This window comes from Xanthomonas sp. NCPPB 3583 (genome assembly GCF_041475715.2).
GTDB classification, from domain to species: Bacteria; Pseudomonadota; Gammaproteobacteria; order Xanthomonadales; family Xanthomonadaceae; genus Xanthomonas; species Xanthomonas euvesicatoria.
In genome coordinates, this window is record NZ_CM191263.1 from 2739720 (window position 1) to 2796117 (window position 56398).

Consider the following 56398-nt stretch of genomic DNA (forward strand, 5'->3'; position numbering starts at 1 on the left):
GCAGCAGCGCCAAGTTCGGATCGGTCTTGCCGCCTTCGTACCACGCAGCGACATATGGATTCCACAACCGGTCGACCATGGCCGGATCGGTGTCTTCGCGCAGCGAGCCGCTGATGCTGGCGAACAAATCGTGGCCCTTGCTGCTGAAGGCGCCGATGACGCGGCGGCCCTGCCCCAGCATGGCGATCAGCGCGTTGTCCTTGGATGTGAAGAACCAGATCGGTCCACCGCTATCGCCTTCGATCTGTGCGGTCATCGGACGCGCATGACCGTCTTCGACACCGTCCAGGCCCAGCATCACGGTGCGATCGGATTTGAGCGCCTTCCAGAATTTTTCCTGCAACTCTTTGGTGTCTGCCATTTCGATTCCTGACATGCGCGTGTACGCGGGTGAGTCAGTCTGAAAGGCCCTGCGCCCACGGCATGTGAGGACGCATCTCGAATCGCCGTCATTGTGCAACCGCAATATGGTCGGCGTGCGACATGGCCTGTAGCGCCAGTACCGGCCCGCAAAGCGTGACCGATTCGCAGTTCCGGCACATTGGCCGATACGTCATCAGCCGAAAAACGAACACGGCAGTAGGATCGGCCGGCCGCTGGTGCGGCACGAACGAGAACCGCGCATGGCAACGACCGTCGTTGCACCTGCGCTGCATTGCTTCCGAATCCTGAAGCGGCCGGACACCTGTTGCGATCGTTTATCAGGCGAGCGCGCACCGGCGTCGTCGTCGCTCCTGGCTTGCCGGCATCTGCAGCGTATTGCGCATACGTCCCCTTCTGAGAGAGCGCCACCACATGTCTGCAACGCACATCCGTTCGACCTGTCTCGCTGCCGCAGTGCTGAGCCTTGTTAGCGCCACTGCGCTGGCATTGACCGGCACTGCCACACGGCCGCAACTCACCAGCAGCGAAGCGAGCAGTTATACGATCGCCAAAGCCTTGGCCAAAGCCGGGCCGATCAGCGCATTGGTGACCGATAACTGGAACCCCACCGCAGGTGTCGCCCTACTCAGTGCCGATTACGCAGTGGCGGCCGACGGCTCAACACGCTACCGCACCGTGCAATCTGCCATCGACGCTGCCGTGGCTGCCGGCGGCACCACACGTCGCTATATCAGCATCAAGGCGGGCACTTACACCGAGCTGGTCTGCGTGCCGAACAATGCGCCACCGCTGACGCTGTTCGGGCTGGGCACAAATACCGGCGACACCGTCATCCGCTTCAACAATGCCAACCCCACTCCCAAGCCAGCCGGCACCGCAAGCCACCCGTGTGCGAGCAATGCGTCGGCGACCACGGTTGGCACGTCCAACAGCGCGACGTTCACGGTGCGCGCGGCGAATTTCGAGGCGCGCCACCTGCGCGTGGACAACAACTATGTGGAAGGCACCTACACCGACAACAATCAATCGGCGGTGGCGCTGGCTGTGCGTGGCGACAAGGCCAACTTCCAGGATGTCCTGGTGACCGGCAACCAGGACACCTTGTTGATCAGCGCGACCAGCGCGTCCAATGTGATCCGGGCGTATTTCAAGAACAGCACCATCGAAGGCGATGTCGATTTCATCTTCGGCTCCGGCGTCGGTGTTTTCGATGGCGCCACCATCCGTTCCACCGGCGCACGCCTGGGCAGCAGCCGCGGCGGCTATATTTTTGCGCCCAGCACGCGTCCTGGCAGCAGCTACGGATTTCTGGCGATCAACAGCAGCTTTACCGGTGTCTCCGGCTCCCCGGGCAACAACACCTATCTTGGACGTGCGTGGGACGAGAGCGTCGGCAGCCTGAGCTCTTACGTCAACGGCACTTCGCCCAACGGCCAGGTGACGGTACGTGACTCGACCCTGGGCAGCCATATCCGCAAGACCGCGCCATGGAATGCATCAACGGTCGGCCGCCCGTATTGCAGCAGCAACTGCACCAATTCGGCCAACCGTTTCTACGAATACAACAATAGCGGTCCCGGCGCGGCCAATTGAGTCGATGCTTCACCGCAACTGCGCAGCAAGCCCGGCATTGCCCGTGCTTGCTGCCTCGCGCGACGAGAGCGCACCGGCTGCCGATAAGAGGGCGTGCGAACGGCCTGACTGCGTCGCAAGGCCTACGCACGATTGGCGCTGTCATTACCTTAGCGCTGTGCTGCCAATCGGCCCGCTCCGAACACGACAGACTGGGCCGCCGCGCCCGTCACGCCACACACGCGCATGCTGCGCACGCAGCTGACGTACCGGCGCCGCTTAATCGGTGCCGCTGGCGGCACGCCAGCTATGCCAGAGCTGTTGCATCGGCGGCGGGTACGCAGGCTTGCCCGCCAGCTCGCGCTGCAAGCGCAGCCGTGCCAGACGCGACCACACCCGGTGCGGCCGCGCCAACGCGACCTTGCGCGGCCAGGCCTGCAACAGCTGCGTGCGCCAGGCGGACGTGGCAACGCCACCGGGCGCTGCGCCGTCGCCGGCCACGCGTTGGCGTGCATCCAGCCATTGCACCGCCACCGCAGTGGCATCGCCAGGCCGTGCCCGTGCGAACAGCACCGCTTCCACCGCAATCACCGCCTCGGCGAACGTGCGCAGTGCCCCTAGCGCGTGCTGCAGCGATTGTGGCTGGACGCGCGCGGCCTGCATGGCCGGCAAGGTGTCGGCCAGCTGTGACCACGGCGCACGCACCGGTTCAAGCACGCGCCCCAACGGATGGCGCGAGCGCTGGCTGGACCAGTCACGCAGCTCCTGCTGCCACCACGCCAGCTTGGCATCGGCCGGCAACGGGTCGCCGGCGATATTCATGATGTCTTCCCATTCCTGCAGCAACGCGAACCAGGCAACTGCCAGACGGCGTTGCGGCTCGGGCACGAACGGTTCGGCAACCGACCATTCCGGCCAGCGGGTGGCCCACTTGTCGAGAAAACTGTCGAGCGCGCTGGATTGGCTCATGGCGGGTCCGGAAAAATACGAAGAAAGATCAGATCTGCGGCCACGTTGCCGCATTCCAAAGTGCCTGCGGCTGCTCGACCAGCACATCGGCCTGCCAGTGCGTCGGGTCGTCGTCGTCCAGACGATAGCCCCACAACGCCGCGACCGACGCCATCGCCGCCGCGCGCGCAGCCACGATGTCGCGCTCATCGTCGCCCACATACACGCATTGCGCAGGTGCAACGCCGATGCGTTCTGCGGCTATCACCAGCGGCAACGGATGCGGTTTGCGCTCGGCCAGCGTGTCGCCACCGATCAGCACCGCGCAGCGCTGCTCCCAGCCCAACTGCGGCAGGATCAGGCGTGCCAGATATTCGGGCTTGTTGGTGACGATGCCCCACACGCAGCCGGCATCCTCCAGCCGCACCAGCATCTGTTCGATGCCATCGAACAGCTGCGATTGCGTGCCGATCAGGCCTTCGTAGCGCTGCAGGAATTCCGGCACCAGCGCCGCGCACGCCGCGGCATCGAGCTCGGCAAAGGCCACGCCGAGCATCGCACGCGCACCTTTGGAAACCACCGGGCGCAGCGACGCCAACGCAAGTGGTGCACGCCCACGCGCATCCAGCATGGCGTTGACTGTCGCGAGCATGTCCGGCGCGCTGTCCAGCAAGGTGCCATCCAGATCGAACAACGCCGCACGCGGGAAACTCACCACAGCGCCACGGGCATGCAACTGCATGCACTCCACCCGAAACGAGAAAATCTCGAACCCTCAGCCAACCGCCTTTGCGATTCCCGATTCCCGATTCCCGAATCCCCGCCCATCACGGCTTCACCGCATACGCCAGGTAATTCACCTCGGTACGCGAGGACAGGCGGGCGCGATTGCGCCACGGCTCGTACAGCATGCCGCTGACGTCTTCGAGCTGCAGCCCGGCGTTGCGCAGCCACGCCGCAAGCTCGGCCGGCTTGATGAAATCCTTGTAGTGGTGCGTGCCCTTGGGCAGCAGACGCGCGATGTATTCGGCGCCCACCACCGCCAGCGCGAACGCGGCAGGGGTGCGATTGAGCGTGGACAGGAACAGCTTGCCGCCCGGCTTGAGCAGGCTGGCGCAGGCACGGATGATCGCGGTCGGATCCGGCACGTGTTCGAGCATTTCCATGCAGGTCACCGTATCGAAGCTGCCCGGCTGTTCGGCGGCCAGGTCTTCCACCGATTGCACGCGATAGTCGACCTGCACGCCCGATTCCAGGCTGTGCAGACGCGCCACCTTCACCAGTTCCGGCGCCAGGTCGATCGCAGTCACCTGCGCGCCCAGACGTGCCATCGATTCGCTGAGCAAACCGCCACCGCAGCCGACATCGAGCACGCGCGCACCGGCAAGTTCCAGCCGCGTGGACACATACTCCAGACGCACTGGATTGAGCGCATGCAGCGGCTTCTGCGGGCCGTCGGCATCCCACCAGCGGTTGGCCAGTGCGGCGAATTTATCCAGCTCGCTCTGATGGAAATTGCTGGATTTGGCGTGCGTATTCGAATTCATGCGGGGCTCCGTGATGCGGTGACGCGCGCTCAGGCGCGGACGGTGCGGATGCGTTCGCGCCACTGCCGCGCATTGGCGAGAAGGGCGGCGGTATCCATGTCGATGAGCTCGCGCTGCACCAGTTTGGGCTTTCCGGCGATCCACACATCGGTGACCTGATGGCGGCCAGCCGCGTAGATCAGCTGCGACAGCACATGATGCAGCGGCTGGGTTTCCAGTGCAGACAGGTCCACGCAGACCAGGTCGGCCTGCTTGCCGACCTCGATCGAGCCGATCCTGTCGCCGAAGCCCAAGGCACGCGCGCCGCCTAACGTGGCCGCACGCAAGGTGGTCGCGGCGTCCAGCGCGGTCGCATCGTTGGCCACGGCCTTGGCCAGAATGGCGGCGGTACGGTTTTCGCTGAACATGTCCAGGTCGTTGTTGCTGGCGCAGCCGTCGGTGCCGATGGCCAGATTCACGCCCGCACGCTGCAGCGCGCATGCCGGGCAAAAGCCCGAAGCGAGCTTGAGATTGGATTCGGGGCAATGCACCACGCTGACGCCGCGCTCGGCGCACAGATGGATTTCCGCATCGGTGAGCTGGGTCATGTGCACCGCGATCAGGCGGTCGTTGACCAGGCCCAGGCGATCCAGCCGCGCCAGCGGGCGCTGGCCGTACTGCTTGATCGAATCGGCCACTTCCTGCGCGGTTTCGTGCGTATGCAGATGCACCGGGATGTCGAGCTGGTCGGCCAGCATGCGTACGCGTTCGAAGTTGGCATCGTTCACGGTATACGGCGCATGCGGCGCGAACGCGGTGCTGATCAACGGATCGTCGCGCCATTGGTCGTGCAGTTCGCCGGCACGCGCGAAGTATTCGTCGTCCGACGATGCCCATGCGGTCGGGAAATCGATGATCACCGCGCCCACCAGCGCACGGAAGCCGTGCTGCTTGTAGACGGCCGCCTGCACATCGGCGAAGAAGTAGTTTTCGTTAACGCAGGTCGTACCACCGCGCAGCATTTCGGCGATTGCCAGCGTGGTGCCATCAGCCACGAATTCCGGCCCGATCACCGCCGCTTCCACCGGCCAGATGTGCTGCTGCAACCACACCATCAGCGGCAGGTCGTCGGCGACGCCGCGCAGCAGCGTCATCGGATTATGCGTATGCGCATTGACCAGTCCCGGCATCAACGCCGCATCGGGCCGCGACACGGTCTGCTTGGGCGCAAAACGCGTGCGTGCTTCGGCAGCCGGCAGCACGGCAACGATGACGCCGTGACTGACCGCGACCGCGTGGTCTTCCAGCACCACCGCATGCGGTTCGATCGGCACGACGTAGCCGGCCTCGATCAGCAGGTCGCAGGGTTCGGGCGGAGCGTTGGTCATGAGTGGATCCATTGAAGTTAGTTGCCGAACGGCCAGGAGTCGTCGGAGCGTGACACAGGCGCATACCGCGTGCCGTCGTAGCGCAGCACCTGGCGCTGGCGGTGCGTGCGCTCGATGTCGTCTGCATCCTCGACGGTGGTGGAAGTCACCAGGTTGGCAGTGACTGCGATGTCGGCATAGCCCGCGTGGACCGGCGCGTCCATCGACAGGGTGAGCGTGCCGCGTTCGGTCACCACACCCGTCGCGCCCCAGTTGCACGGTTCGCCTTTTACCCGCCGCCAGACAGTGAGATCCCGCTGCAGCACCGGGCGCAACCGGCGCTGTTCGCGCACCAGCAAGGTCAATGCATCGTTGCTGTCGAAATCCGGACAACTGGGCCCGCGCGCAACGCTGTGCACCACCACGCCAACCGCACGCACGCCCTGCGCCAGGTCATAGCGTGCGGTATCCAGGCGCAGACTGTCGGCAGCAAGTTCGAAGCCGGCATCTTCGCCCATGTCCTGCGTGTACAAGGCAACGACCTGGGCAGTGCGGGCATCGAGCATGGCAACGCGCAACTCAAGGTTGCGTTCGCCTGCCTCGGTGGTGGCATCGCTGGCGAACGCAATGGCCGCCAGTCGTATCGATGGGTCGTACGGCCACGGCTTGCAGGTCTGTGCCACGGCATGGTCGACCGGCACCGCCCCTGCGGCGCCGGACACCGCACCAGCTGCCACCGCCGCCACGCTTTGCGCGTCGCAGGCAGTGGCGGCGGCGGTTTGCGCAAGCACCGGACACGCCGCCAGCAGGCCGCTCAGCCCGGCCAGCAACGCGACGCACGCGGCCGTCAGGTGCGAGCCAATGGCGCACGGGACCGGCAGTGCACGCGTGGCCCATGCAGATTCCAGACACCGGCCGCCCAAGCCTGGCAACGGCGCAGTCGTTTCTTCGGCTGCTCCTGGCGTCGTCAGGACACTGGCGCTGCGTACTGCTCGACCGGACCGGCGTCCCAGGCGCATCTGGATTACTTGACGCGCGCCGAGTATTCGCCCGAACGGGTATCGACCTTGATGATCTCGTCCTGGTTGACGAACAGCGGCACGCGCACCACCGCGCCGGTTTCCAGCGTGGCCGGCTTGCCGCCGCCGCCGGAGGTGTCGCCGCGCACGCCCGGGTCGGTCTCGGTGATCTTCAGCTCGACGAAGTTCGGCGGCTGCACCCAGATCGGGGTGCCGTTCCACAAGGTCACGATGCAGTCTTCCTCGCCCTTGAGCCACTTGTCGGCGCCGCCCATGCCGGCCTTGTCGGTCTGCACCTGCTCGAAGGTTTCCGGGTCCATGAAGTGCCAGTACTCGCCATCGCTGTAGAGGTAGCGCATGTCGGTATCGACCACGTCGGCCACTTCCACATCGTCGGTCGCCTTCATGGTCATTTCGACCACGCGACCGGACTTGATGAAGCGGTACTTCATGCGGGTGAAGGCCTGGCCCTTGCCCGGCTTGACGTATTCGGTCTCGGTGATGACCGCCGGCTCGTTGTTGACCAGGATCTTCATGCCGTTCTTGACGTCGTTCATGCCAACAGTGGCCATGGTGCAGCTCCTCGATAAGACCACGACCCGCCACGCGATGGCAGGTCGGATTAGAATGGGGCGCCCGCCGCAACCGGCGGGCATTTGGTTTTGTGACCGCACATGATAACCGCAGCCCCCCTCGCCTTACAGCCATCCCCGCCCCCCGCCCTGCAACCAGCGCGCTGGCAACAGCAGTGGCGCGACGCCGTGCGCGACCCGCGCGTGCTGCTGCAGCTGCTGGGCCTGGATGCGCAGGCGGCGGCAATCAGCGCTGCCGCCGCCGCCCAGTTTCCACTGCGGGTGCCGCGCGCCTTCGTGGCGCGCATGCGCCATGGCGACTTGCACGACCCGCTGCTGCGCCAGGTGCTGCCGCTGGATGCGGAAATGCAGCCGGTGCCGGGCTTCGGCCTGGATGCGGTGGGCGATGCCGCCGCCCGGATCGCTGCCGGGGTGATCCAGAAATACCGCGGCCGCGCCCTGCTGATCGCCACCGGCAGCTGCGCGGTGCACTGCCGCTACTGCTTCCGCCGCCACTTTCCGTATGCCGAAGAGACCGCTGCGCGCGATGGCTGGCGTGAGGCGGTGGCCGCGATCGCCGCCGACCCCGGCATCGAGGAAGTGCTGCTTTCCGGCGGCGACCCGCTCTCGCTGGCCACACCCAAGCTGGCCGAACTCACCGACGCCCTGGCCGCCGTTCCGCATCTCAAGCGCCTGCGCATCCACAGCCGCCTGCCGATCGTGCTGCCGGAGCGCGTGGATGCGCCACTGCAGGCCTGGCTGCGCAGCCTGCCGTGGCCGGTGGCGTTCGTACTGCATGCCAACCATGCCAACGAATTCGACCCCGCGGTAGACGCCGCCGTGCAGGGGCTGCGCGACACCGGCGCACACTTGCTCAACCAGGCCGTGCTGTTGCGTGGCGTCAACGACAGCGTGGATGCGCTGGCGGCGCTGAGCGAGCGCAGCTTTGCCGCCGGCGTGCTGCCCTACTACCTGCATCAGCTCGACCGGGTCGCCGGGGTGGCGCATTTCGAAGTGGACGATGCGCGCGCGCGCGCGCTGCATGCCGAGCTGGCTGCCCGCCTGTCCGGCTACCTGGTCCCGCGGCTGGTGCGTGAAATCCCCGGCGATACCGGCAAGCGGCCGCTGTAACCGCCCTGACCTCAGTGCAATCGGTCGTAGGAGCGCACCCGGGCGCGATGGCGCTTTACCGGTGACGCCCGTCGCGCTCAGGCGCGCTCCGAGGGCACTCACCCCGCCGCGATCAGCTTGACCATATCGGCCGGGCTCAACGGCCTGCTGAACCAATAGCCCTGCCCCAGGTCGCAACCGCGCTCGCGCAACAGATTGAATTGCGCTTCCTGCTCGATGCCTTCGGCAACCACGGTGATTCCCAGCGAGTGCGCCATGTTGATGATCGCGGTGGTCAGCGCCAGATCGTCCGGGTCGCGCTGCAGGTCGGCAACGAAACTCTTGTCGATCTTGACCCCGTCCACCGGCACCTGACGCAGATGGCTCAAGCCGGAGAAGCCGGTGCCGAAATCGTCCAGCCATACCTTCACGCCGGTGCGGTGCAGTTGGTCGAGCAGGCTGGCCGCCATCATCTCGTCGCCGATCACCGCGGTCTCGGTCAGCTCCAGATGCAGGCGCGCGGCCGGCAGCCCCGACTCGGCCAGGCACCCGGCCACGGTGTCGATCAGCGCACCGCTGCGCAGTTGCCGCGGCGAAACATTGACCGACACGAACAAACCCTCGCCCACCACTGGCCACTGCGCCGCCTCCAGGCAGGCCGCGCGCAGCACCTTGGGGCCGATTACTTCGATCAGGCCGCTCTGCTCGGCAATATCGATAAAGGTGGACGGCGCGATCGTTCCCAGCGCCGGATGCTGCCAGCGCAGCAGCACCTCCACGCCCACCAGCACACGGTCGCTGGTGCGGTAGATCGGCTGGTAGACCAGGCGCAGCTCGTCGCGTTCCCAGGCCCCGCGCAACTCGTGCTCCATGTGCACGCGGCGCTCCACCGCGTGATCGGCGGCGCGGCTGTAGAAGCGATGGCAGTTCTTGCCGGCGACCTTGGCCTGGTACATGGCGATGTCGCCGTTCTTCAGCAGCGCAGTGGCATCGCGCGCATCATCGGGGAACAGCGTGATGCCGATCGAGGTCCCCAGGAACACCTCGCGGCCCTGCACGTTCAACGGCCGGCTCAGTTCGTGCACCAGCCGGTCGGCCAGTTGCGCCGCCAGCAGGCTGACATCGCCGCTCTGCAGCAGGATCACGAACTCATCGCCGCCAAAGCGCGCCAGAATCGCATCGTCGCCGCCCAGCGCGGCAACTGCGCGGCTGATGCGGCTGGCGAACTGCAGCAAGGCCTCGTCGCCGGCCTCATGGCCAAGCGTGTCGTTGACGCGTTTGAAGTCGTCGATATCGGCAAACAGCAAGGCCAGCTTGCTGTCGGTGCTGCGCGCGGTGTGGAGCAGATGATCCAGACCCTCGCGAAAGCCCAGCCGGTTGGTCAGCCCGGTCAACGCGTCGGTGTAGGCCATGTGCCGCACTTCGCGGTCGTGCCGGGCGATGCTTTCGCTCATGCGCCCGAACGCGGAAATCAACTCGCCGATCTCGTCGTTGCGGGGGTGCGGCGGCAGCTGCACCGCATAGTCGCCCCGTTCGATCTGCCTTGCCGCTGCCGCCAGCAACCGAATCGGCGCCACCAGCGTGCGCTGCACGTAGATGGCCAGCAACACGCCCAGCCCGACCAGCGCAGCCAGCAGGACCAGCAACCAGCCCAGATCACGCTTGCCGATGGCGTTGAGGTTCTGCACCAGGGTGAGATTGGCGCCGGATTCGATCTTGCGCACCCGCTCGCGCGACATGCCCACGCGCACGCCACCGATGCGCTGGTCGCCGATCTTGATCGGCACCGTCACATCCAGCACCTCCGGCGAGGACTGCAACACCATCGCCTGCGCCGCCAGCGCTTTGGCGGCGAGCGGATCGGTCATGGCCTGCCCGTAACGCTGCAAGGTCGGCGTGCCGTCGTGCACCAGCCGGCCATGGCGGTCGAACACCAGCACATAGCTCACCACCTGCTGGCGCGAGGCATTGCGCACCAGCGCACCCACCGCGCCCAGGTCCGAGTAATACAAGGGGTTGGCCAAGCCGGAAGCCAGCTCGGTCGCCAGCGTTTCGCCGCGCGTGCGCAGGCTGCGATCGAACAGCTCGTGCAGGATCTGCGCACTCAAGCCGCGCACCTCGCGCTGCATCGCGCTTTGTCGCTGCAGCAGCGAAGCCAGGATCGCACCGACCAGCAGCAGCGTCAGCGCCATCACCAAGAGAAAGCGTGCCTGCAAGCCGAAGCGCACCTGAGTCATTCCACGTGATCCCTGACGCGTTGCACGCCCGCGCTCAACTCTTGCAGACGTCGGCGGCTAGCGGGATCCAGCGGATGGAACCCGGTAGTGTCGAAAAAGCGCTTCAGCGCCGGGCCCGCCTTGGGGTCGGAGGCGGCCTGCAGCAACACCACCCGCAGACGCTGCTCCACGGCCGGGTCCATTCCTGCGCGCACCATTTCCACCGCGCGCGGCACCGGCGCAGTGCGGTGCACGATGCGGAAGTCGCGCTTGAACACCGGTGGCATGTGGCGTTCGTCGTCCCAATCGACGTTGCTGAGCGCGCCCACGTCGATCAGATGTTTGTGCACGAACGCGGCAACGTTCAATTTCGACCCCACCATCAGATAGCCGGCCGATCCGCGTGCCGGGGTGTCGTCGGCCGACAGCAGCACATCGCATGCGATTCCGTTGCGCAGCAGTTCGAGCACCGGTAGCAGGTAGCCGCTGGTGGACGAGGCGTTCTGCAATGCCAGGGTATGGCCGCGCAACTGCGACAGCGACTGGATCGGGCTGTCGCGGCGCACGAAGAACACCGTGTGGAAGTCGCGCAGTCCGCCACGCTCGGTCATGAGCAAGGGATGCGCGCTGCCGCGCTGTTCCAGCAGCATCGCCGCACCGGTCGTTTCGCTGACCCAATCGACCCGGCCGCGCCGCAGATAGCTGGACATCTGGCGCGCATCGGGCGCCATCAGGATTTCGCCGCGGCGGATCCCGACCTCGCGCATGCGCGGCACCACGTAATCCAGCAAGGGCTTGAGCTGCTCGTAATGGCTGGCGGGATCATCGCTGATCCGTCCAAGCACCAGGACCGAGGAAGGCGCTGCCGCAGCCGTCACGGCCAAGCCTGCCCCGGCAATCAGCCAGCAGGCAATCAGACACCATCGTAGACCGCGCAAAACGGACACTCCCCTAGAGCCGCGGACAGCCTAGCCGAATCTTTGAAGATGTGACAGACGTCAGTTTCCGGCCTGCTTGGCAAGCATGGCCATGCGCTGCGCATCGGACAGGATGCCGCGAATCAGCCGCACCTCCTGCTCGGTCATCTCTGCGCGCAGCAACAACCGGCGCAACTTGCGCATCGCCGACTCCGGCGCACGGCCCTTGTGGAAGTCGATCTCGTCCAGCGTGTCGCCCAGCTGGCCGAACATCCCTTCCAGCTGTGCGTGGCTGGCCGGCCCGTCGCGCAAGCCCGGAGCCGCTGCCGGCGCGCGTTCGGCCTGGCCTGCCGCCAGCTGCGCCAGTCGCACTTCGTACGCCAGCACCTGCACGGCCGCGGCCAGATTGAGCGAACTGAACTGCGGATCGGAGGGAATGTGGACCGCGGCGTGGCACAGCTGCAGCTCGTCGTTGGTCAGACCGGTACGCTCGCGGCCGAATACGAAGGCCACCTCGGCCGGCTCGCCCGCCTTGGCCAGGGCACGCTGCGCGCCCTCGTCCGGCAGCAGTTCTTCCAGCGCCACCCGGCGCGCGCGCGCAGTGCAGCCAATCACCAGCGTGCAGTCGGCCACCGCCTCGCCCAGTGTCGCGAAGATCGGCGCCTGGCTCAGCACGTCTTCTGCGCCGGCCGAGCGCCGATAGGCGTCTTCGTCGAGTGCGCGCTCCGGCGCCACCAGCACCAAGCGCGAAACCCCCATGGTCTTCATCGCACGCGCTGCAGCGCCGATGTTGCCTGGATGCTGGGTACCCACAAGAACAAATCGGATGCGCTGGCTGACGGACATGAACGGAGATCGGGAAGCTGTTCGGCCGTAGATGGTAAACTGCGCGGCCGGCTTTCGCGCCGGACCGCTCTTTTACCTTCGCCATTGTCCGATTCTGCCTTCACGGGAGCTTTCACCATGCAGAAACCCGCCGTCACCGTCATGGTCAAAGCCGCCCGCCTCGCCGGCAATGTGCTGTTGCGCGGCATCAACAAGCTCGATGCGCTCAATGTGGTGCAGAAAGGCCGCATGGACTACGCCAGCGAAGTCGATGCCGATGCCGAGAAGGTCATCATCAAGGAACTCAAGCGCGGCTACCCCGAGTACGCCGTGTTCGGCGAAGAAGGCGGCGTGCAGGGCGGCAAGAGTGGCCGCTACACCTGGGTCATCGATCCACTGGACGGCACCAGCAATTATCTGCGCGGCTTCCCGCACTACTGCGTGTCCATCGCGCTGGTGGAAAATGGCGAACCGACCGATGCGGTGATCTTCGACCCGTTGCGCAATGAGCTGTTCACCGCCAGCCGCGGCGCAGGCGCGGTGCTCAATGACCGCCGCATCCGTATCGCAGAGCGCAAGGATTTGGAAGGAGCCATGGTCCACACCGGCTTTCCGCCGCGCGAACGCGCGCGCGCCAGTGCACAGCTCAAGTGCGTGGATGCGCTGCTGGTGCAGGCCGAAGACGTGCGCCGCACCGGCTCGGCAGCGCTGGACCTAGCCTATGTGGCCTGCGGCCGCGCCGACGCCTATTTCGAAGCGGGCGTCAAAGCCTGGGACATCGCCGCTGGTGTGCTGCTGGTACGCGAGGCCGGTGGCCGCGTTTGCGACTACAAGGGTGCCACCCCGCCGCGCATGGACAACATGGGCCCTGAGACGCAGCAGATCGTGGCCGGCAACATCAAGATCAGCGACGCGTTGCAGAAGGTCATCGTCAACACCGGCTACGCCCGCGAGTTCGACGCCAAGTTCTGATCGACCCGTTCGCACTACCGCTGCCCGGCAGACATCGGAACACGCCCGAGCACGGAGGCTTCCCTGCAAGGCCTCTCGCGACCGGGGTCGCTCCTACCCACAGCGCAGTAAACGTACAAGGCCGGGATCGCTCCCGGCCTTGTACGTTGGGTGCCGCTGTCACAGCGCTAGGCAGTGCCTGGCGCCGGTGCAGGACCTCAGGCGATCGCGGCGTGGTAGCGGCGCTCGACTTCTTCCCAATTGACGGCGTTGTAGAACGCGCCGATGTATTCCGGGCGACGGTTCTGGTACTTCAGGTAGTACGCGTGTTCCCACACGTCCAGACCCAGGATCGGGGTGTTGCCCTCGAACAGCGGGCTGTCCTGGTTGGCGGTGCTTTCCACCACCAGCTTTTTGTCGGGGGTCACGCTCAACCACGCCCAACCCGAGCCAAAGCGGCTGACGGCGGCCTTGGTGAAGGCTTCCTTGAATTTCTCGAAACCACCAAGATCCTTGTCGATCGCCTTGGCGACCTCGCCCTTGGGCTCGCCGCCACCGTTGGGCGACAGCACGGTCCAGAACAGGGAATGGTTGGCGTGGCCGCCGCCATTGTTGCGCACCGGGCCCTGCAGGTTTTCCGGCAGGCTCTTCAGCTTGGAGACCAGTTCTTCGATCGGCAGATCGGCGTACTCGGTCCCTTCCAGCGCCGCGTTGACGTTGTTGATGTAGGTCTGGTGATGCTTGGTGTGATGGATTTCCATCGTTTGCGCATCGATGTTCGGTTCCAGCGCGTCGTAGGCGTAGGGCAACTGCGGAAGGGTGTAAGCCATGCGTATCTCCTGGACTTGCCGCCCGGCGAAGACCGGGCGTTGCGGGGTGAATGGTAAGGACGGCGGCAGCGCTTACCAAGGGTGCTGGCAGGGAAACTTCATCCCATCGCATGCCGCACGATGTTCGCCGCACACCTTGCACCAGGTCCCGGTTACTTGGGCGTGAACCGTCCCGGCGCCGGCCACGTTCAAAGTCGACACAGTCGCGCATCGGCATACTTGCTCTGCCGTACCCATTTCGGACCGTCTTCATGCGCAAGCCCGCTTTGCTCGTTGTCGCCATCGCGCTGCTCGTCGCCGGCCTGTGGGGCATGCGTGCGATGCAGACGCCCAAGCCGCAGTTCGCGCCGCAACTCAACGCCCCGATCGCCGCGGACACGCCGACGCGCGAGGTGCCGCGTCTGCCCGCCTTTCTGCCGACCGAGGCGATGGCCACCATCGTGCTGATCCAGCGCGGCGGCCCGTTTCCGCATCCGCAGGATGGCGGCGTGTTCGGCAACCGCGAGCATCGCCTGCCCGAACGCCCGCGTGGCTATTACCGCGAATACACTGTCGATACCCCTGGCAGCCCGGATCGCGGCGCGCGCCGCATCGTTACCGGCGGCACCCCGCCCGAGGCGTGGTACTACAGCGACGATCATTACCAGAGCTTCAAGGCCTTCGATGGCCCGACCCCGGACCAGGCACCATGAACGCTGGCGACTTCGCGCTGGATTTGTCCGATCCGCAGCAGTCGGGGGTGTATCAGGCCGAGACCGACGATCTGGACACCATGGCGGCGCTTGCGCGCGATGCCGGCCTACGCATCGTGCGCGTGGATCTGGCCGCCTGCAGCGACAAGCGCATGCTGCTGATGCGCCTGGCCACGCAACTGGATTTCCCGGCCAGCTTCGGCCGCAATTGGGACGCGCTCAGCGATGCCCTGCGCGACCTGGCGTGGCTGCCTTCGCCACATGGCTATGCGCTGCTCATCGACGGCGCCCAGGCGCTGGCCAGCACGGCACCCAACGACCGCGACACCTTGCTGGACATCCTCGATGAAGTCGCCAACGCCTGGGCAGCACGCGGGCTGACCTTCGCGGCGTTCGTTGCGCCCGCAAGCGCCTGCGACTGAGAGCAGCCAACAGCACGCCTGCGCAGCCGGCCGAGCGGACACGCCTGGCGCCGGCACCACATGCCCCGTGCAGAAGCGATGGCTGCCTGCATGCCGCCCGCACCGACCTGATGAGCGCTCGCGATGTTTCCCAGGCACCGCGCGGCGCGGTCGATCAGCGCTGGTATTTCCGGCGAACACGGATCGCTACGCACCCGCATCGGCCCGCACCCAGGCGCGATGGCAAACCACCATCGCCCTTCGTCGCGCCAAACGCGCGAACGGCACGCATTGCGCGTGCCGACCGACGATCAACTATCCAGCTCGCTCCAGCGCGCGTACGCCGCATCCAGGTGCTTTTGCGCATCGGCCAATGCTGCGGTGTGGGCCGCCATCGCCGCACTGTCGCGCTGATAGAAGGCCGGCTCGTTCATCGCCTCGGTGAGCGTGGCCACTTGCTGCTCCAGCGTCTCGATCAGGGCCGGCAGTTGCTCCAGCTCGCGTGCATCCTTGTAGCTGAGCTTGCGCTTGGGGGCGGTGTCCGCCGGCACTGCAGCCACGGGCGCGGTCGCCACCGCAGTGGCCGATGCCTTGGCCACCGCCATCGCATTGCCGACCGGCGTACGGCGCTGGCGCAGCGAATCGCTGTAGCCGCCGACGTAATCGCCGATCAGGCCATCGCCCTCCATCACCAGCGTGGAGGTCACCACGTTGTCGAGGAAGTCGCGGTCATGGCTGACCAGCAGCAAGGTTCCGGTGTATTCGCCCAGCAATTCTTCCAGCAGCTCCAGCGTTTCCACGTCCAGGTCGTTGGTCGGTTCGTCCATCACCAGCAGGTTGGACGGCTGCGCGAACAGACGTGCCAGCAATAGGCGATTGCGCTCGCCACCGGACAGGCGCGTGATCGGCGCGCGCGCGCGCTCGGGCGTGAACAGGAAATCCTGCAGATAGGCATGCACGTGCTTGCGCTTGCCGTTGATTTCCAGGAAATCGCGGCCCTCGGCCACGTTTTCGATCGCGCTCCAGTCTTCGCGCAGGGTGGAACGGTATTGGTCGAAATACGCAATCTGCAGATTGGTACCGATACGGATTTCGCCCTGCTGCGGCTGCAGATCGCCCAGCAACAGCTTGAGCAAGGTGGTCTTGCCGCTGCCGTTGGGGCCGATCAGGCCGATGCGGTCGCCACGCTGGATGATGGTGGAAAAATCCTTGACCATCGTGCGCGCACCGAACGCGAAGCCAACCTCCTTGGCCTCGATCACCTTCTTGCCGGACGACTCGCCCTGCGAGACTTCCATGCGCACGTTGCCGGTGAGCTCGCGCCGCTGCACGCGCTCGTTGCGCATCGATTCCAGGCGCCGCACGCGGCCCTCGTCGCGGGTGCGCCGCGCCTTGATGCCCTGACGGATCCAGATCTCTTCCTGCGCCAGCAACTTGTCGAAGCGCGCATTCTCCTGCGCCTGCGCATTGAGCCGTTCCTCGCGGCGGCGCTCGTAGTTGGCCCAGTCGCCCGGCCAGCTGGTGACCTGGCCGCGATCGATCTCGACGATGCGGGTGGCCAACGCACGCAGGAAGCGCCGGTCGTGGGTGACGAACAGCACGCTGCCGCTCCAGCCCTTCAGGAAGGTTTCCAGCCAATCGATGGCTTCGATATCCAGATGGTTGGTCGGTTCGTCCAGCAGCAGCACATCCGGCGAGGACACCAGCGAACGCGCCAACAGCACGCGTCGCTTCATACCGCCGGACAGCCGCGCGAACTCCGCATCGCCGTCCAGTTCCAGCTTGGTCAGCGTCTCGGTGACGCGTTGATCCAGCGCCCACCCGTCGGCCGCATCGATCTTGGCCTGCACCTTGCCGAACGCATCGGCGTCGAACACCTCGGCATGGCTGAGCTGATGGAATTCGGCCAGCCAATGACCCAACTCGCCCAGACCATCGGCCACCACGTCGAACACGCTGCCGCCGGTCCCTTGCGGTACCTCCTGCTCCAGCCGCGCGATGCGCACGCCCTGTTGCACGCGCACTTCGCCGTCGTCGGGCTTGAGCTCGCCGGCGATCAGTTTCATCAAGGTCGATTTGCCGGCGCCGTTGCGGCCGATCAAGGCGATACGCTCGCCCGGCTCGATCGTGAGGTCGGTTTTTTCCAGCAACAAGGGGCCGCCGACGCTGTAGTCGACGCTTTGCAGAGTGATTAAAGGCATGGCGCAATTGTACGGGATTGGTGATTGGGGATTCGGGATTGGCAAAAGCGCACGCTGTCACGGTGACGAATCCCGAATCCCTACTCCCCAATCCCGGGCTAAAATGCGCCATGAACGAATTCTCCGCGCTGCCGCTGTCGCCGGCCCTGGCCCCCGGCATCGACGCCCTTGGCTACACCGTCCTCACTCCCATCCAGGCGCAAAGCCTGCCGCCGATCCTGCAGGGGCTCGATGTCATCGCCCAGGCGCCGACCGGCAGCGGCAAGACCGCCGCGTTCGGGCTTGGCCTGCTGCAAAAGCTCGACCCTGCAGTGACCCGCGCACAGGCGCTGGTGCTCTGCCCCACCCGCGAATTGGCCGACCAGGTCGGCAAGCAGCTGCGCAAGCTCGCCACCGGCATTCCCAACATGAAGCTGGTGGTGCTCACCGGCGGCATGCCGCTGGGCCCGCAATTGGCCTCGCTGGACGCGCACGACCCGCAAGTGGTGGTGGGCACGCCCGGTCGCATCCAGGAACTGGCCCGCAAACGCGCCCTGCATCTGGGCGGCGTGCGCACGCTGGTGTTGGACGAGGCCGACCGCATGCTCGACATGGGCTTCGAAGAACCCATCCGCGAGATTGCCAGCCGTTGCGACAAACACCGCCAAAGCCTGCTGTTTTCGGCCACGTTCCCGGACAGTATCCGCGCGCTTGCACGCGAGCTGTTGAAGGAGCCGGTTGAGATCACGGTGGAAGGCGCCGATAGCGCACCGGAGATCGATCAGCAGTTCTTCGAGGTCGACCCGACCTATCGGCAAAAGGCCGTTGCCGGCCTGCTGCTGCGTTTCAATCCCGAGTCCAGCGTGGTGTTCTGCAATACCCGCAAGGAAGTGGACGAGGTGGCTGGCTCGCTGCAGGAGTTCGGCTTCTCCGCACTCGCGCTGCACGGCGACATGGAACAGCGCGACCGTGACGAAGTGCTGGTGCGCTTCGTCAACCGCAGCTGCAACGTGCTGGTGGCCAGCGACGTGGCCGCTCGCGGGCTGGACGTGGAAGACCTCTCGGCGGTGGTCAACTACGAGCTGCCCACCGATACCGAGACCTACCGCCATCGCATTGGCCGTACCGCACGTGCCGGCAAGCATGGACTGGCGCTGAGCCTGGTCGCCCCGCGCGAAACTGCCCGCGCGCAGGCACTGGAAGCCGAACAGGGCCAACCCTTGAAGTGGTCGCGTGCGCCACTGGCCACCGCGCGCCCGGCGCAACTGCCGCAGGCGGCAATGACCACCTTGCGCATCGATGGCGGCAAGACCGACAAGCTGCGTGCCGGCGACATCCTGGGCGCCCTGACTGGCGAAGCCGGGCTCTCGGGCGCGGCAATCGGCAAGATCGCCATCTACCCTACCCGCTCCTACGTGGCCATTGCCCGCGCGCAGGTCGCCAAGGCGCTGGCACATCTGCACGCAGGCAAGATCAAGGGACGCCGGTTTCGGGTCAGCAAGCTCTGAACGCAGCGCGGCCGGCATTGTGCCGGCGGCCTATATTTCAGCAGGAGCAACCCTGGAAGCGCGCACGTCCACGCACCCTGGGTCGCTTCCAGCGCTTGGACTCAGTAAGAAAGTGTCGCCAACAGCGGCACATCGTTCGCCCATTTCTGGCGACCCTGCAGCACCTGCAACTCCACCAGCACGGCTGCGCCAACGACTTCCAGTTCGAGTTGGGCAGCAAGCCCCAAGGCCGCACGCAGCGTGCCGCCGGTGGCCAGCACGTCGTCGACAATCAGTACGCGCGCCCCGCGTGGCAGCGCATCCTCATGCATTTCGATGCGATCGGTGCCGTACTCCAGCGCATATTCCTGGATCAGCGTGCGCCCCGGCAGCTTGCCCGGCTTGCGCACCGGCACGAAGCCGGTCCGCAGTTCGCGCGCCAGGGCAGCGCCCAGAATGAAACCGCGCGCCTCGATACCCAGCACCGCATCCAGCGGCGTGGTGCGCCACGGCTGCGCCATTTCGTCCAGCGCAGAGGCGAAATCCGGGCCGTCCGACAGCAACGGGGTAATGTCCTTGAAGACGATGCCCGGCTTGGGGAAATCGGCGATGTCGCGAATCCGCTCCGACCAATGGTTGGGTCCGGAAGTCGTGGTGCCGGCGCAGCGGCTGCAGTCAGTCATGAGGGCGGTGGCGTGGTGGCCGGTGGGGTTCGTCTATTCTAGGCTGCGCACGCCATCCACGACGGATTTACGGCATACCTGCATCTGAGCGCGTCAGGAACTGCACGACAGCATCGAACACCCGGCGCGATCGCGTGCCCAGTCCGGCCGCCGCGCCGCAAAGGCGTCGCGCCCGGGCTGATCGTCGTAAGGGCGGCGCATGAGTTCCAGCAACTCCCGCACCCCGGACGGGTCACCCTGCTCGGCACGGTCGATCGCCTGCTGCGCCAGATAATTGCGCAACACATAGCGCGGGTTGGCCAGGCGCATGCGCGCGCGCCGCTCTTCCGGCGACAGCGGATCCTGCTGCAGGCGCGCGGCATAGCGCTGCAGCCATTGCTGCAGCTGCGGCGCATCCGCCAGGCGTTTGTCTTCGTCGTAAAAGGCGTCGCGCAGCTGCGCGGGGTCCGGATGTTCGGGCGACAGGTCGATGAGCCCACGGAAGGTCAGCGTCATGTCCATCTCGGATTCGCGCATCAGGGCGCGCAGCGCGTCGATCAGCTGCAGATCCTCGTCGCGACACTCTGCCAAGCCCAGCTTGGCGGCGGTGTCGCGCCGGTCGCACGCCAGGTAGGTATCGCGAAAACGATCCAGCCCATATTGCAGCAGGGCCTGGTCGGCAAACAGCGGCGCCAGCGCCTGGGCAAGCCGGCCCAGGTTCCAGTAGGCCACTTGTGGCTGGGTGCCGAAGCGATAGCGCCGCCCCTGCGCGTCGGTGGTGTTGGGCGTCCAGTCCGGGTCATAGTCGTCGACCCAGCCATACGGGCCGTAGTCGATGGTCAGACCGAGGATCGACATGTTGTCGGTATTCATCACCCCATGCACGAACCCGACCCGCATCCAGTGCGCCACCATCACCGCGGTACGCTCGCAGACCTGCGCAAACCAGTCGGCGTAGAGCGCGTCGCCGGCACCGGCCAACGCCGGGAAATCGCGGGCGATGGTGAAATCCACCCACTGCTTCAGCAATGCGATATCGCCGCGTGCGCTGGGCAATTCGAAGTTGCCGAAACGGATGAACGAAGGCGCCACCCGGCACACGATCGCGCCCGGCTCGCGCTGCGGGTGGCCGTCGTAGAACATGTCGCGCACCACCGCCTCACCAGTGCCGACCAGGCTCAACGCACGCGTGGTCGGCACGCCCAGATGATGCATGGCCTCGCTGCACAGGAATTCGCGGATCGACGAGCGCAACACGGCGCGCCCATCGGCACCGCGGGAATACGGCGTCGGGCCGGCACCCTTGAGCTGCAATTCGTAGCGCCCACCGTCGGTTCCGATCGCCTCGCCCAGCGAAATCGCCCGCCCGTCGCCAAGCTGTCCGGCCCAATGCCCGAATTGATGCCCACCGTAGTTGACCGCCCAAGGCTGCATTCCCGGGTACAGCGCGTTGCCGCCGAACACCTGGGCGAACTGCGCACTGGCGATCTCGGCCGCCTCCAGGCCCAGCACCTGCGCCATCTCCGCCGAATGCGCGATCAGGTACGGAGCGGCGACCGGCGTCGGCAAGACAGACGACCAGGCCGCGCCCACCTCGCGCCGGCGTGCCCCCTCTTCCGGGTCGGCGGGCAGCTGCTGACGCAGACGATTATCGAAGTGCAAATGTGTCATGCCGGCAAGCCTAGGCCACCGGCAGTGAACCTGACATGGCGAAGCCGCATCCGGCGCTGCGTGCGTACCGTATCTTCACTCGCTTGGCGCGTGCCGAGCGGGCTCGTCCTGCACATGCTTGCGACGTGCGATAGCCGCTAATAGCCGCCGGCTGCCGATCAGATGCGAACCAGACAGAGGCGAACGTTGCCGGGACGCCACTCTCTGGTCTGCACTTGCCGGCCTGTTGCGTTCGTCCCTGGTCCCCACCCCCCTTCCTGCCCCCGTACCGATATTGCCCATGCCCTCGCGCGCTTCCCGCTGGTTCCGTCCTGCCCTCCTGTTGCTCGGTTCGTTGACCATGACGGCCTGCAGCAGCGTCTTTTTTGGTGGCATCAATGCCGCATCCAGCCGATCGGGCATCGTCGAGCATCGCGACCAGGTGTTCGATTCCGCGCACGGCCTGGCGCTGGATGTCTACCAGCCGCGCGGCGCAGTCGACGCGCCAGTGGTGGTGTTCTTCTACGGCGGCACCTGGAAGCGCGGTTCACGCGCCAACTATCGCTGGGTGGGGCGCGCACTTGCGCGCCAGGGCGTGGTGGCGATGGTGGCCGACTACCGCAAGTATCCGCAGGTCGGATTACACGGTTTCATGTCCGACGCGGCAGGCGCCACCGCATGGAGCTACCGCCACGCGCACGAGTACGGCGGCAACCCGAATCGCCTCGCGGTGATGGGTCATTCGGCAGGCGCGCATATGGCCGCGTTGCTTGGCACCGATGCCCGCTGGCTGCAGGCGCAAGGCCTCAAACCTCACCAGTTGTGCGGCGTGGTGGGCCTGGCCGGGCCGTACGACTTCATGCCGATGACCGATCCCGAATTGGTCGAAATTTTCGGCGATGCGCCGGCAGCGCAACGGCAATCGCAACCGGTGCGTTACGTCGGCGGCGACGAACCGCCCATGTTGCTGCTGCATGGCGATGCCGACCGCGTGGTCGAACTACAGAACAGCATCTCGCTGCAGCAGGCGCTCAAGCGCGAAGGCGGCAGTGCCGAACTGAAGGTCTACCCCGGCATGGGCCATCTCGGCATCCTGCTGGCGCTGCGCAAATCGCCGGAGCGCTCGCAGGTGCTGAACGATACGCTGCGGTTTGTGCGCCAGTGCCGGGTGCCTTGAAGCGCAATCCGCCCTGACGTCGCTGGGGATTGAGTGACTGCTGCGAAGGGCTGATGGGCAGCGATACCGACGTCGGTGTCGCTGGGTGCCATTCGGATCCGGAATGAGCGGAATACATCGCGATGAGAGACGCCATGTCGTAGCAGCAGACAGCGGGCGTAAAACAGTCCCGACCACCTACACCCGCACCCCGCTCTCCCTACTCTCCGCTGCCGTCACTTGGCCGGCTTGCTTCCCATCAGCTCGAACGGGCCGCCTTTCTTCAGCGCAGCCTGATACGCCGGACGCGCTTGGATCCGTTCCAGAAACGCGTGCAAACGCGGGTAGTTCTCCAGACCGCCGCCGCGTGCGGCCGCCGCCTGTACGGGGAAGCTCATCTGGATGTCGGCGGCGGTGAAGCGTTCGCCAGCGAACCAGTTGCCGGCCTGCAACGACTGCTCCATCCAGTCCAGATGCAAGGTGAGCTGCGGCCCGACGAAGCCCGACATCGCCTTGTCCACGATCGCACGTGCGATGGGCTTGGCGAAGAACGGCATCGGCGCGCTGCGGATGCGACCGAAGATCAGCGTCATCAGCAACGGCGGCATCGCCGAGCCTTCGGCGTAATGCATCCAATAGCGAAACTGCAGGCGCTCGGGCGAATCCAGCGGCCGCGGCGATGGCGACAGCGCGCACTCGGTGTCGTAGCGCTCGGTTAGGTACTCCAGGATCGCCCCAGATTCGGCCACCACCAGATCGCCATCGACCAGCACCGGCGATTTGCCCAGCGGATGGATCGCGCGCAGCGCCGGCGGCGCCAGCATGGTCTTGGGGTCGCGTTCATGGCGCACGATCTGGTAAGGCAGCGCCAGTTCTTCCAGCAGCCACAGCACGCGCTGGGAACGGGAATTATTGAGATGGTGGACAGTGATCATGGGATGGCTGCGCGCGGAAAGCGCACATCCTACCGATCCAGGCGTCGTCGCTGTGCGCAAGCAGCGCCTGGTGACGCGCCAACGAGGCTGGCCGCCTATCTTGCAGGCAATAAAAAACGCCAGCCGCTTGCGCGACCGGCGTTTTTGGCAACCCTAAGGTTGCAGGCGGATTAGACCGCCTGCACCTGGTCAGCCTGCATGCCCTTCTGGCCCTGCACGGCGACGAAGGTGACCTTCTGGCCTTCCTGCAGCGACTTGAAGCCGGTGCCCTGGATGGCGCGGAAGTGCACGAACAGGTCCGGGCCGCTTTCCGGGGTGATGAAGCCGAAGCCCTTGGCATCGTTGAACCACTTCACGGTACCGCTCTGACGCTCTGACATTTACTAACTCCTGAACTATTGATGGATAAATCGCAGCGTCCGAAAAGCCGGAGCTGAGACTGAGTTGCAGGCGTTGGTAAAGCGGAACGATGAAGCGAGATCTGTAACGATCCGGCTGCACCAGGCCACGATTCACGGTGACCCTTGCAAACACAGTGCGTGCACAGTACTCGTGTTTTCTGCAAAAAGCGACACCCTGCGTCAAATCTTTTGCAGTCAGGTCCAATCCGACGGCCTGTCGGGACTGTCCCCATCCCAATTGACCGGATGCCACTGCCTGACGCCCCCACAGCTGCGCAGATCATGGGGGCCGTTAACGACACCTGCCCGGCCATGGTCCGCGACGTCCTGGACCGCGCCTCAGCGCCTGTCGCCCCGCCGTGGCCCTTGCAGCCAACCGGCCTCTGAGCCAAGCCCACCCTGCCCTTGCTCGCACCATCCAGCTGTCAGCCAGCCCAGGCCCGGCCGACGACGCACCTCTGCCAGATGCGGGCAACACCCGGCGCATGAACCGGCCGCGTATCATAGGCGCCCTTTGCAACCGGCATCCTGATGGCCCTCACCGCCACCGTCCGCAGGGCGGAACTTCAGATCAGCGACATGGACCGCGGCTATTACGCCAACCATTCGCTGACCCTGGCCCAGCACCCTTCCGAGACCGACGAGCGCCTGATGGTGCGGCTGCTGGCGTTCGCGCTATTTGCCGACGATCGTCTGGAATTCGGCCGTGGCCTCAGCAACGACGACGAGCCGGACCTATGGCGGCGCGACTACACCGGCGACCCGGATCTGTGGATCGACCTCGGCCAGCCGGACGAAAGCCGCGTGCGCAAGGCCTGCAACCGCTCGCGCCAGGCGGTGGTCATCGGCTACGGCGGCCAGGCCACCGAAACCTGGTGGAAAAAGCACGCCAACGCCATGGGCCGGTACCGCAATCTGCGCGTGATCGAGCTCGACTCGCAGGCCACCGAAGCGCTGGGCGCACTGATCCAGCGCGGCATGCGGTTCGACGTGATCATCCAGGACGGCGAAGTGCAGATGCTGGCCGACCACGGCAGCGTCACCCTGACCCCGATGGTGCGGCAAGCCCCGGCCGAATGAGCATGCGTTGCGACGTGCTGGTCATCGGCGCCGGCGCTGCCGGGCTGATGAGCGCCTTCACTGCCGGCCAGCGTGGCCGCAAGGTGGTGGTGATCGATCATGCCAACAAGGTCGGCAAGAAGATCCTGATGTCCGGTGGCGGGCGTTGCAATTTCACCAACACCGGCACCACGCCTGGCAACTTCATTTCGGCCAATCGGCATTTCTGCAAATCCGCCCTGGCGCGCTACAGCCCGGCGGATTTTGTGGAGATGGTCGAACGGCATGCCATCGCCTATCACGAGAAAGAGCTGGGCCAGTTGTTCTGCGACATCTCCTCCAAGCAGATCGTGCGCATGCTGCTGGACGAATGCGATGCGGCCGGCGTGCAGATCCGCACCCAGTGCGACGTGCTGTCGGTCCAGCGCGGCAGCGACGGCTTCCAGGTCCAGACCAGCCAGGGGGCCGTGCAGCCGCAGTCGTTGATCGTGGCGACCGGGGGGCTGTCGATTCCCAGCATGGGGGCCAGCGGCTTCGGCTATACCCTGGCCAAGCAGTTCGGCCATGCGCTGCTGCCCACCCGCGCCGGGCTGGTGCCACTCACATTGAGCGGCAAGCATCAGGAGCGTCTGCAAGCGTTGTCCGGGCTGGCGTTGCCGGTCCAGGCGCAGTGCAACGGAGTCAGCTTTCGCAATTCCATGCTGCTCACCCATCGTGGGGTCAGCGGCCCGGCGATCCTGCAGATTTCCTCGTATTGGCAGCCGGGTGACGATTTGCGGCTGGATCTGCTGCCCGGTCGCGATGCAGCGACGTGGCTGCGCGAACAAAAGCAGCAACGCGGCGCCACCGAGCTGCGCAACGTGCTGGCCGACGTGCTACCGAAACGGTTTGCGCAACGCTTGTGCGAGCTCTGGCTGCCAGACAAGCCGGTGCGTCAGCTGGATCCGCCGCAGCTGACAGCCGCCGCCGAGCTGCTCGGCAGCTTTCCGCTGATCGCCAGCGGCACCGAAGGCTATCGGACAGCTGAAGTCACCCTGGGCGGGGTCGATACCCAACAGGTCTCCAGTGCGACCATGGAGTCGCGCCTGGTGGCAGGCCTGTACTTTGTCGGCGAGGTGCTGGATGTCACCGGCTGGCTGGGCGGTTACAACTTTCAGTGGGCGTGGGCGTCCGGCCATGCAGCGGGGAGCGTGGCGTAACGGCGATGGCGGGGGGCTCGCCCACCGATCAGGTCAGGCGCCTTGAACGCGCTGTCGCGGCATGGACAGCACGCAGTGAAAACGGTCGATGCGCGCCAGAAGGCATCCTCCAAGCGCAAATATTGTTCTACGTCTCACACTTGATGCGGCATGCTCCACACACATGGACGTGCCAAACCCCTTCGTGTATTAAAGCCCGTCTCTAGGGAGCCGCGCATGCAAAAAGGCAAAGATCTCACCCTCCGCCTGATGATCGTCGACGACAGCGTGGAGAGTGCGGAGACCATCGTCACCGCGCTGCGCAATGGCGGCATTGCGGTGCGTCCATCGCGACCGCAAAGCCAGGAGGAACTGGCCAGCATGCTGTCGGGCCAGATCGATCTGGCCATCTTGGGTCAGGCGCAGCAGATCCCCATGAGCGCCTTGCAGACCCAGATTGCGGGCAGCGGCAAGGACATCCCGATCATCTTGCTGGCCGAGCGGATCGAAGAAAACGCCCTGGTCGAGGCCGCTTCGCACGGGGTGCGCGCCATCGCATTGCGCCACCGCCCCGCGCATTTGCTTGCACTGGTGCGCTCGGAGTGGGACGACCTGCAGGCCCGCCGCGGACTGCGCCGCATCGAGGCGCAGATGCGCGAGACCGAGCGCCGCTGCGACGCACTCATCGCATCTTCGCGCGACCCGATCGCCTACGTGCATGAAGGCATGCATATCCGTGCCAACGATGCCTATCTGGAAATGTTCGGCTTCGAGTCGTTCGACGATGTCGAAGGCATCTCGCTGCTGGACATGATCGCCGCGCAGTACGTCGACGATTTCAAGCAACTGCTCAAGGCGATGTCCAAGGGCGAACCGCCGCCGGCACAGTACAAGCTCGATGCACGCCGCGTGGAAGGCGACACCTTCCCGGCCACGATGGAGTTCGCCACCGCCACCTATGAAGGCGAGCCGTGCATCCAGGTGGTGTTCCGGCGCCGCGAGGAGTTCGACCCGGAACTGGCGCGCGAAGTCGAAGACTTGCGCCAGCGCGACCAGGTCACCGGCCTGCTCAATCGCCCCACCTTCATGGTGGCGCTGGAACAGGCCGTGGCACAGGCCGGCCGCAGCGAGGGCCAATCCGGCTTCCTGTTGATCGAGCCGGATCACTACGCACGCATCCTGCCCGAGTTCGGGCTGGATTCGGCAGATGCGCTGATTGCTGCGCTTGCCGCGCACGTGGCGAGCGTGCTGGACGACAGCGTATTGGCCGCGCGCTTCGGCGAACACAGTTTCGCCCTGCTGTTGAATGGAAATTACGCGCGCACGCATGCGCTGGCCGAAACCGTGCGCAATGCGTTCGCGCAGCACGTGGTCAGCGTGGGGACGCGCTCGGCCACGGTGACGGTCAGCATCGGCGGCGTGCAGATCGGCGAAAAGATCGCCAGCATCGGCCAGGTACTCAATCGCGGCACCGAGGCGGTGCGCACTACTGCCGAGCTCGGTGGCAACGCGGTCAGCATCTACGACCCGGCTGCGGCGGATCGGGCCGAAGAAGAACGCATCGAACGTTGGGTCGAGCAGCTGCGCGAAGCGCTGGTCGGCGACGGTTTCCTGTTGCATTACCAGCCGGTGCTCAACCTGCAAGGCGAGCCGCTGGAGTTGTACCAGGCCTTCCTGCGCCTGGAACGCAACGGCGAAATGATGTCGCCGAACGCGTTCATGGCCATCGCCGAAGAGCACGACCTGGTCACCGAAATCGACCGCTGGGTGGTGGCGCGGGCCATCCGGCAACTGGGCGAACGCCAACGTGCCGGGCACAAGACCCATCTACTGGTACGCATCGGGCCGAACTCGTTCTCGGACCCGCAGATGATCGACACCATCCGCGAGCAATTGGCGGTCTACGGCGTCCCCGGCGAACGGCTGTGGCTGCAGACGCCGGAGTCGAAGGTGTTTACGCACCTGCGCAACGCGCAGCAGTTCCTGGCTGCGGTGTCGGCGATGGATTGCAAGGTTGGGCTGGAGCAGTTCGGCTCGGGCCTGGATTCGTTCCAGTTGCTGGCGCATTTCCACCCGGCCTTCCTCAAACTGGATCGCGGCATCACCGGCGACATCGCCTCGGCGCGGGAGAGCCAGGAAAAGATTCGCGAAATCACCTCGCGGGCGCAGCCGGCCGGCATTCTGACAATGGCCGAGTTCGTCGCCGATGCGCAGTCGATGAGCAGCTTCTTCAGTGCCGGAGTGGACTACGTCCAGGGCGATTTCGTGGCACCGACCGGGCCATTGATGAATTACGAGTTCGGCTGAAAGCCGGCGCGCCCGCTCGTTCGCAACCTCGCTAAGCAACAAAAAACCCGCACTGCGCGGGTTTTTTGTTGTCTGCCAGGCAGCCGGAGATCCGCCCCCTTACATTGCACTACCGCTGGCGGCGCGCAGTGCAGCGATGCGCTCGGTGAGCGGCGGATGGCTCAGGAACAGCCGGCGCAAGCCCTCACCCACCCCACCGGAGATGCCGAACGCCTGCACTTGCGAGGGCAAGGTGTTCTGGCCATGGTTGAGCGACAGCCGCTCCAGTGCAGCGATCATCTTGCTGCGGCCGGCCAACTGCGCGCCACCGGCATCGGCGCGGAATTCGCGGCGCCGCGAGAACCACATCGCAATCATGGTCGCGAACAGGCCGAACACCATCTCCAGCGCGAACACGATGATGTAGTACGCAAAGCCACGACCGCCATCGCGGTTGCCCGACAAGGCGCTGTCGATAATGCCGCCGACCACGCGGGCGAGCACGATCACGAAGGTATTGAGGACGCCCTGCAGCAGCGCCATGGTGACCATATCGCCGTTGGCCACGTGGGCGATCTCGTGGCCAAGCACCGCCTCGGCTTCATCCTGGTCCATGTTCTGCAGCAGGCCGGTGGACACCGCCACCAGGGCGTTGTTGCGGTTGGCGCCGGTGGCGAACGCGTTGATTTCCGGGCCGTCGTAGACCGCTACTTCCGGCATGCCGATGCCGGCAGCCTGGGCCTGGCGGCGCACGGTCTCCAGCAACCAGCGCTCGGTCGGCGTGCGCGGCTCGGTGATGACCTGCGCACCGGTGCTGCGCTTGGCCATGAACTTGGACAGCAGCAAGGAAATGAACGAGCCGCCGAAACCGAAGATGGCGGCCATCACCAACAGGCCACTCATCTGCGCGGGATTGACGCCCAGCAACGACATGACGATGCCGGCGAGCATCAGCACCGCAAGATTGGTCAGCAGGAACAGGAAAATGCGGTTGAACATGGCGCGATGGCTCCACGGATGCGGGGTGAACTGGTGCGGATCTGCGGGTGTTGCGGCTTGAAATCAAGCAAGCACCTGACCGACGATTCAGCTGCCCATGCCATCGCCCCCTTATCTCGGCCGCTTCGCGCCCTCGCCCACCGGCCCCCTGCACTTCGGCTCCCTGCTGGCTGCATTCGGCAGCTGGCTGCTGGCCCGGCATGCCGGTGGGCAGTGGTGCGTACGCATCGAAGACATCGACCCGCCGCGTGCCGAACCCGGCGCCAGCGAACGTCAGCTGCGCACGCTGGCCGCATTCGGGCTGCACTCGGACCTGCCGGTGATGCGGCAGTCCGAGCGCGATGCGGCCTACACCGACGCTATCACTCAGCTGCTGGAATCCGGCCAGGCATTCGAATGCAGCTGCAGCCGGGCCGATCTGGCCGGCATGGGCGGCATCCACCACGCCTGCCTCGCGCCATTGGGCGAGCGCCGTGCGGTGCGCCTGCGGGTGCCGCCGCAATCGCCGGTCGGCTTCGAGGACGCCTTGCAAGGACCGGTGCTGCAGGATGTCTACGCCGAGGTGGGCGATGTGGTGCTGCGCCGCGCCGACGGGTATTGGGCGTACCAACTGGCAGTGGTGGTGGACGATGCGGCGCAGGGCATCACCGATGTGGTGCGCGGCGCCGACCTGCTCGACTCCACCCCGCGCCAGATGGTGCTGCAGCGCGCACTGGGCCTGCCGCAGCCGCGCTACCTGCACCTGCCGCTGATGCTGGATCGCGACGGCCGCAAGCTGTCCAAGTCACACGATGCACCCGCACTGGACGACGCCGATCCACTGCCGGCCCTGCACGCCGCCTGGGTCGCCTTGGGCCAACAGGCCGACGCGCTGCCGCGGCGTGCAGCCGTGGAAACCCTGCTGCAGCACGCCGTGCAGCATTTTTCGCCACGGCTGCTTCCACGCCAACGCCAGCTGGGCCTCGATGCGCGCGCATCCGGCCTCCAGCGTGACTAGAATTGCGGCCCAGCACCGGCGTCCGGGCGCAGCAGTCCCGCACCCGAATCGCCCTCAGCCTCACTTGTTGATTGGAGTCGTCATGACATCTCGCGTCGCATTGGTCACCGGCGGCACCGGCGGTATCGGTACTGCCATCTGCAAGCGCCTGGCCGACCAGGGCCACCGGGTCGCCAGCAACTTCCGCAACGAAGAAAAGGCACGCGACTGGCAGCAGCGCATGCAGGCGCAAGGGTACGAGGTCGCGCTGTTTCGCGGCGATGTCGCCTCGTCCGAGCATGCGCGCGCGCTGGTGGAAGACGTCGAATCATCGCTGGGGCCGGTCGAGGTGTTGGTCAACAACGCCGGCATCACCCGCGACACCACCTTCCACCGCATGAGTGCCGAGCAGTGGCACGAGGTCATCAACACCAACCTCAATTCGGTCTTCAACGTGACCCGCCCGGTGATCGAGGGCATGCGTAAACGCGGCTGGGGCCGGGTGATCCAGATCAGCTCGATCAACGGGCTCAAGGGCCAGTATGGCCAGGCCAACTACGCCGCCGCCAAGGCTGGCATGCACGGCTTCACCATCTCGCTGGCGCGCGAGAACGCGGCATTCGGGGTCACCGTCAACACGGTCTCGCCCGGTTATGTGGCCACCGACATGGTGATGGCCGTTCCGGAAGAAGTGCGCGCCAAGATCGTGGCCGATATCCCCACCGGACGCCTGGGCCGTCCGGAAGAGATCGCCTACGCGGTGGCGTTTCTGGTTGCGGAAGAGGCTGCCTGGATCACCGGCTCGAATCTGGACATCAACGGCGGCCACCACATGGGCTGGTAACGTTTGCTGCAACTTTGCGGTGCAGCATGGATTTTGCTCAAAAAACCATGCTGCGCAACATTTTTAATGTGTCCGCTTGAGCAAATAAGGCCTTTTGGCTGTTGCAAGCGCTGCTGCGGTGCGCCATCCTGCGCGCACTATCAGTGTGGGTGAACGTTCCATGGCCGGACTTCGCATCATCAAGAAGTATCCCAATCGCCGTCTCTACGACACGGAAATCTCCAGCTACATCACCATCGAAGATGTGCGCCAATTGATCATCGATGGCGAAGAATTCGAAGTACGCGATGCCAAGAGCGGCGAGGACCTCAGCCGCGCAGTGCTGCTGCAGATCATCGCCGACCGCGAGCAGGACGGCGAGCCGATGCTCTCCACCCAGTTGCTGAGCCAGATCATCCGGTTTTATGGCGACTCGCTGCAGGGCTTCATGGGCAATTACCTGGAGCGCAGCATGCAGGTGTTCCTGGATCAGCAGCAGCAGTTCCGTCAGCAGATGGGCAACCTGCTCGGGCAGACCCCGTGGGCGATGATGAACCAGCTGACCGAGCGCAACCTGGAGTTGTGGCAGGAGTTCCAGCGCAACTTCGGCGCCGGCTTCGGCCGCCCGGGTGGCCCGGGCACACCGCCGAGCCCGCCTGGGTCGAGCGGCCTGGGCAGCGGCCCGATGGGGACCGGCACGCATGGCTCGGCCGGTGGCAATCACGGCACGACCGGCAAGGCCCGCAACCGCGGCTAATAGCGACAACACGCCATTGCGCAGCCGCCAGGCAGGTGCGGCCGGTACCGGCATCCTCAGGTGCTACTCGGACACCCCTGCTCCGCTGCGCCGGCCATGCCAGCTGACGGCTGGTCGCGGTGTGATGTCGACCGCTTGAGATATCGAACGCTGCGCCAGGAGCCCCACGCTCCCAGGCGCAGCCAATCAGTGGCCGGCCTGCGTTGTGCAGGCAGAGCAGATCCGCTCCACGTGGTAGCCGCGCGCACGCAGACGCTCTACTACCCCGTCATTGCCCAGCAAATGCAGCGCACCGACCACCACCAGCGTGGTTCCGCCGCCCTTGCCGAGCCGCTGCTCCAGCCGCGGCACCCAGCGCGCATTGCGCTCGACATTGATGTCCTGATACAGCGCCGGATACTGGCGGCGCATGTCTTCGGCCATCTGCGTGGACAGCGTATGCACATCGCCATTACGCCAGGCTGCATGCAGCTGGCGTAGCTGGTCGGTGGCATCGGCCTCGTCCAGCGACTCTTCCAGCAACTGATGCTGCTCGGTCGGCGACATGCCGTCGAGCAAGGCGATTTGCTCGGCGGCGCGCTCCAGGCCGTCGGCCGGTTTGCCGCGCGCCTGCGCCTGTTCCATCAGGTAATGGTCCAGCCCCGCGTTCGGGTCCATGCCTTGCCGGGTCATCTCCGCCAGGCTGATCGTCAGCGCCACGAACCAGGGCTCGAGCGGCTGCAGGCTCGCCAGCGACATGCCGTACTTGCGCGCGTAGGCGCTCAGCGCCTGCCAGGTCTTCGCATCCAGCGTGTCCTGCAGCGTACGCCCGTCGGTGCGCCGCGCCGCCTGCAGCATGCGACTGGCCAGCTCGGGCGATTGCGCATCGTCAGGCGGCAATTCGAACAGCAGACGGTCGGCCTTGGCGAAGGCCTGCATCACATCCGGCGATAGCGGGTAGTCGCTGGCCTTGAGCACATGAAACGAGCCCAGCAGATACAGCGTGCCGCCCTTCCCATCGACCTTCCACAGCAGCGGCACCGGCGGGCCTGCCGGCGCGTCGCCGGCACCGCGCGCCCACACCGGTACGAGCGCGCCGCTCCACAAGGCCAGGCCAAGCAGCGCGCCGCTGCACCAGGTGGCAATCCGCTGGCGCGTCAACGTGGTCCGTCGCCCGGTCACCAGGCTTCTCCGCACATGTGAATGGCGCGCATGTCAGTGCGGCACCTTGTAGGCCTTCTCGCCTGCCGACACCGCCAGATCGATGCGGTTTTCCGGCGGCGGCAGTGGGCAGGTGGCGAACGGGGTGAACGCGCATGGCGGGTTGTAGGCGCGGTTGAAATCGACGATGACATGCCCCGAGGCATCGGGCACGTCCAGATCCAGAAAACGTCCAGCCGGATAGCTGCCGTGACCGCTGGTGCGGTCGGCGAATACCACGAACATCGGCCGCCCTGGCTCGCCGATGGTTTCCAATCGGTAGGTCTTGCCGTCGCGCTCGAACTCGATCGCGCCCGCGTTCGGCTGCTCGCTGCTGATCCCGACGATGTCGACGATCGGGATGGTCTTGCCGACGGAGTTGGGCACATAGCGCGCGTTGATGCGCCAGGATGGATCCACGGGCCAATAGTCCAGACCCGCGAAGTGCGTGCGCGAGCTCGCGTCGGCATGCTTGACCCGTAGCGCATACCGGTCGCCGCGATGGATCAGGCTCAACACGCCCTTGCCCTCGTCGAAATGGATCAGGGTGGGCTGCGGATCGCGATCGGACTGGAAGCGGATCCGGCTGGTCAGCGGCTTGCCATCGAGGGTCAGCGCGGCACCACGCTCGGGCACGAACCAGACCGCGTTGTTCTCCGTGGACACCATGCCCATCTTCGGTGGGCCTACCGCGAGTCTGATACCGCTGTCGGCGCTGCTGCCGATGTAATGCGCCTTCAGCGACAGCCAATGCAGGCCAACCAGGCTGGTCCAGCCATCGGGCGCGCGCAGTTCCTTCAGCCGCGCTTCGCGCCAGGCGGCGGTGTCGGCCAGAAATGTCTTGTCGAGTGCGACCGGCGCAGCCGGCGGTGGCGCATCGCGCCCGCAACCGAATAACGCCGCTGCGACCAGCATGCCGAGCAGCCAGCCCTTCCCCCCGTGCACTGCCATCAACGCCCCCTCAGAAACCAACGATCGATATCGCTCAGCGTAAACCGCGCCCAGGTCGGTCGGCCATGGTTGCACTGGCCCGAGCGTTCGGTGGCTTCCATATCGCGCAGCAGCGCGTTCATTTCAGGCACGGTGAGGCGGCGGTTGGCGCGCACTGCACCGTGGCACGCCATGGTGGAGAGCAGTTCGTCGCGTGCGCTGGCGATGCGGCGGCTTTGACCATGCTCGCGCAGATCGCCCAGCACATCGCGCAGCAGCGCCTCCGGCTCGGCATTGGCCAGCAGCGCGGGAATGCTGCGCACGTGCAGCGACTGCGGCCCGGCCCGGGTGATCTCGAAGCCGAGCGTGGCCAAGGTCTCCGCTTCGCGCTCGGCGGTGTCGGCTTCGCGCTCGCCCACTGCCAGCGTCATCGGCACCAGCAAGGGCTGCGCGTGCAGGCCGATGCTGTCGTGCGCATTTTTGAGCCGCTCATAGCCGATGCGCTCATGCGCCGCGTGCATGTCGACCACGATCAAGCCTTCGGCGTTTTCGGCCAGGATGTAGATGCCGTGCAACTGCGCGAAGGCATAACCGAGCGGCGGAACACCGCTGTCTTGCGCAGTTGCCGGCAACCCGGTGCCGGCCATGCTCGGCATGCCTGCCGATTGCTGCGCACTGCTGGGCGGCGGCGCGTACAGCGCGCTGTAGGCGGCGCGCGCCTCGTCCACACGCAGTCCCAGCGGCGTTTGCGAAGGCGTCCAGCTCGGGTAGTTGTAGCCGCTACCGCTGCTGCCAGGTGCGTTGCCGTGGTTAGGAACACCGCTGCTGGCAATGTTGCCCAGTCCGCCAGCGGTCGCACCTGGGTCGCCGGCACCATCGCTGCCGATACTGTTTGGCGTGACGCCGGCACGGGTATGCGCCAAGGCATCCTGCAGGGTGCGATAGACGAAATCGTGGATCAGCCGCGCTTCGCGGAAACGCACCTCGTGTTTGGCCGGGTGCACATTGACGTCCACGCGTGCCGGGTCCAGCTCCAGAAACAGCACATAGGCCGGCTGACGGCCATGAAACAGCACATCGCCGTAGGCCATCTTCACCGCATGCGCCACGCTGCGGTCCCTGACCGAGCGGCCGTTGACGTAGAGGTATTGCTGGTCGGTGCTGGCACGCGAGTAATGCGGTTGCGCAACCCAGCCGTGCAGGCGCAGACCGGCACCGCTTTGGTCCACGCGCAAGGCCTGGCGCGCAAAATCGTCGCCGAGGGTTTCGCCCAGCCGCGCGTCCGAATACAGATCGCCCGGCTTGTAGCGACGCGACGGCTTGCCGTTGTGCGAGACGCGCAATTCCACATCCGGCCGCGCCAATGCCAACGAACGCAACCACTCTTCGATGTGGCCGAGTTCGGTGCGTTCGGCACGCAGGAATTTGCGCCGCGCCGGCACGTTGAAGAACAGTTCGCGCACTTCGACCGTGGTGCCCGGCGCATGCGCGCGCGGCACCACCTCGCCCAGGCGACCGCCGTCGATTTCCAATGCGGAGCCGTGCTCGGCGTCGTGGCGACGCGAGGTCAGGGTAAAGCGGCTGACCGAGGCGATCGACGGCAAGGCTTCGCCACGGAAGCCCAGCGTGGCGACGGTTTCCAGGTCGTCCAGCGAAGCGATCTTGCTGGTGGCATGCCGCGACACGGCCAGCGGCAGTTCGTCCGGGGCGATGCCGCCACCGTTGTCGCGGATGCGGATCAGCCGGACGCCGCCCTCCTCGAGCTCGATATCCACGCGCGTGGCGCCGGCGTCGAGTGCGTTTTCGACCAGTTCCTTGACCACCGATGCGGGCCGCTCGACGACTTCGCCGGCAGCGATCTGGTTGATCAGAATCTCGGGCAGCTGGCGGATCGCCATCAGCGCACGCTCCATTGCAGCACGCGCGAAACGCGGTAGATCGGCGGTGTGACAGGCAAGACAGAACTCGGCACGGCAATCCGGCGGCGCACAGTCGCCGTCATCTAAGGAATCAGTGCGGAATGATAGCCGAGCGGGTCAGCGGCTGCCGCCGGCCACGGTGCTGACTGCATCGGCTTCGGCTTGCGCACGTGCTGCGAACAACGTGCCTGGCGGCGGTTGGCGGGTAAAGAAGGTATCGATGCCGTCCAGCACGGCGCCAGCGATCTTGCGCTGATAAGCCGGATCGATCAGGCGGCGTTCTTCGTCCGGATTGGAAATGAAGGCGGTTTCCACCAGCATTGCCGGCATGTCGGAGGTGCGCAGCACCGCGAAGTTGGCGCGTTCCAGTTGCGGCTTGTGGTTGTTGCCGATGCGCTTCAATCCTCCAAGCACATGGCCGGCGGCATCTTCGGAGGCCTTCATATGGCCGCTCTGAGCCAGGTCCAGCAACACGTTGGCCAAGGTGCTTTCGGTCTGCTGCAGGCGCACGCCGCCAACCAGATCGGCCGCGTTTTCCTTGTCGGCCAGCCAGCGCGCACGTTGCGACGAGGCTCCCTTGGTCGACAGTACGTACACCGAGGAGCCGGTGGCGCTGCGGTTTTCGGCGGCGTCGGCGTGGATGGAAATGAAGATGTCGGCCTTGGCGGCGCGGGCTTTTTGCGCACGCATCGGCAACGGAATGAACACGTCGGTATCGCGGGTCAGGTAGGCCTTCATGCCTGGCGTGGCGTTGACCTGGCGTGCCAGCTCACGGCCGACCGCCAGGGTGACGTCCTTCTCGCGCTTGCCGGTGGGACCCATGGCGCCCGGGTCCTGGCCGCCGTGGCCCGGGTCGATCGCCACGATCAACGGCCGCATGCCCGGCGCCATCTTGACCCGCGACGCTTCGCTTGGCAGCACGGGGCGCGGCGGCAGGTCGTCGTCGCCTGCAGCAGCCACCGCGCTCGAGGCGCTATTGGGGGCATTTGCCGCGGCATTACCGGAGGTTGCGCCCATCGGTGCGCTGCCGCCATTCAAGATGGCAGCTGCAGATGCGCTGCTGCCCGCCACCACCGCGCCGGACGTAACGTTGGCAGCGGCCCCGGCGGCACGGTTCGGCGTGTTGCCGGCAACGCCGGTCGGCGCTGGTGCACCGGAGGTGGCAGGCCGAGGCGTCGGCACACCGGTAGCGACAGTGGTCGGTACCGGGGCCTGAGTGACAGTGGGCAGCGCCGATGCCGGCACAGACGGTGCAGGCGGCGGAGTCGACGGCTGGGACGGCGGCACCGAGGAGGCACGTTGCGCAGATGCGGCCAGGGCGGCCGTTGCGCGTGCAGCTTCGGCCTGCGCATTGAGCGGACGCGGCGCCGGGGCTGCCGTCAGTGCAGCCGCAGCAACGGCGGAGGCCGCCGCCGGCGCCGGATCGCCAGGCCATTCGATCACCAATGTCGACACGCTACCCAGCGTCTGCATCTGCGGCTTGAGCGGCGTCACCGGCGTTGCCAGTTCGAACACCACACGGAATGTGCCAGGCACCGGCTGACCGGTGCGTACCGAGGTCACCAATCCGGCAGCGGACGGCAGCTTGAGACCGCGCATGCCCGAGGATTCGGGAAAATCGACAACCAGGCGCGTCGGGTTCGCCAGCGAGAGCGTTTTGAAGCCGCCGCTGCCGGCCAGTTGAATTTCTGCACGGGTCCCGGTGGCCCCGGTACTGACGCCAACCCCCTTGATTTCGCCGCCCCATGCAGCAAAAACCGCCAGGCTCAAGCTGGCGGTCAGGGCGGAAAGAAAGAACTGGCGGATCCCCGGTGTCATGGCGCTGGATTCAAGCATCCAACTGTGTGAATTGCAAGGCAATTTCCCTTAATAATCCATAACCTGGCGTTCATTCTTCTCGTGAGGAGGCAAAAAGGGCCTGCAACTGGGGCTGCCGTGACAGCCTTTCCATCCAGGCATGCCCGATCGCACTGCGGCCCAGCAACCGAACACTGCGGCCTTCGCCAGCCACGGCCAGTTCAACGTCCAGATCGACTGGCGGCAGCACGCCAGCACCGCGCTCCGGCCATTCAACCAGCCACAAGCTCGCACTGCCCTCGTCGAGCCCGAGAAAATCCAGCTCGCCGGCATGGCCAATGCGGTACAGGTCCAGGTGCCAGGCTTCATCGCCGGTTGCCAGCGGATAGCGTTCGACCAAGGTGTAGGTGGGGCTGCGAATCGGCCCGGTGACACCGAGTGCGCGCAACAGCGCGCGCGCGAGCGTGGACTTGCCCGCGCCCAGGTCGCCATGCAGCTGCACCACCGCGCTGGCCGGTCGCACGGCGGCCAGCGCCTGGCCCAGGGTTTCGGTGGCCTGCACGTCGTGCAGCTGTCCGTTGAGGTCGATCATGCGATGGCTCCAGCGTTGGCGAGGCGGCGCAGCTCGGCAAGCAGGTCGGTGGGCAGCAGGCCGCGCTCGCCTGCGTGCGCGGCCGCATCGCCGGCACAGGCGTGCAACAAGGCGCCAAGGCTGGCGGCATCGAACGGCGAGAATCCCTGCGCCAGCAATGCCGCGATGACGCCGGTCAACAGATCGCCCATCCCGCCGACCGCCATGCCGGGATTGCCCGCATCGATGATGCGCGGCAAGTGACCTGGCGACGCGACCACGGTGCCGGCGCCCTTGAGCACCACCACGGCGTCGTAGCGTTTTGCGAGTGCAGCGGCAGCGGCCGGACGATCGCGCTGAATCTGTCGGGTCGAAAGACCAAGCAGACGACCGGCTTCGCCCGGATGTGGCGTCAAGATGCGCGGACCACGCGCTGCAACGTCGGTGGAGGCCAGCAGATTCAGCCCATCGGCATCGATCACCACTGCCTTAGCGGCGCCCAGCGCGGCACGCCACAACGCCTGCGCCCAGGCGTCCTGCCCTAGCCCGGGCCCGAGCGCGACTACATCTGCCGCCTCGGCCAATGTGGCGATGTCGTCATCGGCCTGCACGGCACGCGCCATCGCTTCGGGGCAGCGCGCCAGCAGCGGCGTGACATGCTCGGCGCGCGTTGCGACCTGCACCAACCCGGCGCCGCTGCGCAACGCCGCTTCGGCGGTCAGCATGATCGCGCCACCGCTGCCGAGATTGCCGCCCACGCACAGCACCCGCCCCGATTCGCCCTTGTGCGTGTTGCGGCGACGCGGGCGCAATTGCGCCGCAAGGGCCTCGCCACTCCAACTATGTGCGGCTGGCGTGAGCCCGTCGAACGCTGAAAGCGGCACCTCCAGCGCGGCGATCTGACGCTCGCCGGCATGTTCCAGCGCATCGCCGGTGTAGAGCCCCAGATGCGGCACGATGAACTGCAAGGTCAGTGCTGCGCGTACCGCCGCACCGAAGGCCACCCCATGGTCGGCATCGATGCCGCTGGGCACATCCAGCGCAAACACCGGCACGCCTGCCGCGTTGATGGCGTCGATCAGGGCGGCGGTTGCATCATCGGGTGCGCGATTCAGGCCGATGCCGAACAGCGCATCGACGATCACATCGGCCTGCGCCAGCGGATACGGAAACAATTCGATTGCCCCACCGACGGCGAGGTAGTCGGTACAGGCGCGCTGCGCCAGATCCGAGCCGGGGCCGTGTTCGGTCAGGTGCACCACGCGCACCTGACGCCCTGCGCGGTGTGCCAGGCGCGCCAGCACATAGCCGTCGCCCCCATTGTTGCCGGTGCCGCAGACCACCACGATGCGGCGCGCCTGCGGCCAGCGCTCCAGCAACCACTGCCAGGCCGCCTGCCCGGCGCGTTGCATCAGGGTGTAGCCGTCGCCGCCGAGCAGCGTGGTGGCCTGCGCATCGAGCGTGCGCGCGGCGGTGGTGTCGTAAAGATCGAGCGGTGCGTACATGCAGGGAATTCTATACTTGTCGCCATGTCTGCCGCCCTTGCCCACCCCGACCCTGCCGATGCCGCTGCGCGCATTCGCGTGCTTGCGCGCGAAGCCGGCTTTCAACGGTGCGGCATCACCGGCATTGAGCTGGGCGAGGACGAGGTGCATCTGCGCAGCTGGCTGGAAGAAGGCCTGTACGGGACCATGCACTGGATGGCCCAGCACGGCGACAAACGCTCGCGCCCGCAGGAACTGGTTCCCGGCACCCTGCGCGTGTTGTCGGTTGGCATGGATTACGGCCGCAAGGACGACACCGAAGCCTGGAACACCTTGCACGACGGCAACCGCGCCTATGTGGCGCGCTATGCGCTGGGGCGCGACTATCACAAGCTGATGCGCAACCGGCTGCAGAAGCTCGCCGGGCGCATCCAGGGCGAAATTGGCCCATTCGGGTTCCGCGTGTTCGTCGATTCGGCGCCGGTGCTGGAGCGCGCATTGGCACGCAATGCCGGCCTGGGCTGGATCGGCAAACACACCTGCCTGATCGATCGTCATGGCGGCTCGTGGTTCTTCCTGGGCGAGATCTATCTGGATCTGCCGCTGCCCATCGACACGCCGGCCACCGCGCATTGCGGCACCTGCACGCGCTGCATCGACATCTGCCCGACCCAGGCCATCATTGCGCCATACAGGCTGGATGCGCGCCGCTGCATTGCCTACCTCACCATCGAACACGACGGTCCAATTCCGGAACAGATGCGCAAGCCGATCGGCAACCGCATCTTCGGCTGCGACGACTGCCAGCTGATCTGCCCCTGGAACAAGTTCGCCAAGCGCACCGACGAAGCCGATTTCCGCGCCCGCAACGACCTGGACGTGGCCACGCTGCCGCAGTTGTTCGCCTGGAACGAGGACGAGTTCCTGCGCCGCACCGAGGGTAGCCCGATCCGCCGCAGCGGACACGAGCGCTGGTTGCGCAATATTGCCGTGGGCCTGGGCAATGCGCCTGGCACGCCAGAGGTCCTGGCCGCACTGCAAGCGCGTCGCCACGACGACTCGGCGCTGGTGCGCGAACACGTTGGCTGGGCGCTGGCGCAACACGACCTCTGACCCGCACGCGTCGCGCATGCAGCAGCTGCGGCCTGCACGTGCACGCGATCGGCGCAGCCACCGGCGGCATCGGCATTCGCAGCCGATCACCCATGACCGTCGTCGCTACGGGATAATGCAGCGATGGCCGACCGCAACGATCAGATCCTCACTCCCAGCCAGCTCAATTCACTGGCGCGCGACCTGCTGGAAGGCAGCTTCCCGCTGGTGTGGGTGGAAGCCGAACTGAGCAGCGTCACCCGTCCCGCGTCGGGACATCTGTATTTCACACTCAAGGATGCGCGCGCGCAGATCCGCTGCGCGATGTTCAAGCCCAAGAGCACCTGGCTGAAATTTCAGCCGCGCGAAGGCCTGCGCGTGCTCGCGCGCGGGCGCCTGACCCTGTACGAAGCACGCGGCGACTATCAGCTGGTGCTCGACCATATGGAAGAAGCCGGCGAAGGCGCCCTGCGTCGCGCCTTCGACGAACTGCGCGCGCGTCTTGCCGCCGAAGGCCTGTTCGATGCCGAACGCAAGCAGGCACTGCCTGCGCATGTGCAGCGGCTGGCGGTGATCACCTCGCCCAGCGGCGCGGCGGTGCGCGATGTGCTCAGCGTGCTGGCGCGGCGTTTTCCGCTGCTCGAAGTGGATCTACTGCCCTCGCTGGTGCAAGGCGACAGCGCTGCCGCACAGATCACCTCACTGCTGCAACGCGCCGATGCTTCCGGGCGCTACGACGTCATCCTGATCACCCGCGGTGGCGGCTCGCTGGAAGATCTGTGGGCCTTCAACGACGAACGCCTGGCGCGCGCGATCGCCGCCGCGCAGACGCCGGTGGTGTCTGCAGTCGGCCACGAGACCGACTTCAGCCTCAGCGATTTCGTGGCCGACGTGCGTGCGCCCACGCCCTCGGTCGCGGCCGAATTGCTGGTGCCCGATCAACGCGAGCTGGTCGCGCGCGTGCGGCGTGCGCAGGCACGCATGACCCAACTGCAGCAACACGCCTTGGGCAATGCCATGCAACGCGCAGACAGACTGGCACTGCGGCTGCGTGCGCAGAGCCCGCAGGCGCGCCTGCAACTGCTCCATCGCCGCCAGCAAGACGCCGGTCGCCAGCTGCGTGCGCGCATGACGCAGGTGCTCGAACGCTTGCAGGCGCGTGTACAGCGTGGGCAAGCGCAGCTGCAAGCACACAACCCGCAACGCCAGCTGGCCGGCTTGCAGCAACGCCTGCGGGCACTGCACCCGCAGGCGGCGATGCAACGCCGCCTGCAGCATGATCAGCTGCAACTGCGCAGCATTGCACGCTCGCTGGAAGCGGTCAGCCCGCTGGCCACAGTCGCGCGCGGCTACGCCATCGTGACCCGCCCTGCCGACGGCAGCGTGGTGCGCAGCGCCGCCGAGGTGGTCACGGGCGAACGCCTGCGCGCGCAGCTGGCCGATGGCAGCATCCAGGTGCGTGTGGAGTCTGGCGAAAGCTGACCGCAAGCCATGCGCAGCGCCGTCGCTCCTGCAGCAATGTCGGCGCTAAGCGCTGACATGAACTCTTCGAAGGTGCCCATTGCACGGAGTGCCACAAGGATAGGCGCGGTGCCAGAGAGCGCCTTCGAAACACGCCACAGGGTCGGGCGAGTCCGCGATTTCGCTGGAGCAGGGCCGCCAGCAGCACTTCAATGTTGAGCACCTTCGCAGGAAGGTGCTCATTGGCGATCACCGCTTGTCGATCAACCGATCCAGAAAACGTTATGCAACGCTTCGCCGGTTGCAAGCGGCTTCAGGAGCGGCTTGCTGTTTCCGCGATCGGCGTCTGCGCTGCATGCTGCCAGCCCTCCATCAGCAGATTGGCCAGCACCACCGGATCGTGGTCGAAGTGATGCCCACCCGGACGCGCCAGCACCTGCACGCCACGTGCGCGCAGCTCCGGGCACAGCGTGTCCTTTTCTTCGTCGCCGTAGATGCATTGCAGGCGGTGCGCGTCCAGCGCCTGGATGGCCGGCTCCACATCGCGCTCGGCGTCGTTATGCCAGCCCAGCCAGCCACCGACGCGCACCTTGAAGTCGGCCTCGTGGCCCAGGCCGAGCAGGCTGACGAACTGCACCGAAGCGCGTTGCTGGGGCGACAGTTCCGGATAGGCGAACGGCAACACATCGGCACCGAACGAGTACCCAACAAGGGCAACGTGCTGGATATGCCAGCGCTGGCGATAGCTGGCGATCACCCGATCCAGATCCGCCCCGACCTGCTGCGGCGTGCGGCTGCCCCAGAAGTAGCGCAGGCTATTCCAGCCCACCACCGACACGCCCTGCTGCTGCAACTGCGCGGCAATGCCTTTATCCAGCTCGCGCCAGCCGCCATCGCCGGACAACATCACCACCAGACGGTCGCTGCCAGGTGCGTGGAGTTCCACTAGCGGCAGGTCGCCCAGGCCCTGCGACTGCGCAGCCAGGAAGTGCCCGCGTGTGGCCGCTGCGATCTGCATCGGGCTGGATGCATCGGCCAGATCGTCCAGGAAGCCCTGACTGGCATTGGGCAGATCGCGCGAGCACGCCAGGCCTGGATCCTTGGTGCCGGCGTCGGCAACCACCGCGCCGCCCAGCACGTCGGGCGCGGCCGAGGCCACCGCCTGACGCGCCAGCACCGCGCCATCGCCCTGCCCCACCAGCACCGGCGGCAGGAACGCATCGACGTGTTCGGCGCGCAACAATTTCTTGCCCAGTCGCTCGGCATCGTCGGCCAGCGAGCTGCAGGCGGCTTGGTGCGAGCGCACGTGTTCACGATAGTTGGCGGTGTCGACCACTGCCACCAGCGCGCCATCGTCGCTCAGCAGGTCGGCCAGCTTCTGGCTGTCTTGCGGATGAGCGCTGTCGGGCAGCAGGATCACCATCGCCTTGGGCGTCCCTTCCGGGCGGAGAACTTCGACCGAGCCGTAATGCCCAGCCGTATTACTGTCCTGCAGATGCCGCGCCACGGCATAGCCGCTGCCGCCGATCAGCAAGATCGCAATCACCCAACGAAACATTTTGATCCCCATGCCCATGACGGCAGTCCCTTGATAGCGGTTGCGATTTGACCACAGCAGACACGGCCGGTTTCACTGCGCATGCACGCGGTGTTCATCGCTGTTAAGCCAACTGAACCCCACCTTGCGCACAACGCTTGGTCAGCGCTGCGCATCGCCTGCAAGCGCCCACTGCGCCGCTAACGGCCGGGGATTGCCGCCTCGGAAATTTCGCTTGCGTTCGTCGTCCTCGGAACGTTGCTGGATGGAAGCGCCCGCCGTCCGCGGGTCCTCGATCCCCAGAGGCGCTCGCGCGACTGCAGCGCTCTTTTGGCCGAGTTTCTCGTCGTGCACGACAGATGCCTTTCTCGCCTAGCCGCGCCCCGAGCCGACTCTGTCGGAGCGAACACGCCCCCGCCAAGGCGTCCCCAGATTTTAGGGCCGAGCCGAAAGCGCTCGCGGCGACAGCGACGGCAAGCCGAAGCCTGCAGTCACGAACCGCACGATCGACGCGCCCATCCGCCGTAGGTCGTCGCTAGATTCCGCGTGCCACGCGAAAGCCGATACGGGCACTGGTGGTGTCCGAATCCTGCGACTGCCGCCAAGCCGCGCGCGTCTGTTGCGGCGAATTGGCCCAGCTGCCGCCACGGATCATGCGTTGCCGGCAGCCCGGGTTGTACCAGGCAGCGCCATCGGCCGGTGCACGCCGGTAGCTGGCGTGCCAGCAGTCGGCCACCCATTCGCTCAGGTTGCCGCCCATATCGTGCAGACCCCAGGCGTTGGCGCGAAAACTGCCGACCGGCGCCGGACCCCAGAAGCCATCGCCGTAGCCGACGAAGCCGTTGTTCCAGTGCCGGCCGCTGCGCGAAACGTCGTTGCCGCCGGTGAAATTACCGGCGTCGGCCGGCGGCGAGCCCGCGTTGCCCCACGGGTAACGTCCGGTGGTGCCGGCACGGACCGCATACTCGAACTCGGCCTCGCTGGGCACGTGGTAATGGCGGCCGGTCTGTTCCGACAGCCAGCTCGCATACGCTTCGGCGTCGCGAATGCTGACGTGCATCACCGGGCTGTTGGGCGCGGCCTGGGCGCCGTTGTAGTCGGACTGCCAATCCACGCCGCTGCGGCGGATGAAGTTGCCGCTGCGCTCGTCGTAAACCACCGAATGCCCACGCCGGGTGGCACGCGGGCGTGCGCCGGTGGCATCGACGAACTGGCGGAACTCGGCAACCGTGACCTCGGTGATCGACAACGCAAAGCCGCGTGCGAAGCGCACGTAATGGGCGGGGCGCTCGTTGTCGGAAGCGCCCGGCTCCGCATCGCCGGCTCCCATCTGGAATGCGCCATGCGGCACCACGATCATCTGCGGCCCGCGCCCGCCGACCTTGAGCCCGTCGGTGAACACCTGCCCGGGACGGAAGCTGCCGTAATGCGTGGCCAGTTCCAGCCGGCGGCGCAGATCGCCGGCCACTGGGTCTCCGGGGTCGGCGATGCGCAACACTTCGGCAAGCTTCTCGCCGGCCGCCTTGAGCCCGCGCGGCGAGGTCAGATCGTGCAGACCGGCGTCGTGCAACGCCGCGATCTGCGCCCGGCGCACGCGTTCCACCCGCGCGCGCGCATCGGCGATGGTCGGCGCGCGATCGCGTACCTGCCCCGCCATCTGCAGCCAGTAACGGGCACCGATGAAGTCGCTCGCCTGCGCCGCCTGTTCGGCGCGCTCCAGCAGGCCGCTTTCCACGGCGGCCAGGCCCTGCCGGGTGCGCGGGTTGTCGGGATCCAATTGCGCGGCATCGCGAAAATTCACCAGCGCGCCATTGCCGTCTTCGCCCAGCCGCCCGCCGCGCAGGTCTTCTTCGCCGGCGCGGTTGAACGCCAGCACGCGCTGCGCGGTTTCCACCTCGCGCTGCAGTGCGCGCACCTTCGGGTCCTGTGGCGCAAGGGCAAGCGCGACGAAGGCCACCTCACGCGCCTGCTCCAACGCGTCGTCCTGGCGCTCGGTTTGTGCGATCAGCGCCGCGCCGCGTTCGAGCAACCGGCCACGCGCCTGCTCCAGGCCACGCCGGCTGGCTGCATCCTTGCCACCGGCGCGCTGCTGGATCGCCAGATACAACGGGATCGCATCGCCGGCGTCGCGATACAGGCGGTCTTCCCGCAATGCCTGGTCGGCACGCTTGCGCACCTGCGCCAGGGGCTCGTCGCCCAACTCCACCACCGGCGGTTGCCATTGCGCCACGGTTTCGGCGGATTCTTCGCCACCGATGGAAACGTTCGGCTTGCTCGGCACGGCGGCAGGTGCCGGTTGCGGCGCAGCCGCAGGCGCGGGCGTCGGCGTGCGCGAACAGGCGCACAGGCTAAGAGCGGCCAACAAAACGCAGCGAGCAGCGCTCGGGCGGGCAAGGCGGGCGCGCAGGAACCGGAGCGTAGGCGTGCCAGATGCCGATTCCGCACCGCGGCCGCGCCCGCCTGCTGGCTGCGCAGGAATTTTGCCAGTCGCCCTCAGCGCGACCATTGCCCACGCTGCCATCCGGTCACCGCACTCACCCACCACCTGCTCCTTCCAGTGCTCTGCCGCACGACAGGCGATCGCGACGTTAGGCTATTCTGCGCGCTCTGCGCAAACCCTTGCCGCCGCCGGAAATCACGTGCCCCATTGGATCATCCACCCCTCCGAGCTGACTGACCGCCTGCAGGCAGCGCGACCGTCGCGCATCGGCCTGGATACAGAATTCATTCGCGAGCGCACCTACTGGCCGCAGCTGGCCCTGGTGCAGATGGCCATCGGCGATGAGATCCTGCTGATCGACCCGCTGATCCCCGGCATGAACGCGGCGCTCAAGGAGTGGTTGACCGCCACCGACATCGTCAAGGTGATGCATAGCGCCAGCGAAGACCTGGTCACGTTCAAATGCGCGTGTGGCGCCTTGCCGCGGCCGTTGTTCGACACCCAGATCGCCGCGGCCCTGGCCGGTGTCGGCGGCGGCATGGGCTACCAGAAACTGGTGCAGGAAGTCACCGGCACCTTGCTGACCAAGGGCGAGACACGCTCGGACTGGATGCGTCGCCCGCTGTCGCCGGCGCAACTGGAATATGCCGCCGACGACGTGCGCTATCTGTTTGCGATCCACGACGCGCTCACCCGCCGCCTCGCCGAGCAGGGCCGTCTGGAGTGGCTGGCCGAAGATGCCGAGCGCCTGCTCGCCACGGTGGAGCACGACGATGGCGAGCGCTGGCCGCATGTGAGCCTGCGTGCCGCACAGTTCCTGGAACCGGCCGCGCAACGACGCCTGCTGCGCCTGCTGCGTTGGCGCGACCTGCAGGCGCGGCAGAGCGATCGACCGCGCAGCTGGATCCTGGACAACGAACTGGCCAGCCAGCTGGCGCGGTTTCCGCCCGCCGACCTGGAAGCCTTGCTGCGCCAGTTCGATAAATTCCCCAAGGCGCCGCGCAAGCTTGCCAACGCGGTGTGGGATGCGCTCAACATCCCGCTGCCGGATGAAGAGCACGCGCCGCTGGCGCAGGCCGCCACCGACGGCAACAAGGCCGTACTCAAACGGCTGCAGGACGCCGTGGCGCAGCGTAGCCGCGAACTCGGCCTGCCGGACGGCCTGCTGGCCTCGCGCCGCCACCTGGAAACCCTGATGGAACAACGCAGCTGGCCTGCGGCGCTGGGCCAATGGCGTCGTGCCCTGCTGGAATCACAGCTGATGCCGCTGCTGGACGACACTGCGGCGTAGGATTGCGGCGGTGATGGCACAGAAGCCCGCAGCGATGCGGGCTCTTCGTCAGATGCGGACAGGCGGCGCCGAGCCGGCGAAGACCGCCTCGCAAGCAGTATTGGAAGGCGTGAGGACCTTGCGAAGCGCCTGCGTCGCACGGCGATTTCATTACCGGTCGCACCCGCGCGGCGATGCCGGCATTCTCTGCGCCGTAGCACGTCACTCCTCGTCCTGCTCTGCCCAGCGCGCCAGGTTTTGCCGGATGCCGTCCATGTCTGCCCAGGGATCCTTGCGCCGACGGCGCAGCTTCTCCGGGACATCGCGCAAGGTGAATGCATCGGCGCGCTGCAGCTTGGACAGGTCCGACCACGCCAGCGGCAACGCGACTGGCGCCCCCGGGCGGCCGCGTAACGAATAGGACGCAACCGCGGTGGCGCCACGGCCGTTGCGCAGGTAGTCCACGAAGATGCGCTTGTTGCGCAGCCGCTTGGTGGCAGTGGCGATGAACCGCTGCGGCTGCGCCTGCGCCAGGGCATCGGCAAATCCCTTGGCGAAACGCTTGGTCACCTCCCAATCGCAGCCGGGGTTCAGGGGCACCACCACGTGCAGCCCCTTGCCGCCAGACACACGCAGGAACGATTCCAGCTCAAGCTGCGCCAAAAGCTTGCGAATATCGTTGGCCGCACGTTTGACCTCGGCAAACGGCACGTCCGGGCCCGGATCGAGATCGAAGACCACCCGGTCGGCCACATCCGGGCGGTCCGCATGCGAGCCCCAGGGGTGGAATTCCAGCGCATTGAATTGCACCAGTTCCAGCAGGCCAGGCGCGTCTTCGACCACCAGGTAATACGCGTTGGTTCCGGTCTCTTCGGTCAGCTTGACCGAGCTCACTCGCTCGAGGCCGGCAGTATGGTGCTTCTGGAAAAAACACGGTTTTTCCGCGCCGCTGGGGCAGCGGATGATGGACAGCGGCCGTCCCACGATCTGCGGCAACAGGTGGTCCATCACCGCCTGGTAATAGTCCCAGACATCGCCCTTGGTCGCGCGGATATCCGGGTAGATCAGCTTGGTCGGGCTGGACAGCGTCGGCAGCGCAGCCGAGGAAGGTGTGGCAACCGCAGATTTGCGCGCAGGCGCTGTTGCCCGCGTCGCTGCACGTTTGGGCGCCTGCGTTGCTGCGTCTTTGGCAGCACGCGTTGTTGCCGAACGCCTGGCAGAGGACGGTGTAGCCGGACCATTTCCGGCATCGCTGTCGGCCAGATCGGCGATGCGCTTATCCGGGCGCAGCGCCTTGAACGAGGCCTGGCGCAACAACTGTTGCCCACCAATGCCGCGATAGAACACCTCCACCACAAAGCGCGGCGCAAACCAGGTGGCGCCGCGCAGGTCGGTGTCTTCGGTGGGAATATGCGCGGTGGGTTTGCGCCCGCCACCTTCCAGTTGCGGGGTGACCTCGCGCATCAAGGCATCGGAGAACCCGGAGCCCACACGGCCCACGTACAACCAGCCATGCACCGGATCCGGCGCGGCCAGCAACAGCGAGCCGAAGCCACTGCGGCTGCCCTTGGGCGCGGTGTAGCCGACCACCGCATACTCCTGGCTGGCCAGTTGCTTGGTCTTGCGCCAATCGTCGCTACGCCCATCGCGATACGGGCGATCTGCGCGTTTGGAAATGATGCCTTCGAAGTGCTGTTGCCCGGCCACCCGGAACGCCTCGGTGCCATCGCCTTCGACGTGCGAGCTATAGGCCAGATGCGTGTGAGGTGCAGCCTCCAGCACCTGCTGCAACAGCCGCTTGCGTTCGCGCAGCGGCGCCTCGCTGATGTCCACCCCGTCCACATGCAACAGGTCGAATACCGCCAGCGCCAGCGGCACCTGGCGCTCGCCGGACAAGGTGGCCTGCAGCAGGTTGAAGTCGTCCTTGGTGCCGCGTCCGGCGATCAGTTCGCCATCGATCTGCGCGCTGCGCAGGCCCAGCGACCGGATGGCATCGGCAATTTCCGGCGTCTTGTCGGTCCACTCCAATGCATTGCGCGACCATAGCCTCACCTTGCCGTTGGTCACGGTGGCCAGGATGCGATAACCGTCCCATTTGATTTCATGCAGCCACTGCGCCCCTTCTGGCGGGGACTGCCCCAGCTTGGCCAGCTGCGGTGCAAACGGGGCATCTTCCATCTCGGCGCGACGTGCATTGCTCAGCGCCAGCGCCTGTTTCGCCCAGGTACCACGCCTCTTCGCCGCCGGCGGCGGCACGGTCGTCAGCGCCTTGCGCTGGGTCTTGCCGGCGCCTGCGCGGCGTACATCCTCGGCAGGCGCGGCAGCGACGTCGGCCAGCAGGTCATCGGCCTCCAACGTGCCGGCGTAGGCATCGTCGTCCTTGAACAACAGCCACTGCGGCTGCCGCGCCGGCTTGCCCGAGCGCACCAGATGCCAACCGCCCTTGAGCTTGTTGCCGAACAACTCAAAGCGCAGATGTCCCTTGGCTAATTGCGCTTCGGGGTCGCCCGCGGTGGCCCACACGCCATGATCGAACTGCGCCACATGCCCGCCGCCGTATTCGCCTTTGGGAATCTCGCCCTCGAAACTGGCGTAATCGACCGGGTGGTCTTCCACCTCCACTGCCATGCGCTTGACCTTGGGGTCGTAACTGGGCCCCTTCGGCACCGCCCAGCTCTTGAGCGCATCGCCCACCTGCAGGCGAAAGTCGTAATGGCGGCGGCTGGCGTGGTGCAGTTGCACCACGAAGATCGCACGCTGCCCCGGCGGCAGGGCCTTGCCCGGCTCCGGCTCGCGGGTCTTGTTAAAGCTGCGCTTGCGGCGATATTCGCTCAGGCTCATGACGGACCTTCCGCTTATTTGCCCAGGTGCTGGCGTACGCTGGCGGCCATTGGCCCCACCTTCTGCACGGCCGCGCGCAACTGCTCGGCGCTGACGCCCAGGGTCTTGGTCCAGTACTGCAGCTCATAGGCTTCATTGACGTTGATGCGGTCGCGGTCTGGCGAACCGACGTTGCGTTTGTCGTCACTCATGACATGCTCCTGTATCGTCGTGGTCGGGTCTGCTAACGTGAGCCTTCGGCCCAGCAGCGCCCGTAGCGACAATGCGAAAGCGTTCGAACAGGCGTCGTGAAAGGCCTGTTCACGCCATGTGCAAGCCCCTGTTCCACAACGGCCGCTCCCGGGCCACATGCCATAATGTCGCGCGCCCTTGGGGCGGCGTGTCCACTCTTATTCCGAGGCCATACCTCTGTGAGCAATACCTCTTCGAAACTGGATTCCATCGCGCAAGCCAAAGCCAAGCTGCTGGACGAATTGCAGAAGCTGGAAGAACAGGAGAAAACCGAGCGCGCGAGCGAGGCATCCTCTGCGCATGCCACCATCGTTTCGCTGCTCGAGCAGTTCGCCGGTCACTTCAACACCAAGCAGCGCAACGACATTGCCGCTTACCTGGGCACCACTGCCGCGCGCAAGGAAGTGGTCAAGAGCGGCCGCAGCGAAGTGAAGCCCAAGTACGAGCTACCGCACACCGGCGAAACCTGGTCCGGTCGTGGCCGCACGCCGAAGGCTTTCGCTGCCTGGGAAGGGTCGGTGTCGTACAAGGAATGGAAGGCCAAGAACCCGGACCTCAAGTTTCCGCTGGTTCGCGAGTAAGGCGATAGCCCGCACGACAGTGCCGCCTCGCACCGTCGGCCGCGCCCTTCGCTTGGCGAACCGCGCGGCTTGTGGGTAGAATCGAAGCACGTGGGGCGGTAGCTCAGCTGGGAGAGCGTCGCGTTCGCATCGCGAAGGTCGAGGGTTCGATCCCCTTCCGCTCCACCATCGAGTCAAACGCACAAGCCCTGGAGACGTCATGTTTCCGGGGCTTGCGCGTTTTGAGGGTGTTGCGGTGCAGGGCCGGCCGGTCGCCGTGGCGTGGGGATCACATCGCGCGCGCTAACGTCCGGCTTCACTCCACAGCGGACCACACCATGAGCAAGAAAGACCAGCAGCCCGATGACGTCGCCGACGATGCGCACGGCGTGACCGAGAGCCAGCAAGACCGCAAGCACGACGATGCCGCCAAGCAACGCCCGGGCCAGGAAGACCTGAAGGTGCACGACGAGCAAAGCCGTCGCCCCACCGGCAAGGCTGGCCAGGGAGAGTGAGTTGGCCAAGCATGCTGCCTGGCATCGGGCAGCGCCGCGGCACGCCGATGCGGTGAACTTCCCTGCTGCATCGCCAGCGGCGCGTTGCACCCTGTCGTGCAGCTGAGACCGCTGCGTCCGTGGGACTGAAAGCCCGGCACCGGCCAGCCACGCGTTCCTGTGGCAAGATCCGGACAGGCGCTCGCCGATATGCCGCTGCCCTGGGAACCGGTGCCTTGCCAAGGTTGCAGTCGCATCGGCCAGTGCGTTGTCGCGTCAAACCCTCATCGCCTTGATGGCGCCTTGTTCCCGGTGGTGCTTTGCATGCAGATACCCGATGCACCCGCGTTGAACCTGATCCAGGCAACGTTACTGCCAGGAGGCGTCAACGCCATTCCGGGGGCGCGCCTGCCGGCCAACGAAGATGAGCGCGTGGAGGCACTGCATGCCTACCGCCTGCTGGACACCGCACCGGAGCCGAGCTACGACGCGTTCACCTCGATCGCAGCCGCGCTCTGCCGGATGCCGATGGCGCTGATCTCGCTGGTCGATACCCATCGGCAATGGTTCAAATCCAGGCTCGGCATGCAGCAGAGCGAGACGCCGCGTGAATTGTCGTTTTGCGCGCATGCCATCCTCGAACCCGATCAGGTGATGGAAGTCGGCGATACCCACCTGGACAAGCGGTTTGCGCGCAACGCGCTGGTGACAGGCGAGCCGCAGATCCGCTTCTATGCAGGCGCGCCGTTATTGACCCCGGACGGCATCGCACTGGGAACCCTGTGCGTGCTGGATCGCGTTCCGCGGCGCCTGTCGGTGACCGAGCGCGACGCGCTGCAAGCCTTGGCCAGGCAAGTCGTCAGCACCATCGAACTGCAACAGGCCGCGCGGCTGGTGGAGCTGGATGCACTGCGCGATGCGCTCACCGGGCGATGGAATCGCGCCGGGCTGGAGCACGCTTTGCACGCGCTTGCCGACGCGCCCAGCTCTGCCGCCGATGCGCCCCTGGGTTTCATGCTGCTCGAACTGGACGGCTTCAAGCGGCAAAAATTGCAGGCCGGCGCGGCAGCGGCCGATGCCACCTTGCTTCAGGTGGCTGCATTGCTGGAAGCGCAGCTTCCGGCTGACGCACTCGTGGCGCGTCTGGCCTGCGATCAATTCTGCGTGGCGCTGCCGGAGACCGCTGCATCTGCAGCCCTTGCCACTGCCGAAGACTTGCGCAAGGCAGTGGAAGACGCGCACTGGCCCACCGGCCCGTTGACGCTCAGCGCAGGTGTGGTGGACGTTGCCACGCCAACCGCGCTCGACAGCAATACCCTGCTGGCCCGTGCGCGGCACGCGTTGCAGCAGGCGCGTGGCGATGGCCGCAACCGCGTGCACGGCTTCGACGGTTGGCAGCTGCGGGCCTGATCGACGCAGACTGCGCCGATCGCCCTGCTGCACGGCTGTCGCTCAGGCCGCCAGTGCGTCGGTGTTTCCGGCGATCTCGTCCACCTGCAGCACCTGCTCCATCTCCAGCAGTACCACGAAGCGCTCGCCGACCTTGCCCATGCCGCGCAGCAGATCGCGGCGGATATGCGTGCCGAACGACGGCGCCGCTTCGATGTCCTGATCGGCCAGTTCGATCACTGCATTGACCGCATCGACCAGCACGCCAATCACCTGCGTGCCCTGCGCCTGTTCGGTGGCCACAATCACGATGCAGCTGCGTTTGCCGATCGTGCTGTCTGCGCGCCCCAGCCGCGATTGCAGGTCCACCACCGGCACCACCGCGCCGCGTAGATTGATCACCCCGCGCACGCAATCCGGCATCGACGGCACCGGTGTGGGAGCGCGGTATTGAATGATCTCGCGGATGCCGAGAATGCTGGTGGCGAAGGTTTCGCCATCCAGTTGAAAGGTCAGATATTGCGCGGCGACATCGGCATCGCCGGGCATCACATCAAGCGTCGGTGCGGTCATTGGTCGCTCTCTCAGAAACGCGCGAACTGGCCTTCGTCCGGGCCCTCGGACATCGCATACGCCGGCGCTGCGTTGCTGCGCCAGCCACGCGTACCCGCCGCACGCGCCGGACGCGCAGCGACCTGCTTGCCGCGCTTGGGCGGCGGAGTCGGCGCGCCCTGCCCGCCCAGCCGGAAGAACGCCATGCTCTGCTGCAGCTGTTCGGCCTGCGCGCTCATTTCCTCGGCAGTGGCGGCCAGCTCTTCGGATGCGCTGGCGTTCTGCTGGGTGGTCTGGCTCAACTGCACGACCGCCGAATTGATCTGGCTGACGCCGGAAGATTGCTCCTCGGAGGCGGCGGAAATTTCCTGCACCAGGTCGGAGGTGCGCTTGATGCTGGGCACGATCGAATCCAGCAAACGACCGGCGCGGTCGGCCAATTCCACGCTGGAACTGGCCACCTCGCCGATTTCCTGCGCGGCCACCTGGCTGCGTTCGGCCAGCTTGCGCACCTCGGCGGCGACCACGGCAAACCCCTTGCCATGTTCGCCGGCGCGCGCGGCTTCGATCGCGGCATTGAGCGCAAGCAGGTTGGTCTGGTACGCGATGTCGTCAATGATGCCGATCTTCTGCGCGATCTGCTTCATCGCCTGGGTGGTGGCCACCACCGCTTCGCCGCCTTCCACGGTTTCTTTCGCGGCCTGGGTGGCCATGCCGTCGGTGATGCGCGCGTTCTCGGTGTTCTGGCTGATCGATGCGGTCATCTGCTCCAGCGACGCACTGGTTTCTTCCACACCGGCGGCCTGTTCGCTGGCCGCCTGCGACAGCGACTGCGCGGTGGCGCTGACTTCTTCCGACGCGCTGGCGAGGGTTTCGGCACTGGTATTGACCTCGCCGACCACCTGCGACAGCTTCCCGACCATGGTGCGCATCGCTTCGAGCAGTTGCGCGGTTTCGTCGCGGCCATGCACATCGATGTGCATGGTGAGATCGCCTTCCGACAAGCCGTTGGCCACCGCCACCGCGCGGCGGATCGGCCCGGTGACGCTGCGGCTGATCACCACGCCGAGAATGGCACCGAGCAACACGCCGCTGCAGATGATGGCCACCAACAGCCTGGAACTGCGTGTGTGGATCGCATCGGCTTCGGCGTTGGCCGCCGCGGCGCTGCGCTCGCGCAGGCCGCTCAGGTCGGTCATCAGGTTATCCACTTCGTCCGAGCTGGCGCGTACCGCGCGCGAGAGCGCGGCCAGTTCCGGATTGGCCTCGCGCAACGCTTCGCGGTTGGCGACTTCGATGAAGCGGCCGCGCTCGTCCAGATACTTCTGCCAGGCGCGATCGAATTGCGCCAGCTTGTTCTTGCCTTCCTCGCTCTGGAAGCTCTCCCGCGCACGGGCCATGTGATCGACCACCTTGGCGGTGTATTTGTCGATGTTCTGCACATGCGACTGGCGCTCTTCTGCACTGCTGGCCAACAACAGGTTGGCGCGCGCGCGGCCGGCATAGATGAGGTTGATGTTGGCTTCCTTAACATGGGACATGCCGAGCAACTCGCGCTCGTACAACGACGTCGACAGCGCGCTGATGCGGCCGGAGTTGGAATAGCCCACCCACCCGATGCATGCGCCGATGGCCGAGACGATCAGGAATGCCACGATCAGTCTGGTTCCGATTCTGAAGTTGCCTAACATTGGGGAGTTCTCTCAAGAAGGATGCGTGGGCGACATGCGCTACAGGAAGGCGATGGCGCTGCGCGTACCGCGCATGGCGATACGGCGGGTCTAACCCATCGCTAATGGCTATCGGCGACGACAAAACGCGCTTGAGATGCATCCAGGGCCGGAGTGCCTATTCATCAAATCGAATCTGCGCTTTTGTGACAGATCACGCGCTCATCACCGCCCATATTCGGAAAAACCCTACCCCCGCACGTGCGCTGTCCAGGCCACACCGCTGGGACATCACGTCCGCGCAGCTATGCTTTGGCCATGCCTGCAACGCTCTTGCCCCGCACGTTCTATGCCCACGATGCCCGCCACGTCGCGCCGCAATTGCTCAACAAGGTGTTGGTCAGTGCGGACGGACGCCGCGGGCGCATCACCGAAGTGGAAGCCTACTGCGGCAGCGACGACCCGGCCGCGCACTCGTTCCGCGGCATGACTCCGCGCACGCGGGTGATGTTCGGTGCGCCGGGGCACCTGTATGTGTATTTCATCTATGGCATGCATTGGGCAATCAATGCGGTCTGCGGCGGTGCGCCCGGGCATGCGGTGCTGCTCCGCGCACTGGAACCGCTGGACGGTATCGACCGCATGCAGGCCGCGCGCGGCGCCGCGCCGGTCACCGCCTTGACCACCGGCCCAGGCCGCCTGGCGCAGGCGTTCGGCGTGACCGCCGCCGACAATGGGCTGGATCTCAGCACTGCGGCCGCACGGCTCTGGATCGAAGACGACGGCGTGCCGCCCCCCTCCCATCCAGTGGCAACGCCGCGCATCGGCATCCGCAAGGCCGTGGATGCGCCCTGGCGGTGGGTGGTTGCAGATAGCCGCTATGTGTCGCGTCCGCTTCCGCGCGCGACCGGGAAAGCCACGGTGCTTGCCGGCGATTGAGCCAACCAGCGCTCCATCGGCGATTGCTCGGCCGCGCCCGGTCCGCGCTGTAGCAGACGCAACGCCTGCTCGGCCTGCTCGGGGGTGAGCTCCTGCAAGGCCTGGAAGCGGTCTGCCGCCCAGACCGCCATCGGCAGCCCATCCAGCGAAGCGACGCGGTTGC

The 56398-nt window shown here is 66.1% G+C and carries 50 protein-coding genes, 1 tRNA gene and 2 other RNA genes (2 of these 53 only partly in view); 22 read left to right on the top strand and 31 right to left on the bottom strand.

The genetic code is table 11. The features are described 5' to 3' along the window. On the bottom strand, positions 1-376 hold the 5' portion of the coding sequence (locus ACCQ07_RS12105; RefSeq protein ID WP_008573434.1) for a pyridoxamine 5'-phosphate oxidase family protein. 128 nt of this gene lie to the left of the window's left edge; 376 of the gene's 504 nt are visible here — the first part of the coding sequence; its start codon is at positions 374-376; its stop codon lies off the left edge, out of view. 461 nt (positions 377-837) lie between these two features. Here ACCQ07_RS12105 and ACCQ07_RS12110 point away from each other — a divergent pair, with 461 nt between their 5' ends. Continuing rightward, positions 838-1977 carry a putative acyl-CoA thioester hydrolase gene (locus tag ACCQ07_RS12110; protein WP_372357175.1) on the top strand — a complete coding sequence of 380 codons (1140 nt, stop codon included), beginning with the start codon at positions 838-840 and terminating at the stop codon, positions 1975-1977. 258 nt (positions 1978-2235) lie between these two features. Here ACCQ07_RS12110 and ACCQ07_RS12115 read toward each other — a convergent pair whose 3' ends face one another. The 6 genes from ACCQ07_RS12115 to efp form a co-directional block, all read right to left on the bottom strand. Continuing rightward, complete coding sequence (locus tag ACCQ07_RS12115) at positions 2236-2925, bottom strand: isoprenoid biosynthesis enzyme family protein (RefSeq protein ID WP_014090355.1); 690 nt, start codon at positions 2923-2925, stop codon at positions 2236-2238. A 28-nt stretch (positions 2926-2953) separates the two neighbouring features. Continuing rightward, positions 2954-3646 (bottom strand): phosphoglycolate phosphatase, encoded by a 693-nt coding sequence (locus ACCQ07_RS12120; RefSeq protein WP_014090356.1) that lies wholly within the window; start codon positions 3644-3646, stop codon positions 2954-2956. 85 nt (positions 3647-3731) lie between these two features. Continuing rightward, the gene (ubiG, locus tag ACCQ07_RS12125; protein WP_011347726.1) at positions 3732-4451 is read right to left on the bottom strand and encodes a bifunctional 2-polyprenyl-6-hydroxyphenol methylase/3-demethylubiquinol 3-O-methyltransferase UbiG; all 720 of its coding nucleotides are present in this window, start codon (positions 4449-4451) and stop codon (positions 3732-3734) included. A 29-nt stretch (positions 4452-4480) separates the two neighbouring features. After that, positions 4481-5818 (bottom strand): TRZ/ATZ family hydrolase, encoded by a 1338-nt coding sequence (locus ACCQ07_RS12130; protein WP_014090358.1) that lies wholly within the window; start codon positions 5816-5818, stop codon positions 4481-4483. A gap of 17 nt (positions 5819-5835) precedes the next feature. Further along, positions 5836-6816 carry a PA3715 family protein gene (locus tag ACCQ07_RS12135; protein ID WP_449364094.1) on the bottom strand — a complete coding sequence of 327 codons (981 nt, stop codon included), beginning with the start codon at positions 6814-6816 and terminating at the stop codon, positions 5836-5838. A 5-nt stretch (positions 6817-6821) separates the two neighbouring features. Then, entirely contained in the window at positions 6822-7388 is a 567-nt protein-coding gene (gene efp, locus ACCQ07_RS12140; RefSeq protein WP_007962665.1) for an elongation factor P, read from the bottom strand. Between the two features lie 102 nt (positions 7389-7490). On the opposite strand from efp, the gene epmB reads away from it, so the two are divergent. After that, positions 7491-8519 (top strand): EF-P beta-lysylation protein EpmB, encoded by a 1029-nt coding sequence (epmB, locus tag ACCQ07_RS12145; protein ID WP_372183276.1) that lies wholly within the window; start codon positions 7491-7493, stop codon positions 8517-8519. A gap of 98 nt (positions 8520-8617) precedes the next feature. Here the strand turns inward: epmB and ACCQ07_RS12150 are convergent, their stop codons facing one another. Genes ACCQ07_RS12150 through ACCQ07_RS12160 form a run of 3 tightly spaced genes read right to left on the bottom strand, consistent with a single transcriptional unit; the run spans position 8618 to position 12477 of the window. Next, positions 8618-10735 (bottom strand): putative bifunctional diguanylate cyclase/phosphodiesterase, encoded by a 2118-nt coding sequence (locus ACCQ07_RS12150; RefSeq protein WP_008573449.1) that lies wholly within the window; start codon positions 10733-10735, stop codon positions 8618-8620. Continuing rightward, positions 10732-11661 carry a phosphate/phosphite/phosphonate ABC transporter substrate-binding protein gene (locus ACCQ07_RS12155; protein ID WP_033478490.1) on the bottom strand — a complete coding sequence of 310 codons (930 nt, stop codon included), beginning with the start codon at positions 11659-11661 and terminating at the stop codon, positions 10732-10734. Before ACCQ07_RS12155 ends, ACCQ07_RS12150 begins: the two co-directional genes overlap by 4 nt. 51 nt (positions 11662-11712) lie before the next feature. Further along, on the bottom strand, positions 11713-12477 hold the full coding sequence (locus ACCQ07_RS12160) for an RNA methyltransferase (protein ID WP_011347732.1): 765 nt from the start codon (positions 12475-12477) through the stop codon (positions 11713-11715). A gap of 117 nt (positions 12478-12594) precedes the next feature. On the opposite strand from ACCQ07_RS12160, the gene ACCQ07_RS12165 reads away from it, so the two are divergent. Next, the gene (locus ACCQ07_RS12165) at positions 12595-13428 is read left to right on the top strand and encodes an inositol monophosphatase family protein (protein WP_005913068.1); all 834 of its coding nucleotides are present in this window, start codon (positions 12595-12597) and stop codon (positions 13426-13428) included. A gap of 197 nt (positions 13429-13625) precedes the next feature. Here the strand turns inward: ACCQ07_RS12165 and ACCQ07_RS12170 are convergent, their stop codons facing one another. Then, positions 13626-14237 carry a superoxide dismutase gene (locus ACCQ07_RS12170; protein ID WP_003486056.1) on the bottom strand — a complete coding sequence of 204 codons (612 nt, stop codon included), beginning with the start codon at positions 14235-14237 and terminating at the stop codon, positions 13626-13628. A 251-nt stretch (positions 14238-14488) separates the two neighbouring features. On the opposite strand from ACCQ07_RS12170, the gene ACCQ07_RS12175 reads away from it, so the two are divergent. Then, positions 14489-14929 carry a guanyl-specific ribonuclease gene (locus ACCQ07_RS12175; protein ID WP_008576167.1) on the top strand — a complete coding sequence of 147 codons (441 nt, stop codon included), beginning with the start codon at positions 14489-14491 and terminating at the stop codon, positions 14927-14929. Beyond that, on the top strand, positions 14926-15351 hold the full coding sequence (locus ACCQ07_RS12180; RefSeq protein ID WP_008576164.1) for a barstar family protein: 426 nt from the start codon (positions 14926-14928) through the stop codon (positions 15349-15351). The genes ACCQ07_RS12175 and ACCQ07_RS12180 overlap by 4 nt, the downstream gene beginning before the upstream one ends. Before the next feature lie 290 nt (positions 15352-15641). On the opposite strand, the gene ACCQ07_RS12185 is transcribed toward ACCQ07_RS12180, so the two are convergent. Then, on the bottom strand, positions 15642-17531 hold the full coding sequence (locus ACCQ07_RS12185; RefSeq protein ID WP_011347735.1) for an ATP-binding cassette domain-containing protein: 1890 nt from the start codon (positions 17529-17531) through the stop codon (positions 15642-15644). Positions 17532-17641: 110 nt separating this feature from the next. Here ACCQ07_RS12185 and dbpA point away from each other — a divergent pair, with 110 nt between their 5' ends. Continuing rightward, on the top strand, positions 17642-19018 hold the full coding sequence (gene dbpA / locus ACCQ07_RS12190) for an ATP-dependent RNA helicase DbpA (protein ID WP_372163876.1): 1377 nt from the start codon (positions 17642-17644) through the stop codon (positions 19016-19018). Between the two features lie 101 nt (positions 19019-19119). Here dbpA and ACCQ07_RS12195 read toward each other — a convergent pair whose 3' ends face one another. Then, positions 19120-19680: an adenine phosphoribosyltransferase gene (locus tag ACCQ07_RS12195; RefSeq protein ID WP_014090366.1), complete on the bottom strand. Its 561-nt coding sequence runs from the start codon at positions 19678-19680 to the stop codon at positions 19120-19122. A 93-nt stretch (positions 19681-19773) separates the two neighbouring features. Next, positions 19774-21330 carry a protein adenylyltransferase SelO gene (locus ACCQ07_RS12200; RefSeq protein WP_372363361.1) on the bottom strand — a complete coding sequence of 519 codons (1557 nt, stop codon included), beginning with the start codon at positions 21328-21330 and terminating at the stop codon, positions 19774-19776. 280 nt (positions 21331-21610) lie between these two features. On the opposite strand from ACCQ07_RS12200, the gene ACCQ07_RS12205 reads away from it, so the two are divergent. Next, positions 21611-22486, top strand: coding sequence for an alpha/beta hydrolase (locus ACCQ07_RS12205; protein WP_136732638.1), 876 nt, complete (start codon positions 21611-21613; stop codon positions 22484-22486). 215 nt (positions 22487-22701) lie between these two features. Here the strand turns inward: ACCQ07_RS12205 and ACCQ07_RS12210 are convergent, their stop codons facing one another. Both ACCQ07_RS12210 and ACCQ07_RS12215 read right to left on the bottom strand, forming a co-directional pair. Continuing rightward, entirely contained in the window at positions 22702-23400 is a 699-nt protein-coding gene (locus ACCQ07_RS12210) for a glutathione S-transferase family protein (RefSeq protein ID WP_136732639.1), read from the bottom strand. Positions 23401-23570: 170 nt separating this feature from the next. After that, complete coding sequence (locus tag ACCQ07_RS12215; protein WP_008576153.1) at positions 23571-23780, bottom strand: cold-shock protein; 210 nt, start codon at positions 23778-23780, stop codon at positions 23571-23573. A 552-nt stretch (positions 23781-24332) separates the two neighbouring features. On the opposite strand from ACCQ07_RS12215, the gene ACCQ07_RS12220 reads away from it, so the two are divergent. The 3 genes from ACCQ07_RS12220 to ACCQ07_RS12230 all read left to right on the top strand — a co-directional run bounded on the left by ACCQ07_RS12220 (position 24333) and on the right by ACCQ07_RS12230 (position 28345). Next, a complete protein-coding gene (locus ACCQ07_RS12220) occupies positions 24333-24881 on the top strand; it encodes a YaeQ family protein (protein WP_008576151.1) in 549 nt (182 codons plus the stop codon). Beyond that, on the top strand, positions 24878-26059 hold the full coding sequence (locus tag ACCQ07_RS12225) for a BaiN/RdsA family NAD(P)/FAD-dependent oxidoreductase (protein WP_071117772.1): 1182 nt from the start codon (positions 24878-24880) through the stop codon (positions 26057-26059). The genes ACCQ07_RS12220 and ACCQ07_RS12225 overlap by 4 nt, the downstream gene beginning before the upstream one ends. Positions 26060-26275: 216 nt before the next feature. Beyond that, complete coding sequence (locus tag ACCQ07_RS12230) at positions 26276-28345, top strand: GGDEF/EAL domain-containing response regulator (protein ID WP_008576147.1); 2070 nt, start codon at positions 26276-26278, stop codon at positions 28343-28345. 99 nt (positions 28346-28444) lie between these two features. Here ACCQ07_RS12230 and htpX read toward each other — a convergent pair whose 3' ends face one another. Continuing rightward, positions 28445-29323 (bottom strand): protease HtpX, encoded by an 879-nt coding sequence (gene htpX, locus ACCQ07_RS12235; RefSeq protein WP_014090370.1) that lies wholly within the window; start codon positions 29321-29323, stop codon positions 28445-28447. Positions 29324-29420: 97 nt separating this feature from the next. Between htpX and gluQRS the strand changes: the two genes are divergently transcribed. The 4 genes from gluQRS to ACCQ07_RS12255 all read left to right on the top strand — a co-directional run bounded on the left by gluQRS (position 29421) and on the right by ACCQ07_RS12255 (position 32012). Further along, entirely contained in the window at positions 29421-30320 is a 900-nt protein-coding gene (gluQRS, locus tag ACCQ07_RS12240) for a tRNA glutamyl-Q(34) synthetase GluQRS (RefSeq protein WP_277573909.1), read from the top strand. A gap of 82 nt (positions 30321-30402) precedes the next feature. Then, a complete protein-coding gene (locus ACCQ07_RS12245; RefSeq protein WP_014090372.1) occupies positions 30403-31143 on the top strand; it encodes a beta-ketoacyl-ACP reductase in 741 nt (246 codons plus the stop codon). A 160-nt stretch (positions 31144-31303) separates the two neighbouring features. Then, positions 31304-31879, top strand: a complete 576-nt coding sequence (gene phaR, locus ACCQ07_RS12250) for a polyhydroxyalkanoate synthesis repressor PhaR (protein ID WP_014090373.1) — start codon at positions 31304-31306, stop codon at positions 31877-31879. 58 nt (positions 31880-31937) lie between these two features. After that, a non-coding RNA gene (locus ACCQ07_RS12255) (sX9 sRNA) lies at positions 31938-32012 on the top strand. Between the two features lie 53 nt (positions 32013-32065). Here the strand turns inward: ACCQ07_RS12255 and ACCQ07_RS12260 are convergent. The 6 genes from ACCQ07_RS12260 to ACCQ07_RS12285 form a co-directional block, all read right to left on the bottom strand. Next, positions 32066-33040 (bottom strand): TraB/GumN family protein, encoded by a 975-nt coding sequence (locus ACCQ07_RS12260; RefSeq protein WP_218556057.1) that lies wholly within the window; start codon positions 33038-33040, stop codon positions 32066-32068. Between the two features lie 33 nt (positions 33041-33073). Beyond that, positions 33074-34009 carry a DUF1684 domain-containing protein gene (locus ACCQ07_RS12265; protein WP_029819609.1) on the bottom strand — a complete coding sequence of 312 codons (936 nt, stop codon included), beginning with the start codon at positions 34007-34009 and terminating at the stop codon, positions 33074-33076. Continuing rightward, positions 34009-35886, bottom strand: coding sequence for a DNA mismatch repair endonuclease MutL (mutL, locus tag ACCQ07_RS12270; protein WP_071117468.1), 1878 nt, complete (start codon positions 35884-35886; stop codon positions 34009-34011). The genes ACCQ07_RS12265 and mutL overlap by 1 nt, the downstream gene beginning before the upstream one ends. 138 nt (positions 35887-36024) lie before the next feature. Continuing rightward, entirely contained in the window at positions 36025-37725 is a 1701-nt protein-coding gene (locus ACCQ07_RS12275) for an N-acetylmuramoyl-L-alanine amidase (RefSeq protein ID WP_031423061.1), read from the bottom strand. Between the two features lie 70 nt (positions 37726-37795). Further along, a complete protein-coding gene (gene tsaE / locus ACCQ07_RS12280) occupies positions 37796-38296 on the bottom strand; it encodes a tRNA (adenosine(37)-N6)-threonylcarbamoyltransferase complex ATPase subunit type 1 TsaE (RefSeq protein WP_029819613.1) in 501 nt (166 codons plus the stop codon). Then, positions 38293-39780, bottom strand: coding sequence for an NAD(P)H-hydrate dehydratase (locus tag ACCQ07_RS12285; protein WP_218496380.1), 1488 nt, complete (start codon positions 39778-39780; stop codon positions 38293-38295). Before ACCQ07_RS12285 ends, tsaE begins: the two co-directional genes overlap by 4 nt. Before the next feature lie 24 nt (positions 39781-39804). On the opposite strand from ACCQ07_RS12285, the gene queG reads away from it, so the two are divergent. Both queG and xseA read left to right on the top strand, forming a co-directional pair. Continuing rightward, positions 39805-40872 carry a tRNA epoxyqueuosine(34) reductase QueG gene (gene queG / locus ACCQ07_RS12290; RefSeq protein WP_372363362.1) on the top strand — a complete coding sequence of 356 codons (1068 nt, stop codon included), beginning with the start codon at positions 39805-39807 and terminating at the stop codon, positions 40870-40872. A gap of 123 nt (positions 40873-40995) precedes the next feature. After that, positions 40996-42333 (top strand): exodeoxyribonuclease VII large subunit, encoded by a 1338-nt coding sequence (gene xseA / locus ACCQ07_RS12295; protein WP_122273002.1) that lies wholly within the window; start codon positions 40996-40998, stop codon positions 42331-42333. Positions 42334-42625: 292 nt separating this feature from the next. Here xseA and ACCQ07_RS12300 read toward each other — a convergent pair whose 3' ends face one another. The 3 genes from ACCQ07_RS12300 to ACCQ07_RS12310 form a co-directional block, all read right to left on the bottom strand. Next, positions 42626-43888, bottom strand: a complete 1263-nt coding sequence (locus ACCQ07_RS12300) for a virulence factor (protein ID WP_184420118.1) — start codon at positions 43886-43888, stop codon at positions 42626-42628. Between the two features lie 496 nt (positions 43889-44384). Then, complete coding sequence (locus ACCQ07_RS12305; RefSeq protein WP_071117208.1) at positions 44385-46214, bottom strand: formylglycine-generating enzyme family protein; 1830 nt, start codon at positions 46212-46214, stop codon at positions 44385-44387. Continuing rightward, positions 46206-46281, bottom strand: a non-coding RNA gene (locus ACCQ07_RS12310) — sX9 sRNA. The genes ACCQ07_RS12305 and ACCQ07_RS12310 overlap by 9 nt, the downstream gene beginning before the upstream one ends. 207 nt (positions 46282-46488) lie before the next feature. Between ACCQ07_RS12310 and rnd the strand changes: the two genes are divergently transcribed. After that, positions 46489-47580 carry a ribonuclease D gene (rnd, locus tag ACCQ07_RS12315; protein ID WP_046935119.1) on the top strand — a complete coding sequence of 364 codons (1092 nt, stop codon included), beginning with the start codon at positions 46489-46491 and terminating at the stop codon, positions 47578-47580. Positions 47581-47781: 201 nt separating this feature from the next. Here rnd and ligD read toward each other — a convergent pair whose 3' ends face one another. Both ligD and ACCQ07_RS12325 read right to left on the bottom strand, forming a co-directional pair. After that, on the bottom strand, positions 47782-50400 hold the full coding sequence (gene ligD, locus ACCQ07_RS12320) for a DNA ligase D (RefSeq protein WP_008576121.1): 2619 nt from the start codon (positions 50398-50400) through the stop codon (positions 47782-47784). Between the two features lie 14 nt (positions 50401-50414). Next, on the bottom strand, positions 50415-50591 hold the full coding sequence (locus tag ACCQ07_RS12325) for a DUF3606 domain-containing protein (RefSeq protein WP_011347760.1): 177 nt from the start codon (positions 50589-50591) through the stop codon (positions 50415-50417). A gap of 219 nt (positions 50592-50810) precedes the next feature. Between ACCQ07_RS12325 and ACCQ07_RS12330 the strand changes: the two genes are divergently transcribed. The 4 genes from ACCQ07_RS12330 (at position 50811) to ACCQ07_RS12345 (ending at position 53095) form a co-directional block, all read left to right on the top strand. Beyond that, on the top strand, positions 50811-51212 hold the full coding sequence (locus ACCQ07_RS12330) for an H-NS histone family protein (protein WP_003485983.1): 402 nt from the start codon (positions 50811-50813) through the stop codon (positions 51210-51212). A gap of 92 nt (positions 51213-51304) precedes the next feature. Next, a tRNA-Ala gene (locus ACCQ07_RS12335) sits at positions 51305-51380 on the top strand. 149 nt (positions 51381-51529) lie between these two features. After that, on the top strand, positions 51530-51706 hold the full coding sequence (locus tag ACCQ07_RS12340) for a hypothetical protein (RefSeq protein ID WP_008576117.1): 177 nt from the start codon (positions 51530-51532) through the stop codon (positions 51704-51706). Positions 51707-51988: 282 nt separating this feature from the next. Continuing rightward, positions 51989-53095, top strand: a complete 1107-nt coding sequence (locus tag ACCQ07_RS12345; RefSeq protein WP_031423069.1) for a sensor domain-containing diguanylate cyclase — start codon at positions 51989-51991, stop codon at positions 53093-53095. A 42-nt stretch (positions 53096-53137) separates the two neighbouring features. Here the strand turns inward: ACCQ07_RS12345 and ACCQ07_RS12350 are convergent, their stop codons facing one another. Further along, positions 53138-53647 (bottom strand): chemotaxis protein CheW, encoded by a 510-nt coding sequence (locus ACCQ07_RS12350; protein WP_011347768.1) that lies wholly within the window; start codon positions 53645-53647, stop codon positions 53138-53140. Between the two features lie 11 nt (positions 53648-53658). Continuing rightward, positions 53659-55317, bottom strand: coding sequence for a methyl-accepting chemotaxis protein (locus tag ACCQ07_RS12355; RefSeq protein ID WP_372363363.1), 1659 nt, complete (start codon positions 55315-55317; stop codon positions 53659-53661). Between the two features lie 312 nt (positions 55318-55629). Between ACCQ07_RS12355 and ACCQ07_RS12360 the strand changes: the two genes are divergently transcribed. Next, the gene (locus ACCQ07_RS12360; RefSeq protein WP_218559017.1) at positions 55630-56235 is read left to right on the top strand and encodes a DNA-3-methyladenine glycosylase; all 606 of its coding nucleotides are present in this window, start codon (positions 55630-55632) and stop codon (positions 56233-56235) included. On the opposite strand, the gene ACCQ07_RS12365 is transcribed toward ACCQ07_RS12360, so the two are convergent. Further along, positions 56175-56398, bottom strand: the 3' portion of a protein-coding gene (locus ACCQ07_RS12365) for a DEAD/DEAH box helicase (RefSeq protein ID WP_372363365.1). The gene runs 4171 nt beyond the window's last position; 224 of the gene's 4395 nt are visible here — the last part of the coding sequence; its start codon lies beyond the right edge, outside the window; the stop codon is at positions 56175-56177. The two genes, ACCQ07_RS12360 and ACCQ07_RS12365, sit on opposite strands and share 61 nt — an antisense overlap.

Bases quoted from the DNA above. Each gene is read 5' to 3' on its own strand.
- ACCQ07_RS12215 (WP_008576153.1), bottom strand. From the start codon at position 23,780: ATGTCAGAGCGTCAGAGCGGTACCGTGAAGTGGTTCAACGATGCCAAG.
- ACCQ07_RS12150 (WP_008573449.1), bottom strand. From the start codon at position 10,735: ATGACTCAGGTGCGCTTCGGCTTGCAGGCACGCTTTCTCTTGGTGATG.
- ACCQ07_RS12185 (WP_011347735.1), bottom strand. From the start codon at position 17,531: ATGCCTTTAATCACTCTGCAAAGCGTCGACTACAGCGTCGGCGGCCCC.
- htpX (WP_014090370.1), bottom strand. From the start codon at position 29,323: ATGTTCAACCGCATTTTCCTGTTCCTGCTGACCAATCTTGCGGTGCTG.
- ACCQ07_RS12210 (WP_136732639.1), bottom strand. From the start codon at position 23,400: ATGATCACTGTCCACCATCTCAATAATTCCCGTTCCCAGCGCGTGCTG.
- epmB (WP_372183276.1), top strand. From the start codon at position 7,491: ATGATAACCGCAGCCCCCCTCGCCTTACAGCCATCCCCGCCCCCCGCC.
- ACCQ07_RS12340 (WP_008576117.1), top strand. From the start codon at position 51,530: ATGAGCAAGAAAGACCAGCAGCCCGATGACGTCGCCGACGATGCGCAC.
- ACCQ07_RS12355 (WP_372363363.1), bottom strand. From the start codon at position 55,317: ATGTTAGGCAACTTCAGAATCGGAACCAGACTGATCGTGGCATTCCTG.
- ACCQ07_RS12220 (WP_008576151.1), top strand. From the start codon at position 24,333: ATGGCCCTCACCGCCACCGTCCGCAGGGCGGAACTTCAGATCAGCGAC.
- ACCQ07_RS12275 (WP_031423061.1), bottom strand. From the start codon at position 37,725: ATGACACCGGGGATCCGCCAGTTCTTTCTTTCCGCCCTGACCGCCAGC.
- dbpA (WP_372163876.1), top strand. From the start codon at position 17,642: ATGAACGAATTCTCCGCGCTGCCGCTGTCGCCGGCCCTGGCCCCCGGC.
- ACCQ07_RS12195 (WP_014090366.1), bottom strand. From the start codon at position 19,680: ATGACTGACTGCAGCCGCTGCGCCGGCACCACGACTTCCGGACCCAAC.
- ACCQ07_RS12120 (WP_014090356.1), bottom strand. From the start codon at position 3,646: ATGCAGTTGCATGCCCGTGGCGCTGTGGTGAGTTTCCCGCGTGCGGCG.
- ACCQ07_RS12160 (WP_011347732.1), bottom strand. From the start codon at position 12,477: ATGTCCGTCAGCCAGCGCATCCGATTTGTTCTTGTGGGTACCCAGCAT.
- ACCQ07_RS12135 (WP_449364094.1), bottom strand. From the start codon at position 6,816: ATGCGCCTGGGACGCCGGTCCGGTCGAGCAGTACGCAGCGCCAGTGTC.
- ACCQ07_RS12350 (WP_011347768.1), bottom strand. From the start codon at position 53,647: ATGACCGCACCGACGCTTGATGTGATGCCCGGCGATGCCGATGTCGCC.
- ACCQ07_RS12285 (WP_218496380.1), bottom strand. From the start codon at position 39,780: ATGTACGCACCGCTCGATCTTTACGACACCACCGCCGCGCGCACGCTC.
- ACCQ07_RS12165 (WP_005913068.1), top strand. From the start codon at position 12,595: ATGCAGAAACCCGCCGTCACCGTCATGGTCAAAGCCGCCCGCCTCGCC.
- ligD (WP_008576121.1), bottom strand. From the start codon at position 50,400: ATGAGCCTGAGCGAATATCGCCGCAAGCGCAGCTTTAACAAGACCCGC.
- ACCQ07_RS12230 (WP_008576147.1), top strand. From the start codon at position 26,276: ATGCAAAAAGGCAAAGATCTCACCCTCCGCCTGATGATCGTCGACGAC.
- ACCQ07_RS12180 (WP_008576164.1), top strand. From the start codon at position 14,926: ATGAACGCTGGCGACTTCGCGCTGGATTTGTCCGATCCGCAGCAGTCG.
- efp (WP_007962665.1), bottom strand. From the start codon at position 7,388: ATGGCCACTGTTGGCATGAACGACGTCAAGAACGGCATGAAGATCCTG.
- gluQRS (WP_277573909.1), top strand. From the start codon at position 29,421: ATGCCATCGCCCCCTTATCTCGGCCGCTTCGCGCCCTCGCCCACCGGC.
- ubiG (WP_011347726.1), bottom strand. From the start codon at position 4,451: ATGAATTCGAATACGCACGCCAAATCCAGCAATTTCCATCAGAGCGAG.
- ACCQ07_RS12170 (WP_003486056.1), bottom strand. From the start codon at position 14,237: ATGGCTTACACCCTTCCGCAGTTGCCCTACGCCTACGACGCGCTGGAA.
- ACCQ07_RS12115 (WP_014090355.1), bottom strand. From the start codon at position 2,925: ATGAGCCAATCCAGCGCGCTCGACAGTTTTCTCGACAAGTGGGCCACC.
- ACCQ07_RS12225 (WP_071117772.1), top strand. From the start codon at position 24,878: ATGAGCATGCGTTGCGACGTGCTGGTCATCGGCGCCGGCGCTGCCGGG.
- mutL (WP_071117468.1), bottom strand. From the start codon at position 35,886: ATGGCGATCCGCCAGCTGCCCGAGATTCTGATCAACCAGATCGCTGCC.
- ACCQ07_RS12245 (WP_014090372.1), top strand. From the start codon at position 30,403: ATGACATCTCGCGTCGCATTGGTCACCGGCGGCACCGGCGGTATCGGT.
- ACCQ07_RS12175 (WP_008576167.1), top strand. From the start codon at position 14,489: ATGCGCAAGCCCGCTTTGCTCGTTGTCGCCATCGCGCTGCTCGTCGCC.
- ACCQ07_RS12130 (WP_014090358.1), bottom strand. From the start codon at position 5,818: ATGACCAACGCTCCGCCCGAACCCTGCGACCTGCTGATCGAGGCCGGC.
- phaR (WP_014090373.1), top strand. From the start codon at position 31,304: ATGGCCGGACTTCGCATCATCAAGAAGTATCCCAATCGCCGTCTCTAC.
- ACCQ07_RS12300 (WP_184420118.1), bottom strand. From the start codon at position 43,888: ATGGGCATGGGGATCAAAATGTTTCGTTGGGTGATTGCGATCTTGCTG.
- ACCQ07_RS12265 (WP_029819609.1), bottom strand. From the start codon at position 34,009: ATGGCAGTGCACGGGGGGAAGGGCTGGCTGCTCGGCATGCTGGTCGCA.
- ACCQ07_RS12325 (WP_011347760.1), bottom strand. From the start codon at position 50,591: ATGAGTGACGACAAACGCAACGTCGGTTCGCCAGACCGCGACCGCATC.
- ACCQ07_RS12205 (WP_136732638.1), top strand. From the start codon at position 21,611: ATGCCCTCGCGCGCTTCCCGCTGGTTCCGTCCTGCCCTCCTGTTGCTC.
- ACCQ07_RS12200 (WP_372363361.1), bottom strand. From the start codon at position 21,330: ATGACACATTTGCACTTCGATAATCGTCTGCGTCAGCAGCTGCCCGCC.
- xseA (WP_122273002.1), top strand. From the start codon at position 40,996: ATGGCCGACCGCAACGATCAGATCCTCACTCCCAGCCAGCTCAATTCA.
- queG (WP_372363362.1), top strand. From the start codon at position 39,805: ATGTCTGCCGCCCTTGCCCACCCCGACCCTGCCGATGCCGCTGCGCGC.
- tsaE (WP_029819613.1), bottom strand. From the start codon at position 38,296: ATGATCGACCTCAACGGACAGCTGCACGACGTGCAGGCCACCGAAACC.